General features: G+C 58.8%; 51 protein-coding genes and 6 pseudogenes (1 of these 57 cut by a window edge). 19 read left to right on the top strand and 38 right to left on the bottom strand.

Annotated features, from left to right (window positions below):
- The 6 genes from apnL to HWY30_RS30875 all read right to left on the bottom strand — a co-directional run.
- A protein-coding gene (gene apnL / locus HWY30_RS30900) for a D-apionate lactonase (RefSeq protein ID WP_090811997.1) crosses the window boundary here: on the bottom strand, positions 1–1656 show its 5' portion. 306 nt of this gene lie to the left of the window's left edge; the window shows 1656 of its 1962 coding nt (coding positions 1–1656); it begins with the start codon at positions 1654–1656; its stop codon lies beyond the left edge, outside the window.
- Positions 1653–2762, bottom strand: coding sequence for a Gfo/Idh/MocA family protein (locus tag HWY30_RS30895; protein WP_208524337.1), 1110 nt, complete (start codon positions 2760–2762; stop codon positions 1653–1655). Before HWY30_RS30895 ends, apnL begins: the two co-directional genes overlap by 4 nt.
- The gene (locus HWY30_RS30890) at positions 2763–3830 is read right to left on the bottom strand and encodes an ABC transporter permease (RefSeq protein ID WP_090811999.1); all 1068 of its coding nucleotides are present in this window, start codon (positions 3828–3830) and stop codon (positions 2763–2765) included.
- Between the two features lie 76 nt (positions 3831–3906).
- The gene (locus HWY30_RS30885) at positions 3907–5469 is read right to left on the bottom strand and encodes a sugar ABC transporter ATP-binding protein (RefSeq protein ID WP_090812000.1); all 1563 of its coding nucleotides are present in this window, start codon (positions 5467–5469) and stop codon (positions 3907–3909) included.
- Positions 5469–6122, bottom strand: coding sequence for a DUF2291 family protein (locus tag HWY30_RS30880; RefSeq protein ID WP_090812002.1), 654 nt, complete (start codon positions 6120–6122; stop codon positions 5469–5471). The genes HWY30_RS30885 and HWY30_RS30880 overlap by 1 nt, the downstream gene beginning before the upstream one ends.
- A 61-nt stretch (positions 6123–6183) precedes the next feature.
- Positions 6184–7122, bottom strand: a complete 939-nt coding sequence (locus HWY30_RS30875; protein ID WP_090812004.1) for a D-ribose ABC transporter substrate-binding protein — start codon at positions 7120–7122, stop codon at positions 6184–6186.
- Positions 7123–7631: 509 nt separating this feature from the next.
- Here HWY30_RS30875 and HWY30_RS30870 point away from each other — a divergent pair.
- Complete coding sequence (locus tag HWY30_RS30870) at positions 7632–8180, top strand: hypothetical protein (RefSeq protein WP_167368815.1); 549 nt, start codon at positions 7632–7634, stop codon at positions 8178–8180.
- 28 nt (positions 8181–8208) lie between these two features.
- On the opposite strand, the pseudogene HWY30_RS30865 reads toward HWY30_RS30870, so the two are convergent.
- The 6 genes and pseudogenes from HWY30_RS30865 to HWY30_RS30840 form a co-directional block, all read right to left on the bottom strand.
- Positions 8209–8520, bottom strand: a pseudogene (locus HWY30_RS30865) (transposase); the annotation flags it as partial.
- Positions 8521–8745: 225 nt separating this feature from the next.
- On the bottom strand, positions 8746–10374 hold the full coding sequence (locus HWY30_RS30860) for a tannase/feruloyl esterase family alpha/beta hydrolase (RefSeq protein WP_090812008.1): 1629 nt from the start codon (positions 10372–10374) through the stop codon (positions 8746–8748).
- A gap of 119 nt (positions 10375–10493) precedes the next feature.
- Positions 10494–10799: a DUF4148 domain-containing protein gene (locus tag HWY30_RS30855; RefSeq protein ID WP_090812010.1), complete on the bottom strand. Its 306-nt coding sequence runs from the start codon at positions 10797–10799 to the stop codon at positions 10494–10496.
- Complete coding sequence (locus HWY30_RS30850; protein WP_090812012.1) at positions 10796–12160, bottom strand: LysR family transcriptional regulator; 1365 nt, start codon at positions 12158–12160, stop codon at positions 10796–10798. The genes HWY30_RS30855 and HWY30_RS30850 overlap by 4 nt, the downstream gene beginning before the upstream one ends.
- Positions 12161–12231: 71 nt before the next feature.
- The gene (locus HWY30_RS30845) at positions 12232–13644 is read right to left on the bottom strand and encodes an MFS transporter (RefSeq protein ID WP_090812013.1); all 1413 of its coding nucleotides are present in this window, start codon (positions 13642–13644) and stop codon (positions 12232–12234) included.
- 28 nt (positions 13645–13672) lie between these two features.
- Positions 13673–14767, bottom strand: a complete 1095-nt coding sequence (locus tag HWY30_RS30840; RefSeq protein ID WP_090812015.1) for a porin — start codon at positions 14765–14767, stop codon at positions 13673–13675.
- A gap of 287 nt (positions 14768–15054) precedes the next feature.
- Here HWY30_RS30840 and HWY30_RS30835 point away from each other — a divergent pair, with 287 nt between their 5' ends.
- From HWY30_RS30835 to HWY30_RS30825, 3 genes are all read left to right on the top strand, one after another.
- Positions 15055–15810 carry a GntR family transcriptional regulator gene (locus HWY30_RS30835; RefSeq protein WP_090812017.1) on the top strand — a complete coding sequence of 252 codons (756 nt, stop codon included), beginning with the start codon at positions 15055–15057 and terminating at the stop codon, positions 15808–15810.
- Between the two features lie 23 nt (positions 15811–15833).
- Complete coding sequence (locus HWY30_RS30830) at positions 15834–16772, top strand: LysR family transcriptional regulator (protein WP_090812019.1); 939 nt, start codon at positions 15834–15836, stop codon at positions 16770–16772.
- A gap of 152 nt (positions 16773–16924) precedes the next feature.
- A complete protein-coding gene (locus HWY30_RS30825) occupies positions 16925–17203 on the top strand; it encodes a DUF4148 domain-containing protein (RefSeq protein WP_167368819.1) in 279 nt (92 codons plus the stop codon).
- Positions 17204–17297: 94 nt separating this feature from the next.
- Here the strand turns inward: HWY30_RS30825 and fdhA are convergent, their stop codons facing one another.
- The 7 genes from fdhA to HWY30_RS30790 form a co-directional block, all read right to left on the bottom strand.
- On the bottom strand, positions 17298–18500 hold the full coding sequence (fdhA, locus tag HWY30_RS30820; protein ID WP_090812023.1) for a formaldehyde dehydrogenase, glutathione-independent: 1203 nt from the start codon (positions 18498–18500) through the stop codon (positions 17298–17300).
- An 84-nt stretch (positions 18501–18584) separates the two neighbouring features.
- The gene (locus HWY30_RS30815; RefSeq protein ID WP_090812025.1) at positions 18585–19607 is read right to left on the bottom strand and encodes a PDR/VanB family oxidoreductase; all 1023 of its coding nucleotides are present in this window, start codon (positions 19605–19607) and stop codon (positions 18585–18587) included.
- Positions 19604–20686: an aromatic ring-hydroxylating dioxygenase subunit alpha gene (locus HWY30_RS30810; RefSeq protein WP_090812027.1), complete on the bottom strand. Its 1083-nt coding sequence runs from the start codon at positions 20684–20686 to the stop codon at positions 19604–19606. Before HWY30_RS30810 ends, HWY30_RS30815 begins: the two co-directional genes overlap by 4 nt.
- Before the next feature lie 20 nt (positions 20687–20706).
- The gene (locus HWY30_RS30805) at positions 20707–21066 is read right to left on the bottom strand and encodes a protocatechuate 3,4-dioxygenase (RefSeq protein ID WP_090812029.1); all 360 of its coding nucleotides are present in this window, start codon (positions 21064–21066) and stop codon (positions 20707–20709) included.
- A gap of 10 nt (positions 21067–21076) precedes the next feature.
- Entirely contained in the window at positions 21077–21964 is an 888-nt protein-coding gene (locus tag HWY30_RS30800; RefSeq protein ID WP_090812031.1) for a gallate dioxygenase, read from the bottom strand.
- 2 nt (positions 21965–21966) lie between these two features.
- A complete protein-coding gene (locus HWY30_RS30795) occupies positions 21967–23073 on the bottom strand; it encodes an aromatic ring-hydroxylating oxygenase subunit alpha (RefSeq protein ID WP_176078973.1) in 1107 nt (368 codons plus the stop codon).
- A 20-nt stretch (positions 23074–23093) separates the two neighbouring features.
- Positions 23094–24077 (bottom strand): PDR/VanB family oxidoreductase, encoded by a 984-nt coding sequence (locus tag HWY30_RS30790; RefSeq protein WP_244145074.1) that lies wholly within the window; start codon positions 24075–24077, stop codon positions 23094–23096.
- 182 nt (positions 24078–24259) lie between these two features.
- Here HWY30_RS30790 and HWY30_RS30785 point away from each other — a divergent pair, with 182 nt between their 5' ends.
- The gene (locus HWY30_RS30785; protein WP_090812035.1) at positions 24260–24958 is read left to right on the top strand and encodes a GntR family transcriptional regulator; all 699 of its coding nucleotides are present in this window, start codon (positions 24260–24262) and stop codon (positions 24956–24958) included.
- Positions 24959–24982: 24 nt separating this feature from the next.
- Here the strand turns inward: HWY30_RS30785 and HWY30_RS30780 are convergent, their stop codons facing one another.
- Together HWY30_RS30780 and HWY30_RS30775 are read right to left on the bottom strand one after the other, a co-directional pair.
- Entirely contained in the window at positions 24983–25435 is a 453-nt protein-coding gene (locus HWY30_RS30780) for a nuclear transport factor 2 family protein (protein WP_090812037.1), read from the bottom strand.
- A 3-nt stretch (positions 25436–25438) separates the two neighbouring features.
- Positions 25439–26164: an alpha/beta fold hydrolase gene (locus HWY30_RS30775; protein WP_090812038.1), complete on the bottom strand. Its 726-nt coding sequence runs from the start codon at positions 26162–26164 to the stop codon at positions 25439–25441.
- Positions 26165–26424: 260 nt separating this feature from the next.
- On the opposite strand from HWY30_RS30775, the gene HWY30_RS30770 reads away from it, so the two are divergent.
- From HWY30_RS30770 to HWY30_RS30755, 4 genes are all read left to right on the top strand, one after another.
- The gene (locus HWY30_RS30770; protein WP_090812040.1) at positions 26425–27450 is read left to right on the top strand and encodes an amidohydrolase family protein; all 1026 of its coding nucleotides are present in this window, start codon (positions 26425–26427) and stop codon (positions 27448–27450) included.
- Between the two features lies 1 nt (position 27451).
- Positions 27452–28135 (top strand): 4-carboxy-4-hydroxy-2-oxoadipate aldolase/oxaloacetate decarboxylase, encoded by a 684-nt coding sequence (gene ligK, locus HWY30_RS30765; protein WP_090812042.1) that lies wholly within the window; start codon positions 27452–27454, stop codon positions 28133–28135.
- Positions 28136–28151: 16 nt separating this feature from the next.
- Positions 28152–28859 (top strand): substrate-binding domain-containing protein, encoded by a 708-nt coding sequence (locus HWY30_RS30760; protein WP_090812044.1) that lies wholly within the window; start codon positions 28152–28154, stop codon positions 28857–28859.
- 230 nt (positions 28860–29089) lie between these two features.
- On the top strand, positions 29090–29656 hold the full coding sequence (locus tag HWY30_RS30755) for a hypothetical protein (protein ID WP_143037315.1): 567 nt from the start codon (positions 29090–29092) through the stop codon (positions 29654–29656).
- 434 nt (positions 29657–30090) lie between these two features.
- On the opposite strand, the gene HWY30_RS30750 is transcribed toward HWY30_RS30755, so the two are convergent.
- Positions 30091–30420 (bottom strand): type II toxin-antitoxin system RelE/ParE family toxin, encoded by a 330-nt coding sequence (locus HWY30_RS30750; protein ID WP_090812046.1) that lies wholly within the window; start codon positions 30418–30420, stop codon positions 30091–30093.
- On the bottom strand, positions 30417–30707 hold the full coding sequence (locus HWY30_RS30745; RefSeq protein ID WP_090812048.1) for a type II toxin-antitoxin system ParD family antitoxin: 291 nt from the start codon (positions 30705–30707) through the stop codon (positions 30417–30419). The genes HWY30_RS30750 and HWY30_RS30745 overlap by 4 nt, the downstream gene beginning before the upstream one ends.
- 1165 nt (positions 30708–31872) lie before the next feature.
- Here HWY30_RS30745 and HWY30_RS30740 point away from each other — a divergent pair.
- Positions 31873–32328 (top strand): hypothetical protein, encoded by a 456-nt coding sequence (locus tag HWY30_RS30740; protein WP_090812049.1) that lies wholly within the window; start codon positions 31873–31875, stop codon positions 32326–32328.
- A complete protein-coding gene (locus tag HWY30_RS30735; protein ID WP_143037317.1) occupies positions 32325–32663 on the top strand; it encodes a hypothetical protein in 339 nt (112 codons plus the stop codon). The genes HWY30_RS30740 and HWY30_RS30735 overlap by 4 nt, the downstream gene beginning before the upstream one ends.
- 78 nt (positions 32664–32741) lie before the next feature.
- Here the strand turns inward: HWY30_RS30735 and HWY30_RS30730 are convergent.
- Positions 32742–33045, bottom strand: a pseudogene (locus HWY30_RS30730) (neutral zinc metallopeptidase); the annotation flags it as partial.
- 11 nt (positions 33046–33056) lie between these two features.
- On the opposite strand from HWY30_RS30730, the gene HWY30_RS30725 reads away from it, so the two are divergent.
- The gene (locus HWY30_RS30725) at positions 33057–33434 is read left to right on the top strand and encodes a hypothetical protein (protein WP_143037318.1); all 378 of its coding nucleotides are present in this window, start codon (positions 33057–33059) and stop codon (positions 33432–33434) included.
- Between the two features lie 396 nt (positions 33435–33830).
- Here HWY30_RS30725 and HWY30_RS30720 read toward each other — a convergent pair whose 3' ends face one another.
- From HWY30_RS30720 to HWY30_RS30695, 6 genes and pseudogenes are all read right to left on the bottom strand, one after another.
- Positions 33831–34031: a YggN family protein gene (locus HWY30_RS30720; RefSeq protein WP_090812578.1), complete on the bottom strand. Its 201-nt coding sequence runs from the start codon at positions 34029–34031 to the stop codon at positions 33831–33833.
- A 297-nt stretch (positions 34032–34328) separates the two neighbouring features.
- Complete coding sequence (locus HWY30_RS30715; protein WP_244145073.1) at positions 34329–35696, bottom strand: coiled-coil domain-containing protein; 1368 nt, start codon at positions 35694–35696, stop codon at positions 34329–34331.
- Between the two features lie 21 nt (positions 35697–35717).
- Positions 35718–35984, bottom strand: coding sequence for a YlcI/YnfO family protein (locus HWY30_RS30710; protein ID WP_090812055.1), 267 nt, complete (start codon positions 35982–35984; stop codon positions 35718–35720).
- Positions 35985–36693: 709 nt separating this feature from the next.
- Positions 36694–36780 (bottom strand): annotated as a pseudogene (locus tag HWY30_RS43125) (zinc ribbon domain-containing protein); the annotation flags it as partial.
- A gap of 1562 nt (positions 36781–38342) precedes the next feature.
- Positions 38343–39323 carry a ParB/RepB/Spo0J family partition protein gene (locus HWY30_RS30700; RefSeq protein ID WP_090812059.1) on the bottom strand — a complete coding sequence of 327 codons (981 nt, stop codon included), beginning with the start codon at positions 39321–39323 and terminating at the stop codon, positions 38343–38345.
- Complete coding sequence (locus tag HWY30_RS30695; RefSeq protein WP_090812060.1) at positions 39320–40531, bottom strand: ParA family protein; 1212 nt, start codon at positions 40529–40531, stop codon at positions 39320–39322. The genes HWY30_RS30700 and HWY30_RS30695 overlap by 4 nt, the downstream gene beginning before the upstream one ends.
- A gap of 664 nt (positions 40532–41195) precedes the next feature.
- On the opposite strand from HWY30_RS30695, the gene HWY30_RS30690 reads away from it, so the two are divergent.
- From HWY30_RS30690 to HWY30_RS30680, 3 genes are all read left to right on the top strand, one after another.
- Positions 41196–42614 (top strand): replication initiation protein, encoded by a 1419-nt coding sequence (locus HWY30_RS30690; RefSeq protein ID WP_090812579.1) that lies wholly within the window; start codon positions 41196–41198, stop codon positions 42612–42614.
- Between the two features lie 325 nt (positions 42615–42939).
- Positions 42940–43206 (top strand): YlcI/YnfO family protein, encoded by a 267-nt coding sequence (locus HWY30_RS30685; RefSeq protein ID WP_090812055.1) that lies wholly within the window; start codon positions 42940–42942, stop codon positions 43204–43206.
- Complete coding sequence (locus HWY30_RS30680; protein ID WP_090812062.1) at positions 43203–43541, top strand: type II toxin-antitoxin system RelE/ParE family toxin; 339 nt, start codon at positions 43203–43205, stop codon at positions 43539–43541. Before HWY30_RS30685 ends, HWY30_RS30680 begins: the two co-directional genes overlap by 4 nt.
- Before the next feature lie 1058 nt (positions 43542–44599).
- Here the strand turns inward: HWY30_RS30680 and HWY30_RS30675 are convergent.
- Positions 44600–44890, bottom strand: a pseudogene (locus HWY30_RS30675) (transposase); the annotation flags it as partial.
- Between the two features lie 36 nt (positions 44891–44926).
- Between HWY30_RS30675 and HWY30_RS30670 the strand changes: the two are divergent.
- A protein-coding gene (locus HWY30_RS30670) for an IS3 family transposase (RefSeq protein ID WP_090812064.1) occupies positions 44927–46137 on the top strand; the annotation gives its coding sequence in 2 pieces (ribosomal slippage) (positions 44927–45233 and positions 45233–46137; 1212 coding nt in all).
- 54 nt (positions 46138–46191) lie between these two features.
- Here HWY30_RS30670 and HWY30_RS30665 read toward each other — a convergent pair.
- Positions 46192–48276: an AAA family ATPase gene (locus HWY30_RS30665; RefSeq protein WP_090812066.1), complete on the bottom strand. Its 2085-nt coding sequence runs from the start codon at positions 48274–48276 to the stop codon at positions 46192–46194.
- A 457-nt stretch (positions 48277–48733) separates the two neighbouring features.
- On the opposite strand from HWY30_RS30665, the gene HWY30_RS42540 reads away from it, so the two are divergent.
- Entirely contained in the window at positions 48734–48862 is a 129-nt protein-coding gene (locus HWY30_RS42540; protein ID WP_279613313.1) for a hypothetical protein, read from the top strand.
- 877 nt (positions 48863–49739) lie between these two features.
- Here the strand turns inward: HWY30_RS42540 and HWY30_RS30660 are convergent.
- The 6 genes and pseudogenes from HWY30_RS30660 to HWY30_RS30635 form a co-directional block, all read right to left on the bottom strand.
- Entirely contained in the window at positions 49740–49997 is a 258-nt protein-coding gene (locus HWY30_RS30660) for a hypothetical protein (RefSeq protein ID WP_090812068.1), read from the bottom strand.
- Positions 49998–50629: 632 nt separating this feature from the next.
- A pseudogene (locus HWY30_RS30655) lies at positions 50630–50947 on the bottom strand (sigma factor-like helix-turn-helix DNA-binding protein); the annotation flags it as partial.
- Between the two features lie 518 nt (positions 50948–51465).
- On the bottom strand, positions 51466–52110 hold the full coding sequence (locus HWY30_RS30650) for a hypothetical protein (protein ID WP_090812072.1): 645 nt from the start codon (positions 52108–52110) through the stop codon (positions 51466–51468).
- On the bottom strand, positions 52107–52910 hold the full coding sequence (locus HWY30_RS30645) for a hypothetical protein (protein ID WP_090812074.1): 804 nt from the start codon (positions 52908–52910) through the stop codon (positions 52107–52109). The genes HWY30_RS30650 and HWY30_RS30645 overlap by 4 nt, the downstream gene beginning before the upstream one ends.
- A 22-nt stretch (positions 52911–52932) precedes the next feature.
- On the bottom strand, positions 52933–53577 hold the full coding sequence (locus HWY30_RS30640) for a hypothetical protein (protein ID WP_090812076.1): 645 nt from the start codon (positions 53575–53577) through the stop codon (positions 52933–52935).
- A gap of 1445 nt (positions 53578–55022) precedes the next feature.
- On the bottom strand, positions 55023–55289 hold the full coding sequence (locus HWY30_RS30635) for a hypothetical protein (RefSeq protein WP_090812077.1): 267 nt from the start codon (positions 55287–55289) through the stop codon (positions 55023–55025).
- Between HWY30_RS30635 and istA the strand changes: the two genes are divergently transcribed.
- Together istA and HWY30_RS30625 are read left to right on the top strand one after the other, a co-directional pair.
- The gene (gene istA, locus HWY30_RS30630; protein ID WP_090812079.1) at positions 55280–56254 is read left to right on the top strand and encodes an IS21 family transposase; all 975 of its coding nucleotides are present in this window, start codon (positions 55280–55282) and stop codon (positions 56252–56254) included. The two genes, HWY30_RS30635 and istA, sit on opposite strands and share 10 nt — an antisense overlap.
- Positions 56251–56760: pseudogene (locus HWY30_RS30625) on the top strand (ATP-binding protein); the annotation flags it as partial. The gene istA and the pseudogene HWY30_RS30625, both read left to right, overlap by 4 nt.
- Positions 56761–57385 lie beyond the last annotated feature (625 nt).

The raw sequence follows: 57385 nt of genomic DNA, 5'->3' as shown, positions 1-57385 counted from the left end.
TCCCGCCATCCGCGCCAACGCGGCCGCGATAAGAAAGGCCGGATAGCGCGCAGGCCCGTTCGAAGAAGAATCGATCAGGCCGCGCGGACCCACGAACGCGCCCAAGGTCAGGCGTTCAAGCGCCACGCCGCCGAGCGCGGCCGCATAACCGGCCAACCACGCGGCGCCGAACAGGCCGCGCTGACGAGGGTCGTCGGCGGCCATTGCGATCCGTTCGCCGCGCGGATTGGGCATCACGCGCGAGCCATACGGGTTCTGTCGCATGCCGATCGATACCGGGCCAATCGCATAAGGCCGCGTGCCGATCAGCGCGCGGCACGAGCGTGTGATGTGAGGAAGGGTCTCCAGTGTTTCCATCACGCTGACGTCGTCGGCGGCGTGAACGATCGGACACGTGGCATGCGTCACCCAGTCCACCAGATCGAGAGGCGGACGCTTGCGGTTGAGTTCGGTGAAGTAGCTCAGCATGCCGCCGCCGAGCCGCACGCCGGGAAACACCCCACGCGCCTCGCGATACACCTCGTCGAGCGGCGGACAAAAAGGACTGACGCTGCCCGGCGGATTCGACTGCCGGTGCACTGATGGACTCACCATGACACCCGCGAGCACGAGCCGCGCTTCGTCGATCTGCGCCGCGACGGCCCGCAGTTCGAGACGAGGCGCATCGACACCCGGCAGCGCGCATTCGAGCACGACCGGGATGCCGCTGTCCCGTTGAAGTTGCGCGAAGCGAGCCAGATCAGCCACGCTGTGTCCCGCCGACGGATCGAAATGCAGCGTGAGTTGTTGCGGTGCGAGTTCAGCCAATAGGGGCAACGCTGACAGCACGGCGTCGGCTTCGTCGGGCGCGACCGCGACACCGAGCGCGAACATCGGCTCGCCGTTGCCTGCGCCGTTAACGTCGATATCGATTGTCGCGTTGTCGTTGCCGCGCGTTGCTAAACGCGGCGGTGCACCGTCGACGCTCAGACTGACCGATTGCTCCGTCGTCGTCCCCGCTTCGAGCAGGTATGGCCACGGCAATTCGAGCGGCCGTGAATAGGTTTTAAACGACGCGTCAGACCAGTTGCGCTGGTCTTCCATCTCGAACACATCGCCTTTGAGCGCGCAGCGGACCTTGAGTCCCGAAGCGAGCGTGTGCTCGATCGACCGGATGTCCTTGAACGGTTGCCACGGATCGATCAGCACCGGAAACGCTGAGTCTTCGATCGTGCCGTCTCCACGCTCGATGCGCGCCGGTGCGCCCGCCACGCCGTCGACTGGATGCAGCACGCAGAACCCGCAACGCGCGGTCAGAAATGCAGTCTGTGCGCTCGCGCGTGAGCGGAATGTGAGTCCATCGTTACTCGTCGCTTCGATTTCGACTGAGTAAGTCAGGCGATGCCCATCCGGATTCGCGATTTCAGCGGCGTACGCAAGGCGAAACCCGTCGGCGTGTTCGTCGATTTCAATACTGGACATCGCGGGACGACACGTGCCCCAGTCGCGATCACGCACCACGTAGGCAATCGCCCGGATCACTTCGACGCCCTCAAAGCGCACATCGCGCAATGCGCCATCGATCAGCACGGCCGACCACGCGCCCGCGCTCAGCGTTCGCCCGCGCGATTCTTCCTGACGTGTGCCGTAGTAGATCTGCGCGAGGTCGGCGTTCATTCGTTCACCGCATCCGCAGTGCTCATTGCTTGCGCCGAAGTCCGCCCGGCTAGCGCGTCGATATCGAGCGCCACCGTGCGCTTCTCAAGCGCGGACAGATAGGTCGCTTCGACCAGCGCAAGCGTGTGCAGGTTGTCGCGTCCGCTCGTCGCCGGTTCAATGCCGTCACGCAGACGCGCGATCCAATGCCGCTGGATGTTCAGCACGCTGCCTTGTATCGCTTCCCATGGCGCAGACGCCCACTTTAACGACTCCGGCGCCACAGTTTCGTTAAGCGTGCCGTCGCGCGTATGAATGGTCAGCCGGTAGTCTGCGCCGAGACGCAACGTGCCGTTCGCGCCGTCTACTTCGATCAACGTCTGCGGAAACAGCTCGTTTGGAAGTCGCGACGCGTAGCTGCAATCCACCACGCTCGTCGCGCCCGATTCATGGCCCAGCAGGATGGTCGCGACATCCTCTCCGGCAATCGACGGATTCACGCGCGAAATCGTTGCGCTCAAATGGGCCACATTGCCGAACAGAAACCGCGCGATGTCGAGAATATGAATGCCCAGGTCTTCGACGATAAACCGCTCGCCATGCGCGAGATACGGTTGGCCGCTGAACACGTCGAAAGCCGAGCGAAACGACACGCGCCCCCAGAACGGCGTGCCGATCGCACCCTCTCGCAATGCACGACCAACGGCCTGGATCGCCGTCTGCCAGCGAAAATTCTCATGCACCATCAGCAGCACGCCAGCGTCGCGGCACGCGGCGACCATCGCTTGAGCGTCTGCCAGCGTCGGTGCGAAAGGCTTCTGGCAGATGACCGCGACGCCCGCGCCCGCAGCCAGTTCGACCAGAGGACGATGGCTCGCCACCGTGGTCGCGATATCGACGAAATCCAGTTGTTCGTCGCGCAGCATCGCGGCGGCATCGGTGTACAGGAGGTCGATGCCGAACTCGCGCCCGGTCGCGTCGAGCCGCTCGCGGTTCGCATCGCACAGCGCGACGATCTGAACGCCGTCGATCTCGTGCCACGCATGCAGATGATTGCGCGAGAAAAACCCGCAGCCGATCAGACCGCCTCTAAAGACCTTTTCCTGAGCGATAGATGTCGTCATCATTCACGCTCCCGTGGCCGCTTGCTTCTGCAATGCAAAGCGCTGCTGAACGCGGCGTTGGATCTGGTCGACCACCACCGCCGCGACGATCACGACGCCTTTGATCACCGTCTGCCAGAACGAACTGACACCCATCATCACGAGTCCGTCCGACAGAATGCCGATCACGAATGCACCGATGATCGTGCCACCGATCTTGCCGCGGCCGCCCGACATCGATGTTCCGCCCAACACCGCCGCAGCGATCGCGTTGAGTTCGAAGGTCTCGCCGCTCAACGGGTGCGACGCAACTAGTTCCGATGAAATAATCAGCCCGACGATCGCCGCGCAGAAACCCGAAAACATGTAGACGAACATCTTCACGCGATTGACTCGCACGCCGGACAGTTGCGCCGCGCGCTCGTTGCTGCCGATCGCATAAATTTGCCGGCCGAGTGGCGTGCGCGCGGCGATATAGGCGGCCACCACGCCGACGAGGGCAAGCAGCCACACCGTCAGCGGAATACCGAGAATCGATGCGCTGCCGAGGATCGGAAAGCCTGTCGTGCCGAAATCCGGATTGCCGGTGAGGTTCGGGAAGGTCTCGCCGCCCGACGACAACAACGCGGCACCGCGTGCGATATACAGCGTGCCGAGCGTCGCGATGAACGGCGCGACGTTCAGGCGCGTAATCAGCAGGCCGTTCAACGCGCCGACCGCCACGCCCGACAATAGCGCCACGCCGATCACTTCGGGCACGCTCAGATAAAGCGTGTAGTTGCTGCCGACCGGGATGCCGTTCAGGATCAGCCCGCCGGCGACCATGCCCGACAGCCCGACAATCGACCCCACCGACAGATCGATCCCGCCCGCCACGATCACGAAGGTCATGCCGATCGCGAGAAACGCATTGAGCGCAACGTGCCGCGACATGATGAGCATGTTCTCGATGCTGAGAAAGTTGTGCGCGGCAAACGAGAAAAAGATCACGACGGCAAAGAGCGCGATAAACGTCCGCAGTTTCAGCAACAACAAAAGCGGCGCCTCGCTGAAGCTCGCGCCGGGAGCAGCGCGATTGATTGCTGTGGTCATCGGAAAGTCTCCAGTAGTCGTGTGACGGCCGCGTCTGAACGTTGCATGAACGGTCGCAGCCGCTGCAAGTGAAATGTCAGGCGGCAGCGCGTTCGTCGGTTGGCGAGTGCTCGACCCGATGCCCGATCGCCGACGCCGCCACGAGCGCGTCCTGCGTCGCATCCGCCGCGTCGAACTCAGCCGTGACGCGGCCATTCGACATCACCAGAATGCGGTCTGACAGCGCCATCACCTCTTCGAGATCGGACGTGACGAACAGAATGCCGAGTCCTTTAACCGCCAGATCGCGCATCACCTTGAAAATGTCCGCTTTCGCGCCGACGTCGATGCCTCGGCTCGGTTCGTCCATCAGCAGCACTTTTGGCGCGGTCATCACCGCGCGCGCGATGATCACCTTTTGCTGGTTGCCGCCCGATAGCGAACTGACTGGCAGACGCCAGTCAGCGACCTTGATTGCGAGATCGCGGATATAGCTCGTGATCGAGCCTTGCTCGCGTTGCGTCTGAATGTGAAAGCCGCGCGCGAAGTCGGCGAGGCTTGACAGCGTCATGTTGCTGCCGATCGACAGGATCGGCAGCAATGCATCGGCCTTGCGGTCTTCCGGAATGAGCGCTAAGCCAGCGGCGACGCGCTTCGCAATCGGCTTGTCGTTCAGCGATTTGCCGTCGAGCATGATGTCGCCCGTCGCGTGAGGATGGCAGCCCAGAATGCACTCGAACAGTTCCGAACGCCCCGCTCCCATCAAACCGTATATGCCGACGATCTCGCCCGCATGCAGCGACAGCGACACGTGATCGACCAGCAGACCCGCACCCTTGTGCGGCAGCGATACGTCACGCACCGTCAGCACTTCGCCGCCGCGTTCGTGGCCGACCGGACGCGAGAAATCCTTGGTGTCACGGCCCACCATCTGACGCACGATCCACGGCACGTCCACCTGCGCCATCGGCTGATGCCCGGTGATGCGGCCGTCACGCAACACGGTAATGTAGTCGCCGATGCGGATCAGTTCTTCGAGCCGGTGCGAGATATAGACAATCGCCACGCCTTGCGACTTCAGATCGGCGATCACCTGAAACAGCACGTCGACTTCCGCCGCGCTGAGCGCCGAAGTCGGCTCGTCGAGAATCAGGATGCGCGCGTCGTGCGCCAGCGCCTTGGCGATTTCCACCAGTTGCTGCTGGCCGATCCGCAAGTCTTCGACGAGCGTGTCGGGACTCACGTCGAGTTCGAGCCGCTTGAGCAGTTCGCACACCTTGCGGCACTGCGCATCCGCGTCGATATCGATACCGCCACGTGTGATTTCATGCGCGATGAACACGTTCTCCGCGATCGTCAGATTCGGAAACAGGTTCAGTTCCTGAAACACGATGCCGATGCCATGCCGTAGCGCCTGCGCGCTGCTGGCCAGTTCGATCGGCGTGCCGTCGAGTATCAGGCGCCCCGTGCTTGGCTGTTCGGCCCCCGCAATGATCTTCATCAGCGTGGACTTGCCCGCGCCGTTTTCGCCGACCAGCACGTTGACCGCGCCGCGTCGCACACCGAAGTTGACTTCCTTCAACGCGACAGTGCCGGGGTAAACCTTGGTGACTGCTTCGACGTGGAGAATCACGTCGTCATCAAGCGACGGTGCATTCATCACTTCGCTCCGAGGGCAGCGGCGAGCGGCACCACTTCCGGCTGCTCGCTCGAACTGTCGTATGAGAACGCGCCCGTCACGCTCACCATTTGACCTTTCAGGTCTTTGCGCGGCAACGGCTTCATCACATGGGTGGCCGCGTAGGCGTTGAGGGCTGTGCCGAAGCGGGCGTATTCGATCTGATTGCGAAAATCCGCGAATGAGATGAAATCCAGCGAGTCGCGCAAGGTCGTGCCGAGCACGGTGGGTCCGATATCGACGATCACGTCAGCGATGCCGTCGCCCTTCGTATCGATGCCGATCGTGCCCTGGCTCGATTCGGTATCGACCGAGACTATCTTGCCGTGCAGCCGGGTCGGGAAAATCCACGGCGCACTTTCGTCCTTGCCGCGATAGCCGTATTTCTTGCCTGCTGCGTCGGGATCGGCCTTGATCGCGTCGAGCAGCACGCCGATGTCGGTTGCACGCTTTTCGACGTCGGGCACGACCTTGCTGCTCCACATCGACGCGACCATCGCGTTCGGGTCATAGTTCGTCGACGAATACGCATCGCGCGAGCCTTTCGACGCTTGCGCGTCGTTCTTGACGAGTTTGCAGCCGGCCAGCGCGACACTCGCGACCAGCACCACGGCCGCATAAACCATAGCTCTCATGTATTACCTCCATCAACAGCGGATGAGGAACCGGGGACCGCGCGTCCCCGGGCACACAGCTTTAGCGCAGCGCGAACATGTCGAGCTTGCCGGCGTTCGCCTTCGTGATCAGCGAGCAGTTGATCAGCTGCTTTTCGGGCTTGCCGGTCGAACCGGTCTTCAGATACTTGTCGGCCTGTTCGACGGCTTGCGTCGCCGCAAGCGCAGCGGGTTGCAGCACTGTCGCGCGGATGTCGTTACGCACAATCGCATCGCGCACGTCGTTGCTGCCGTCAAAACCCACCACGATGACATCGCTGCGTTTGGCGGCCTTCAACGCGGCCGATGCACCCATCGCCATGGTGTCGTTGCCGGCAATCACGCCTTTGATATCGGGGTGGCTCTGCAGGATCGTCTCCGTTACCCGATACGCCTCTGTCTGACTCCAGTTGGCCGATTGCCGCTCGACCATCTTCATGCCCGGAAACTGGTCGATCACGTCGTGATAGCCCTTCGACCGGATGCCCGCGTTGATATCGGCTTCACGTCCCACCAGTTCGACGTAGTTGCCCTTTTCACCGAGCGCCTTGACGAACGCGCGGCCGCCAAGCTGTGCGCCCTGATAGTTATTGGAAACGATCTGCGACACGGCGATACCCGTCGCGTTGATTTCGCGGTCGATCAGGAACGACGGAATGCCGGCGTCCTTCGCCTTGCGTACGGCGGCGATCGATGCCTCGGAGCCGGCGTTGTCGAGAATGATTGCCTTCGCGCCGCGTGCGATGGCGGTGTCGACGAGATTTGATTGCTTGCTCGCATCGTCGTCGTGAACCAGAACGATGGTGTCATAGCCAAGCGACTTCGCCCGCGCATTGGCGGTGTCGGCTTCTGCCTTGAAGAAGGGATTGTCATGCGAAGGGGTGATGATGGCGATCAGGTTGGCCGCCTGGGCGGCGCCTGCTACAGCGAACAAGCTCAGCGTGGCCGCGGCAATCGCGACCCAGCGTTTCGAACGGTTCATCTTTGTCTCCTGGTTGGACGTCTGGGCGAAGCAAACAAACCAGCGGACGGCGGTTTTAAAGGTGATCACTTATGCCGTGATGATGTCATCATACCAACGCGACGGCCGTTGAAAACGGGTATTTCGCCAGGGTTTTCGATAACACGCGGAACTAGAGCCGCGCCCGGGATAGCCGAAGGCGCGGGACCGGGCATGCAAGTTTCCACGCGCGTGGCTCACGGCTTTCTAGGTCCGCCGATATGCCCGGCGCCCCGCCCACATGTGGAAGTAAGAGAAAACTTCGAGCAATCGACGAGTGGTGATCAAACATCCCAAACGCGGCGCCGGAATGTTGGTCCGGAGATATAAGACGCATTGGTGGGTCCACTTGGGCCCGCCAACTCAACACGACCGCGCGCCATTGCGTTCTGGGGTAATCGTCCTTTTCGTGCAAAATCTGGCGCTCGTCTCCCGGAGAGCCGTGACCAGTAAGGCTTTCCGTTTCCGCGTTCGTTACGCCAAACTCGATCTTGCAAGCCATTGAAAAGTCATGGCATTTCAAAACAAAGCGCCAGATTTTGCACGAAAAGGACGATTACCCCGTGCCGGGCGTTGGCGAGTTCATGGTGAAAGGCCTCCAACTCTTCACCCGGCTTTTCTTCTTCAAAGTCGGCGTCGTTCATCGCGAGCGACTGACGCCGGCCGTGCGCCGGGCTTACCTCGCTCCGCACCCGACCTGGGAGAGCCGAACCGGTGTTCTCGTTTTTCCGCGCCAGATACCTACAGGACCTGACGGCCCGGTGGCTGACATGATGGGTCGAATCGAGCACGGGCTCGAGCGCCACTTCCGCGGCCGCCCGGTGCGGATCATGTGGGCGATGCGCGACCTTGCGTTCTCGCCCGAGACGCTCGAGGGCATGTGGCTGCAGACCTTTCCGGACGCTGAAGTGACTCGCATCGAGGACGCAGGCCATTTTCTTCAAGAGGATGCGCACGAAGCGATCGTGCCCGAGCTGCTTCGGTTCCTGGCGGCGTTGCCCGACCGCCTGGCGGCGAAGACCTCGGTACGAACCGGGTGAGCCGAGATTCTCCCGAAACGGGGACCTCTATCCGTACATTCTTTGCCGCGAGCGCTACGGCAGCGATGTTTTTGTGTCGGCGTCGACACAGTTTCATCAGCCAGGAATCAGCCATCTCGGGTTTGGTCGCTGCCATGCGGATAACGGCGCGGGCGCCGTGAATCAGAAGTGTTCGTAATGCCGCATCGCCGCGCTTGCTGATGCCCAGCAGGCGCGGCGTGCCTCCGGAGGAATGCTGGCGCGGGACCAGGCCCAGCCACGCAGCGAGTTCCCGGCCGCTGCAAAAGGCTCGCGCGCTTCCAATCGAGGCTGCCAGGGCCGATGCGGTGGACGGCGACAATCAGCAAGTCCGGCCGCTCCTTTGCCGCGGACGTCACGACTTCTCCACTTTGGCATAAATCTCTCGCCGCTTAGCGGGAGTCGTCCATCACATCAGAGCCTGGGCGGGCAGGATCCCTGACCGGGGAGGCGCCGGTCCGGGACGCCTGGCAGTTTTCGATATGCGACACCTCCAGCAGTACCCGCTCACGATCATAGGAAAGTGAAGCAGGCACGCCCGATCGACTTAAATGGTCGAACAGGTGAAACTTGATGCAGACGATGGATCGCCGGAACCGCTATAGCGCGGGTAAGCCGGATAACGGCACAGCGGCCATGTTTCAGTCGTGGTCCCTGCGCTGCCAGACGAATTGACCAAGTCACCCGGCGCCGCGCCGTTGTCTTCCCAGGTTTCGAAGGCCGACATCAGATCCGCTCCACGCGGTGTCCCGTTCGCTGTCACTCCGCCGTGAGTTACTCCAGGGAAAACATAGAAGCGCACGAACTTATCAACCGTAGCCTGCCCCATCTTGGCAACGAGACGTTGATAATATGCAGCCGTCTCGGCTGGCGCGACCTCCGAGGCTCCGCCAGCATAGATGATGAGCTTCCCGCCGCGCTGCATGAACGCTGAGAGATCGCTCTTGGTCGAATCAAACACTGATGAGACATATTGCAGTCGCGCAGCATTGGAAGTGTCGTTCCAGTCCCAGACGCGAGGATCAGCTTGAGCATTCTGAACGAACATATACCGAACGGCTTCGTTGGCCAGGTAGTACAAAAGCGCATCGGTTTTCAGGTTCGGTTCAGGTGCCGACGGGACGGGCGCGGTTCCAAGGTATGTCGACCTGAAATAACCGCCAGAACTGAAAAGCTCGTTACCCCAAGGCTTCCCGGCGATCGTCGTGATGCCATTTGCAAGCGCATAAGGCAGCGTCAGGTTAGCACGTGCATTGTTCACCGCTGTGATCTGAGCGTCTGACAGGCAGGTGTCTCCGGCATCGACTCCGTTAGGGCAGCGCAGCGGCGCAATGTCGGGCTTACAGGCAAACCCGTTCGCGATCAACCCGTCCTTCAAGCCGTCTAGTTCATCGCAAGCGTTCAGCACATACTGTCCAAGGACATTTTGCTTGTTCGCATCGAGCCAACCAGCGCCGTTGTTAGCAAAAAATCCTTTCGTCACGCTGAGGTGAGATATGAACTGCAATGTCAGGTTTTGGACCGGATCTCCGACGATGATGCCGTCGTAATCGTTTGGATAAGTCTGAGCGACTTCGAGCCCTTCTCTTCCTCCTTCCGAAAATCCAATGAAGTAAGTCTTGGAAGGTGCTTTCGCATACCGATCGGTGATGATCTGCGTCGCGACGTCTTTGACCTTTTTCAACGCCGCAGATCCGTAATCGAGGAACGCTTCGTTGTTCAATGCAAACGACGCATCGGAGCCACCTGAGTGACCCGAATCGCTTGAGTACGTCGCATAGCCTTTTTGCGGGAATGCAGCGGCCGCAGTTGGAGTTGCCCAATTCGGGCCCGTCACTGGACTGATCACCCCATCGAAGCCACCTCCCCCGCCTTGGATTGCCTTTCCGTTCCAAGTGGTGGGAAGGGTCAGGGCGAAGTTGATGCTATAGCCGCCTTGGCTTGGCGCGATCGCGCCGCTAACCGTGCAGTTCTCAGGGTTCGTCGATGTCGCAGCGACCGTCTTGGCGTTCAGCGTCACACCGTTGATTTTCAGTGCACCGACCTGATCACAGGACAGCGGTGCGGCAGCGGTCGTGAGGGGAGGGTTGGAGTTGTCATCGTGTCCACCGCATGCGCCTAGCACGAAAGCTAAACCCAAAAACATAACCCGAGAGGGAATGTGAGAGCATTTCATCAATCATCTCCGCATTTTAATTAGGTCTGCATATCAGAATACTGACGATCTGGTTATGGTCGTTTCGCTCCTTTTCCAGCTATGTCTTGTTCAATGTAAGAAGGGCAGACGTTCGTCCGCTATTTAGCGGGAGCACTGGCGGCGCCTGCTCCAGATGCCTGGGATCGGCGTTCGGCGCGCTGAATGTTTTGCGGATAGCCGGCCTCGCCGTCTGCCGGATCGAAACCATTCTTCTGCAGCTGCTTGATCTCCGCTTTATTCTTGGCCCGCGCTTGCTTTCGCGCCTGCTTTTGCGCCTGCTTTTGGGCTTGTTTTGTGGAAGCAGGAGAGCTCGCGCTGATTGCGTCTTGTGCTGAAGCGCCCGAACTAGTCAGACAGACGACCGTACCGATCATGATGGCGGTGAAGATGGCCCTGATTCTCATGTGCTTTGCTCCATACGTAGACGTTTGTTGAGTGCCTGTTTTGCGGCGATTGCTGACTCGTCCAAGCGTGAGATTCGCTTAATCTCTTCCATAAGTGCGCGAGCTGCGGGGGACGGATTTGAGCTTTTGCGCCGCAAGAGTCCGATCCACCGTTCAGTCTCGGCTAGCCCGATATGCAGCTTGACGACATCGCCCTGTGTTATTTCGTGGTCCAACTGCCGGTCGGACACCGCTGCAATCGCGTCACTTCCCAACAGCAGCCCTCGGATGATCGCCAGATCGGCGGTTTCGACCGTAGGAGACGGTGCAACCAGGTTTCGCTGATGGAACGCCGCGTCGACCAATTTCCTCGCTGGCGAGTCGCCTCGTGGAAGGATCCACCGAAACCGGAACAGATCTGACAGGTCGAGCGCGTCATGACACGCCAGTGGATGATCGCTTCGCACCATTAGCGACATTCTTTCCTTAAACAGACCCTCCGCGTGCATATCCTCATCAGGCACGTCCCGCAGCGCGCCGAGAATGAAGTCGACGTCTCCCATCCGGAGCGACGTCGCAAGGCTTCTGTAGCAACTCTCGTCAGTCGTTACGCGGATGCCTGGGTGCTTCTCGAGCAAAGCCGCAATCGCACCGGGCAGGATGCTGGAACGTCCTAACGGTAAGGCGCCGACTACGACGTGACCACGCAGCGCTCCTCTATACGCGGAAATATCGTCGCGAATCTTCTTGAGTTCGTTCAGCGCTTGCGCGCAATGATGTGTGAGAGCCCGCCCCTCCCTTGTAGGAGAAAGTCCGTGGGCGCTTCGCTCAAAAAGCTTGTACCCGGTCCCAGCTTGCAATACGGCCATCGCCGCGCTTACTGCCGGTTGTGTGATGCCGAGCGCCCGCGCGGCAGTGGGCATGTGACGCGTCTTTTCAAGCAGCACCAGCGCCTCAAGACGACGAGCGTTGAGCAGACATGCGGGTACAAGTGCGCGTTCACCAGACGTCGTCTTTTTCGACTTTTGACCCGCGCACTCGGAGATCGCATTTTCGAGGTGGCGTATCACCCTTTCCGCGCGAGCGAGTACGCACTTTCCTATGGCGGTTAGTCGCATCCCAGTCGACGATCGCTCAAATAGCTCCCCATTCAGTTGCTGCTCCAGACCTTTGATGGATCGTGTCATAGCCGACTGCGCCCGAAACATCATTCGCGATGCTTGAGAAACGCCCCCGGTTGCAGAGACCGAGACAAATACCTGCAGATATCTGAGATTGACGTCCAACGCGTCAGCATCGTTCGACGTGCCCAGAAACGCCTCCGGGGGAGGCCCGGACACGTGCGGCGAGGGAAAAAGGCAGTCAGGGAAGGCGGCGGCCATCGCGATCTCGTAGAGGATTCACAGGTAGGCCTGCAAGCAGGCCCACGAAAGAACGGGCGGGTCGATCTCAGCTAGTTAAGAACCTGAGGTGTGAGTGGGTCGCTCCGTTGACGCGATCTTTGGTATCGACCTACGGTTCCCTTGAGGAACAGGAATGCAACGACCGCGATGAAGCATGGAAGAGAGACGAGCTGCAGGAGGGCTGACAACGAAACGCCCGATGCCAGGAGAATCCCGCCACACATCGCGCCCACGATTGAACCGACTCGGGCAAAGCCATTCGTCCAGCCGATGCCAGTCGCCCGAATCTGACCGGGATAGATGAAACTTGCGAGGATACTCGTACCGGTCACGCAGGCGCCGCAGCTGGCACCGAGGAAGAAGATCGTCACGCCGGCGAATGCGACTTCCTCAGTCACCCGGCCAATGATGATGAAGCATATCGCTGCGATGAAAGCAGTCACGGCCATGCAAAGGTAGCGATTGATCCTGTCCATCAGATATCCGATGCTAAGGCTACCGACCGGTGATCCGACCAAGAACAGGCCGAGCAGGATCGATGTCTCGCTCATTGTGTAGTGCGTGGTACGGAACAAGACGGGAAGCCAGTTCGTGAGGAAGTACACGACCAGCAGCATGCAAAAGGCGGCGATCCAGAGCAGTACCGTAGAGACGCCCAGACCGTTGCCCACCAGGTCGCGCAGCGTGCCTGAGTTCTCAGAGGTCCGACCGACCGAGAGTTGCAGATTCGATTGGCTGAAGTCCGGAGCAATCCGGGCCAAGATCCGGCGCGCTCTGGCATCGTTTCCAGGCCTCACCAGCAAAAAGCGGATCGATTCCGGAACCCAGACTGCAACAACGATGGCCACCAGAAGCGGTAATGCTCCCCCAACGACGAACATCGACGTCCATCCGAACGCTGGAATGAGCTTCGCCGCCGCAAATCCAGCGACCGCCCCCCCGACGGGGATGCCACATCCGAGCCAAGCGATTTGCGACGCACGGAGACGGGTCGGCGAAAGTTCCGCCACGAGCGCCATCGCGCTCGGTCCGGCTCCGCCGAGCCCGACGCCGGCCGCGAAGCGCAGCACGATAAGCCAGGTCAACGTGTTTGCTGCCGCCGTCGCGAGAGTGAATCCGCCGAAAATCAATATCGAGGCGACAAGCACAGGCTTACGACCGAACTTATCGGCGAGCGGACCGCACAGAAACGCACCAACGGTCAGACCTGCGAGGCCCGCCGAGAATAGCGGCCCTAGCTGTCCCGGAGTGATGCCCAGAACCTTGATAAGCACTGGAGCGACGTAGGCGATCATCACAGCATCAAATCCGTCGAGCAGCAACACGATGACGCAACAAGCGACCACGGAAATCTGATAGAACGACAGCTCGTGCGAGTCGATGATGTCTTGCACATTACGCGAGCTTGCGGTGCTCGTACCCGGATTACCTGGGCCAAGCGGGTTCTCGACAGCTTTGATCATTTGCCTCTCCAGTAGCCTAGTGCTTCATTTAGAACAGGTGCTGTATGCCCGCTTCTACGCTCCGAATGTTTTGCCCTTTGGCTGGCAATCCTTTCGCGTTGTAGATCGTCTCGCTGGGCCAAAGGCCATAGGCTGTCTGGCTGCCGTTATGCATCTGTGCGAACGACGTGAACAGCGTGGTCCGTTTAGAAATCGGGTAGAAGTAGCCGACGGCGAAGACACCTGCCTTGGTGCCATCCGCATTTACCGTGTGAGTCGAGGAATACGACGTGACGAACTTCGAGGTACCCACGGGCACCGTCGCACCGACCATGTACCCCTTGAGCGTGTTGAAGCCTTGCAGCTGGTTCTGAAGCAAATAACCACTCAGCTTGAACCAGGGAAAGGTGTATGCCGCACCCAGTGTGATCGTCGTGTTAGACCGAGCAGTAGCATCTGTGCCAAGCGAAGACGTATTGACCCAGCTCCGTTCAAAGCTGGCCCCGACGTACAAGGGCTTCTTGTTGTATTCGATGGACCCGGAGTACATCTGACCGATCTGGCTTTGCGGTCCCGTGTTCTCGCTGGGTGCGAACATCGCCCTGGCGGTGATCGCGTCAAGGAACGTCGGAGAAATGTATGCGATCGCGTTGTTCTGGGTCGAAATGAAGCCGCGATAGCTATTGCGCGGCGGGACCTGTTGGAGGAGGTTGTAGATAGCACCATTATTGGCGCGCAGGTAGGGGTCGACCGCGTAGGAGATCCACAACGCGGGGGTGTAGATACTGCCGAGTTCCAACGTACCCAGGGTACTGCTTGACAGGCCCACGTATGCTTCACGCGGGAAGAGCGTGCCGGGCACCGTCAGCGCGCCGTTCGCAAGGCTGAACCAACTTTCGAGTTTGAAAATCGCCTTTGCTCCGCCACCCAGGTCTTCCGATCCGGTGAAGCCGAAGAAAGACGTTTCGTTGGTCATGTAGGTGGCTGATTGAGCGGGGCTGGTCGCCGTTGAAGAGAAGTGCGTGAAGTCGACGGCGCCTCGTACCAGGCCGTAAAGCGTTACGCTACTTTGTGCCTGAACCTGCCCCGCCATTCCCATGCTCAAGACAGCCGACACCGCCAGTACTGCCCGACGCTTCTTCATTTAGATCTCCTCCATAACCTTTTCATTAGAGTTCGTTCCGCAGTTCGATCCCTGAACACAGCCGGTTCAAGTCGCTGGACGCATCCATCCGTGAGGCGGCGCCCCTTTAAATGTGTGCAAGCAAAGCGTCGCTCCGAACGTATGCATACATTACCACCAGTTTTAACTGGTTATTACGCTGGTTTGTACCTATAAATCGCGCTATATGCACACATTCCCAAGGCGCGTCCGCCCTCAATCGGCAGGTATAATGAAATGACGCATACATTTGACCGAGTCCCGACCCCATGAGCCAGGAAGCAAAAGTGATCGTTCAGCTCCGCGAGATGATTCTCGGCGGGGAGCTATCAGGCGGCGAGCGAATCCTTGAAGCAACGATCGCAGAGAAGCTGGGCGTGTCTCGTACACCTATCCGCTACGCCCTGAGCGTTCTCGCGGCTGAGGGGCTGATCGTAGGGGGTGGTAAGCGGGGATTTACAGTCAGATCGCTCACCATGCAGGACATCGCCGTCGCGATCGACGTCCGAGGGGTCCTTGAAGGGTTGGCGGCTCGAATGGCGGCGGAAAAGGGCCTCAGCCAACCGCACCTCACGGCATTCAAACGCTGCCTGGCGGACGGAGACGACCTACTTTCGCGCGGAAGCGTTGCGAAGGGCGACGATGAAACGTATGAACGGATAAATCGCGAATTTCATCGTCTGCTGCTGGAGGCGGCGGGAAGCGACCATCTAAGCAATGCACTGGCCATGAACGATCGCCTGCCGTTTGCGGCCGCCGGAGCGGTGGCCCTTGAGACTGAAGCGCCGACCTTGCTCAGAACGCAATACAGCCTCCTCTTTACTGCCCATGCACAACACCATGCAATCGTAGAAGCGCTGGAGAACCGGGAAAGCTGGCGGCTTCAATCTCTCATGCAGGAGCATGCGCTCGTCGCGAAGCGAAACATCACTATGATGGCTTCACGCCACGCTGGCAAACTCGACCCGGACGCACCGGTCAATGGCAAATTGATTCAGGAGCTGCGCTTTAGCGCTATCGTTTAACACCCCAGCGAAGCGCTAATCAAATGGACACCGTCCAGACACTCAGAATTTTCGTGCGCGTCGCGCGACTCGAAAGCTTCACCACTGCAGCCGACCAGTTGGGTTTGACGAAAGCATACGTTTCGCGATCAATTGCTCAACTTGAGAGCATGCTTCGCGTGCGTTTGCTGCATCGGACGTCGCGGCGTGTCGTTCTCTCCGCGGCCGGAGAGCGTTACCGCGATCGCTGTGAGCGAATTCTCACAATGTTGGAAGAAGCGAACGCAGAAGCTTCGCAAGCTGCTATCGAGGCGTCAGGCCAACTTCGGGTACACGCCATGAGCGGCATCGGGAAGTACTACGTGGTCGATGCCATCGCAGAGTACCGCCGAAAGCATCCGAAGGTCACATTCGATTTGTCCTTTGCCAATCGAGTCCCGGATCTTCTTGATGAGCAACTCGACTCGTCGCTGATCGTCGCATCGCAGTTGCCGGACTCTAACTTGATTGTGCACGACTTTGGGCGTGTATTTAGCGTAGCCTGTGCGGCTCCGGCTTATGTCGCGCAATTCGGAGCCCCTTCCACGCCCGACGACCTGCAACATCACCAGTGTATTGAATGGCCACCGGTCGTCGGTCTTTCGCGGACCTGGCTGGCACACACCGGCTCGAAGTCAGTCGAAGTTCCATGCGGTAGCGCAGCACTAAGAGTCAGCTCCTCGGACGCACTTAGCGCCGCAGTGCGTGCCGGGATGGGTATCGGTCTGCTGCCAATGTATGTGGCACTAAGTGGTCTGCAGACCGGCGAGCTGGTGCGCATCCTGCCGACCTTCACATTCCACGAAGCGAGAGTGCTGTCCTTGCATATCTCGCGTCAGTATCTTGATGCGCGCATTCGGACCTGGACTGACCACCTCAAATACTACATAACCGAAAGACTGCAGAGCGATGTGGAGCGTATTGGGTCCGAGTCGCGGGACTAACGCGGGATTACGAGCATTGACCGAGGTAATCGTCTCGTTCTGGTAAACGATGGGTTGTGGAGTCACCGCTCGATCGCCGTTTTTCGAAACGGTATCCTTGACACATGTTGAAAGGTTAGCCAATGGGGCTCGCCAGTCGAGGAGAGATCGAAATGAGGAAGATTGCAATTTTTGGCGTAGCGCTTGCGACCAGCATGATCCTGTCACCAGCATTTGCGCAGTCGAGCAGCGCGAGCGGCACCGTTAGCCGAGCCCAGGTAAAGCAGGAACTCCGTACGCTGCAGAAGGCGGGCTTTGATCCGACAGACACGTATGGCTATCCTGCGAACCTGGCATCCGCGGAACGCAAGGTGTCAGCGCAGCCGGTCGTGGACCGAAGTGAAGGCGCACAACCGGCCCATCTTACTTTGACGCAGTCGAACGCCAAATGACGCTTCATCTGCGGAAAAGGGAACTCTCCCTTTTCCGCAGATGAAACGAAACGGCCGCCTCTTTCAAAGGCGGCCGCTCTGCTATTGAGGCCGTTTACGCCGCTTTTGCGAGCTGTCCGTGCGGGTCGATAACAAACTTCTTCGGTACGCCAGAATCGAACTCGGAGTAACCTTGCGGGGCTTGGTCCAAGCTGATCACCTGAACGTTCACGACCTCGGCGATGTTGATGCGATTCCACAGGATCGCTTGCATCAAGGCCCTGTTGTATTTCATCACAGGCGTCTGACCGGTAAAGAAGCTGTGTGACTTCGCCCAGCCGAGGCCGAACCGAACACTCAGCGAGCCAAGTTGCGCTTGCTGGTCGGTAGCGCCGGGATCTTCCGTCACGTACAGACCGGGAATACCGATCTTGCCCGCGGCTCGTGTGATGTCCATCAATGAGTTCAAGACGGTTGCCGGCGCTTCCGATCGCGCGCCATCATGCCCGTGTCCACGCGCTTCGAATCCAACTGCGTCGATTGCGCAGTCGACTTCCGGAGTGCCAAGGATCGAGGCAATTTGTTCGCCCAGTGAAGCGTCAAGCGACACGTCAACAGTTTCGAAGCCGACACTTTTTGCATGAGCCAATCGAGCAGGATTCAGGTCGCCGACGATGACGGCCGCCGCCCCAAGCAGGCGAGCCGAAGCAGCAGCAGCAAGACCGACCGGGCCGGCACCTGCAATGTACACCGTACTGCCTGGACCTACCCCAGCAGTGACCGCGCCGTGATAACCCGTTGGCAAGATGTCCGACAAGCAAGTCAAATCGCGGATCTTCTCCTTCGCTTGTTCACGATCTGGGAATTTCAGAAGATTGAAATCCGCATACGGAACCATGACGTATTCAGCTTGACCACCAATCCATCCGCCCATGTCGACATAGCCGTAAGCGCCTCCGGCACGCGAAGGATTGACGCTCAAACAGACGCCAGTGTGCTGTTCCTTGCACGTTTGACAACGGCCGCACGCGACATTGAAAGGGACCGAGACCAGGTCGCCGAGTTGAAGCGTTTCAACGTCCTTACCGACTTCGATGACCTCGCCGGTGATCTCATGTCCCAGCACCAGACCAGCCTGAGCTGTCGTTCGACCACGCACCATGTGCTGATCAGATCCGCAGATGTTGGTAGACAGGATTTTCAGGATCACTCCGTGCACGGCTGTACGGCCCGCCGGCGTCACTAACTCCGGAAACGCAATGCTTTGAACTTCGACCTTGCCCGGTCCGGTATAAACCACACCTCTGTTGGAAGCCATACGAGTCTCCTTGAAACTTTGCAAAAATAGCGGTGAATGGACAATCACTGCTGCGCGGACCAACGATTCCAGGTCCTATAAGCGCTAGTGGGACGCGGCGTATTCGGATTTCTGCAGCACTTCTGGAACGCTCAAATCCGGATCCCCTCTCCATGCCGTTTCGATAGTGACGGTGCCGCCAGCCACGCGGGAGACGCATGAACACATCCGCTTGTTCTCCGCGTGCTGGTGTCCACTGAAAAAAACATCACGATGATCCACCGGGCCATCGACGCTCACGATGGAAACGGCACATAAGCCGCACTCTCCGCGACGGCATTCGAACAATGTCTCAGCACCTGCCTCATTTAGAACATCAAGCATGGAGCGTTCGGCCGGTACGTCCAATTCCAAGCTCAGACGCGGGACGCGAACTTTGAACGCTTGGGCTGCGAAGTGACCGCTCGATCCAAATGTCTCGTATCTGAGCAAGGTGCGCGGCCTACCACTGCTTTGCCAACACTCGCGCACTGCATCCATCAGTCCGATGGGGCCACAAAGGTAGACCTGGCCATCAGCCTGAAGCTGATTGATCTCTGACGTGATATCGAGGAACTGGCCTTCATCCGCAGCGTGAACCGAGACGGCGTCACCCATCATGACCTGAAGCTCGGTCAGGTACGCAGCTTCCGACCGACTTCTTACGCAATAGGCAACGCGGACCTTCTCTCCTTCGGCGGTAAGCGCGCGGCAGATATTGACGATCGGTGTAACCCCGATGCCACCCGCAATGAGGAGGTATTCGCTTCCGTTGAACGTTGGCTGGAAATCCGACACTGGAAACGTCGCGCGCAGGTTCGCCCCTTCGCGCAACGACCACATGTAGCGCGATCCGCCTCTGCTGTTATCCAGCAGCTTGACCGCAATGGTCACTACGTTATCGTGCACTGACACCACCGAATACGACCTCGTATCGGGTTGCCCCCCAACAAGCACCTGTACCTTGATGTGTGCGCCGGGAAGAGCCGCGACATGCGTCGAGAACTCGATCTCGAATTCCCGGACTGTCGGGGTAAGGTCGTGTATGCCCTTTACGACAGCGTCAGTCCAGCGATGGCGGTCACTCATGCTTGTACCCCCGCAAGCTTGATCGGGATCGATCGCGCGACTTGCTTGCCGTCCAACTCCTCGTGGACCATCTGATCAATCAAACGACGGGCCCAAAGGGAACCTGCATCGATATTGAGGTTATAGAACTCACGGTTCGGATTAGCGTCAAGCGCGCGCTGCTGCGCCTCAATGACGGTTTCATCCTCGACCAGGATGCCGCCTCCGGCGTCAAGAATCTGCCTTGTGATCCGTTGTTCATGGATACGGTAATTTCTGAGATGGCACCAGAAGTACAGACAGGTCTTCTCGGTTGAGGGCGTAGGGATATGAACGACCCACATGCCCACTCCCTGGCTACGATCGCCCTCAGGCGCACCGCTGCCTGCCGGGGCAACGCCGACGTCCAGAACGATCGTCGACGGGGCCTTGAAATGAATGATCTGCCACCGATCGACTTTCCCCGGCTTGCCAAGCTGTGCGCCCCAGAACGGCGGCGGATCTTCGTCGAGGACCCACCGTCGCACCGTCGCCGTGGTTTCGCCGTGCACGGCATCGAATGGGGCCTCCGCCAGCGCCTCATTGCCAATGCTCGATCCATGCACATACGTTTCATGCGTAAGGTCCATCAAATTGTCGAGCACCAGCCGATAGTCTGCTTTCACCTCGACCATTCGTCCGTCACCCGCCCAGGCTGGATCGTCCATCCATTCGAGATCGGGCACCTTCGTCGGATCAGCCAGCGAAGGATCGCCGGGCCATACCCAGACGAAACGATGTCGCTCCACGATCGGGTAGGAGCGCACACACGCCGATGGATTGATCGTTTCCTGACTGGGCATGTGGGTACACCGGCCATTGCCATCGAATCGCAAGCCGTGATAGCCGCAGCGCACTTCGTCGCCAACGAGCGTGCCGATCGAAAGTGGCACGAGTCGATGCCAGCAGGCATCAGCCAGAGCAACAGCGGAGCCATCCGTCTTGCGATATAGAACCATCTGCTGACCGCAAATCGTTCGCGCGAGAAGACTTCGTCCGACTTCAGCATCCCACGCGGCGACATACCAGGCATTCAGAGGAAATGTGGGGCGACTACTCATGTGACATCTCCGTATTTGATTTACCGACAGTCGGGGACGCGCCGAGTTTTCATGAACTCGTCAAACGTCTCACCCCGCATCATTGCGTAGACCTGCAGGTTAGTTTTCTTTACAACCCGAGCAAACTTTTCGACAACAAAAAAATTGGCACCATGTCGGACAAGCCCGATCCAGTTCTCGTTGCGAACCAGATCTTTTTCGGAGTCAGTAAGGCCAGCCTCTTCCATTACGCCCTCGGGATCATCGCGGTAACGATCGCGATAGTCCGCGCGGATCATTTGCCAGAAGAACCGATTCAACTTCAAAACTCGGTTACTGGTCTGCACGTCGAATAGGTAGGTTCCCTCAAGCTCCGAGAGACCAACTGTTTGCGGATTCATTCTGTTGACCTCACATCACTGCGGCTTGGTTTGCGTTGGGAACATGTCGAGGCTCGGTTTCCTCGCCCTCTTCGTAGACCACCACGGTCATAGCAGTCGTGGTGGCCAGGTAGTAATTCAAGTGGACCTTCTTGAGGCTGTTAGCCATTGCGCCGCGCATCGCGAGCCACATGATCTGCTCGACGCTCTCCGCGCCTCCAAGGCGCACATAGTCGGCGTGCGTCAGGTGAAGTAGTTTCTCGGGCTCGTGCTGTAACAGGTCGAGGAATTCATGATCCCAGTCAGTGTTGTTGAAACCAGCGCGCTCGCCGTGAATCTGGTGCGATAGTCCACCGGTTCCGACCACGACCACGTTGAGATCTTCAGGATAGGACTCGATCGCGCGGCGCAGCGCTTGCCCAAGTCGATAGCACCGACGCGGCGTGGGCAGCGGATACTGCAGCACATTCACGGAGATCGGGACGACTGTGCCAGGCCAGTCGGGCTTATGCGGCCAGAGCAGCGGAAGCGGCGACGCGCAACCGTGGTCAATGGGCTTTTCCTGAAAGACGGTCAGGTCGAATTCGTCGTTTACCAGTGAGTCAACAATGTGACATTGAAGCTTCACGTCGCCCTTGATGTGAGGCAGATCGCGCAGACCCGCGCCTTCATCCGCAATCGGGAATTGTTCGCCTACGCCAAGCGCGAATGTCGGATACATGTCGAAGAAAAACGTCGTGCAGTGATCGTTGTAGATGAACACGAGCACGTCTGCCTTTTTTTCCTCAAGCCACTTCGCCACGGGCTTGTAGCCGTCAAACAGTGGTGCCCAACTCGGGTCTGTTTGTTTGCCCTTGTCATAAGCCACGCCGATTGTCGGCACATGCGATGTACCAATACAGCCAATGATCTTTGCCACAGTTACACCCCTCGATGTTTGAAATCAACGCCGGCCTCAGATGCCGCGAGTTCGTACAAGGCGCGCCGCATCATGAGTCCCGGCTTGTCCGGCGCGAAATTGAGGTCAAACTGTGGCTCTGTGTCTTTTTCTACCACTTGCAGGATCCATTCAAGCGCGTCGACGTCTTCCGTGTATGCCTGGTTGGATGCTTTGACCATGAACGCATCGACTTCTAGATCGCCAAGCTTGCTGTCTCTCGAGTTGAACCACCAGTAATGGATACGGCCGTTGGTCTCCGGAGTAATCAGATGGGTAATGTTGAACCGATAAGTCGACGGCTTGCCCTGCTCCGGCTCGTGGTCGACGATCTTCGCGAATGCGACGTGCATGCCTGGCGAAACAAAGCGCGCTTCCGAAAGACGGTCCACCGGCTTGCCCATCAGCCCGGTGGGTACGCCGTAAATACCCGGGGGCGGCGAATTCTTCAAGATCCGGTCAATGATGATCACGTCGCCTTCCTGACGGACATCGAGCTTCGACCGCGCGTACTCGGGCGTTCCGACGGTGCCCGGGTGCAAAAACGGAAAGTGCGTCTGGTCCAGCAGATTTTCATGCATCGAGACGTAGTCGGAATTCAGCTGAAACGTGCCGCCAACGCTCTTGAACTCGCTTGAGTTCAACCACGGAGTAGCAGGGATGAGCGTTTCATCAGCCTGGTCGGGATCGCCCATCCAGATCCATACCAGCGGGCTGCGCTCGGCGATAGGGAACGATCTCACGTTTGCGTTGGTTGGCACGATTGGCATGGATGGCATCTTCGCGCAGCGGCCCGAAGGGTCGAACTGCATGCCGTGATACCCGCACACCAGGATGTCACCATCCAGTCGTCCTTTGGCTAGGGGAAACGACCGATGGGGACAGCGGTTTCTAACCGCTGCGGGTCGGCCGTCCAGCGTCCGGTACAGCGCGACGTCGACGCCGAGAAAGCGGCGGCTAATAATGTCTCGGGAGATTTCCGAGCTTGTACCTGCGACATACCAGCAATTCTTCACCAGTGGCGTGGAGTGATCCGCGTACCCACCGATCTCAAAATTGAAGGGTCTTTCCAGAGTGACGACTGTAGCCATGATGAACTCCTCAATCTTTTTTATGCGTCCAGTACCAATCGAGACCCGGTTGTCCTCGATACACAGATGCAGATTTCTTTTCCGACTTCCTTCTGCTCGGCGTCCAGATATCGGTCGCGATGCTGAACCTCGCCGTCAGATTCGAGGACCTTCAGCGGACAGAGCCCACACTCTCCGCGACGGCAGTCCGAAAGAACGGGTATGTTCGCTGCCGTAATGGCATCAAGGATGGTCGTGTCACGACCAACGTGGATTGTGCGGCCCGTTCTGCGCAGCTCGACATCAAAAGGCTTATCAAGCGCCGAGGGCGCAGAAGAAAACAGCTCTGAACGGACTCGGCTCTGGTCCCAGCCAACCTCTTTGGCAGCACGGTAGACCGCCTCAATCATCGCTGACGGCCCGCAGGCGTATGCGTTCGTCCCATCCGGTTGGCTCGACAGAATCGCTTTGAAATCAAGGTGGCTATTTCCCTCATCACCGCTGAGGTGAACGAGAACGCGGTCCTTGCCAAGTTTCTTCGCCTCATTCAGGTATGCCATCGATTCGGGGGAACGCCCCGAGTAGATGAGATCGAACGGTTTAGCGCGTCGTACGACGCTGCGTAACATCGCGTATATCGGTGTGATACCGATGCCACCCGCTATGAGGAGCGTTTTGGCTTCGCGTCGGTCGAGCGGGAAATTGTTTTTAGGCCAAGATACTTCGAGACGCGTCCCTACTTCGAAGGTGTCGTGGATGTGAGCGGATCCCCGTCGCCGGTCTTCCCTCTGTACCGCGATGCGATATGTGTCCGCGTGATCCACCTCAAGTTCGACGCCACCGATCAACGAATAATGCCGGATGATTGGCCCACTTTCGGTCGATACGGTGTGGACTTCGATGTGCGCGCCCGGTTCGTATCGCGGCAACGGCGTGCCGTCTTCAGTGCGAAGTTCATACTCGCGGATCCGAGGCGTCAGTTGCCGGATGCCGGCAACAACGACCTCAATATTTCGATTAGCCACCGCTGCTCCTGGGATTCGACGATCAGGATTGGTCTGAGAATGTATGCATTCTAGTTTTGGGATCCAAACTAGGCCAGTAGGGTTAACGCGCGCGGGCATTTTCCCGCAATTTGGATCCATTACGGGATCCAAACTGCGCTATGATCAGATGCGGCTCATTCCAGATTTGATCCTAGGCTTATATGAAACAGCAACAGAACCCGGTATCCGTTCGTCTTCGCGAGATGATTTTGCGAGGAGAACTCGCTCCAGGGGAGCGGGTTCGTGAGGAAGAAATTGCATCTTCTCTCGGAACTTCGAGAATGCCTGTGCGACAAGCGTTGCCCGCATTAGCTGAAGAGGGGCTGTTAGTTCCTGCCGGCAAACGAGGGTATTCGGTGCGTGCCTTCACTCTTGAGAGCACCCTTGAAGCCTTACGTCTTCGAGCCGTCCTCGAAGGATTCGCGGCGCGAGTCGTAGCCGAACGGGGTGCACCCGCGGAGCTCTTGACTGCGCTCCGCGGGTGCCTGGATGACGGGGATGAGTTACTTGAGACGACGGCTTTGAAAGAAGAGCATGAGCTCGCGTACGCGGACATCAACGCGAGATTTCATACTCTGATCGTGGGCGCTACAGGAATGCCCTTGCTAGAAACGCTCACCAACCGTTGCAATTTGGTTCCGTTTGCGGCCCCAAGTAGTGTGGCATTCTCAAACAGCCGGAAACGGTCCATGCATGATCTGCTCTTTTACGCTCATTGTCAGCATCACAGCATCGTGCGCGCAATCGAGGCAAGGCAGCCTGACCGCGCCGAATTTTTGTTCCGCGAGCACGCGCTTTCGCAAGAGGAAAGCCAGATGTTGAACCCGGCTAGCAACGCGCTCACCGTGCCCTTCATCTAAGAATGTGTGCATTCGCAGTCTTTTTCAGTTGTCGGTTTCGCGAAACATCACAAATTCAGCGCGGCGAGTTTCGATCTGCCAGTCCTCGCCGACGCGGATAAAGGTGTCAACGAAATGCCCGACAACTTCCTTGCCGCGCGCGGGCCGTCCGAACGGCCCCGCAGCGTCGGTCTTAATGGCGTTCCAGACGAGTGCCTGACTTTTTGCAGAGATCCGATCGTCGAGCGAATCGGTGACTAACGTATTGAGGATCAGATGGCACGTGACTCGGTCCGCGGCTCGTTTGGCGTAAGAGTCTACGATCGCCTGTCTTCCCTTCAGTACATCTCCGTTGGGTCGATGCAGAGACGCCTCGGGAGCGAATAGCTCGGCGAGCTTTGCGAATTCGCCGTTATCAGTGAGGGCAGCCGCGAGCAGCACCAACCGGCTGCAAGCAGCTTGCGCGACCAGCAGGTCAAGATTTTTCGGATGGGACATGCGTCATGCTCCTTCGACAGTCCAATCGAGCCATTCGCCGAGCGCAGCCGATACCGCTACAGGCTGTTCCATCGTCGTCATATGGCCGCTGTCCTCAATGACTCTAAGGCATGCACCTGGGATTGCCTCGGACATCACTTCGTGCCGCGCGAGTGGACTCCACGCGTCCTGACGGCCGCAGATGACCATCGTCGGGACGTTGATTTGACGAAGCTGAGTACTTGCATCGGGCCTATTCAGAAGCGCACTGATTTGCGCCTCAAACCTTTCGGGCGAACTGCGCTCAATCATCGACAGAATCTCGGCGAATACACGTGAATCGACCGCCTCTGGATGAACCATGCCAGGAGCCCAACTCTCTCCCATCGCCCACATGCCTTTTTCTTGCGCCACGCGCAGGAGGTTTCCCCGTTCCTCACGCTCCTTCTGACCGGCTTCGCCTTCGGCGATGCTCTGATAGCCTGTGTCAAGCAGCGCCAGCCGCTCCACGCGCTCAGGCGCGATGCGAATGACTTCCAACGCAACTCGCCCGCCCATTGAATGACCGGCGAGCGAGAATCGGACGTCGGGTACTACCGCGAGCACCTGTTCCGCCATCGATGTGATCGAGCTGCGCAAATCATAGTCGGGTACAACGCAGGGCCGCTCCTTGCCGAACACACGGCGTTGTTCGATCCAAACAGCGTTGTCGCAAAGCAGGCCAGGAAGAAGCACTAATGGGTTCGTCACGCTGACATCCTTACAAGTTCTCAGTGGGCAATGCGAAAGGCATTGCCTTTAGCAGGCTCCAATGTATTGTCGTCGACCGCAAGCGCGTTGACCATGCGACCTGCAAGAACGGGCCATGCGAAGTGCTTATTACGCTCGCTAAGGTAGCGGCATTAGCGCAAGATCCACATGCAAGCTGACATGCCGAGGTCCTGTGGTAACTCACGTGCCTGACGCGTCCATGAATGCTTCTTACTATTCCGTAATCGTTAGAGCGACAGATGATCATCGACATCCACGGCCATTACACCACCGCGCCGAAAGCGCTCGAGGCGTGGCGCAACCGGCAGATTGCCGGCATCAAGAATCCATCGGAGATGCCGGCGGTATCGGAACTGAAAATCAGCGACGATGAACTGCGCGAGTCCATCGAGACGAATCAACTTCGTCTGATGCGCGAACGCGGCCTCGATCTCACGGTCTTCAGCCCACGCGCGAGCTTCATGGCGCATCACATCGGCAACTTCCAGGTGTCGAGCACGTGGGCCGCTATCTGCAACGAGCTGTGCTTTCGCGTGAGCCAGTTGTTTCCCGACAGTTTCATTCCGGCGGCAATGCTGCCGCAAAGTCCGGGCGTCGATGTATCGAGCTGCATTCCCGAGCTCGTGAAGTGCGTAGAGCAATACGGCAATGTCGCGATCAACCTGAACCCGGATCCATCGGGCGGGCACTGGACAAGCCCGCCGCTCTCGGACCGCTCCTGGTATCCGATCTACGAGAAGATGGTCGAGTACGACATCCCTGCGATGATCCACGTGAGCACGAGCTGCAACGCGTGTTTCCATACGACGGGCGCGCACTATCTGAACGCCGACACGACCGCGTTCATGCAGTGCCTCACATCCGACCTGTTCCGCGATTTCCCGACGCTCAAGTTCGTGATTCCCCACGGCGGCGGCGCCGTGCCGTATCACTGGGGACGTTTCCGCGGTCTCGCACAGGAGCTGAAAAAGCCCTTGCTGAAGGATCATTTGCTCAACAACGTGGTCTTCGATACGTGCGTGTATCACCAGCCGGGTATTGATTTGCTAACGCGAGTAATTCCCGTCGACAACATCCTCTTCGCGAGCGAGATGATCGGCGCGGTGCGCGGCATCGATCCCGAAACGGGCCACTATTTCGACGATACGAAGCGCTATGTCGAGGCCGCGAGCATCGAGCCCGAAGCGCGCTACAAGATTTACGAAGGCAACGCGCGGCGCGTGTATCCGCGCCTCGATGCCACACTCAAGGCGAAGGGACTTTGACATGTATGAACTCGGAGTGGTGTATCGCAACATCAATCGCGCCGATGGAGAAGCAGCGACGAAGCTCGGCGCGCTCGGCTCGGCGACGGTGCATGAGGCAATGGGCCGCGTCGGCCTGATGAAAACCTACATGCGACCGATCTATACGGGCGCGCAGGCGAGCGGCACGGCCGTCACGGTGCTTCTGCAGCCGGGTGACAACTGGATGATGCACGTCGCGGCCGAGCAGATTCGGCCCGGCGATATCGTCGTGGCCGCATGCACGACCGACAACACCGATGGCTTCTTTGGGGACCTCCTCGCGACAAGCTTCAAGGCGCGCGGCGCGCGCGCGCTCATCATCGACGGCGGCGTGCGCGACGTGCGCGTGCTAACGGAGATGAATTTCCCGGTGTGGAGCCGTGCGATCTCGTCGAAGGGCACCGTCAAGGCGACGCTCGGCTCGGTGAACATTCCGATCGTGTGCGCGGGTATGTCGGTGACGCCGGGCGATGTGATCGTCGCGGACGATGACGGAGTCGTGATCGTGCCGGCAGCGCTTGCGCAGAAGGTGCTGGAGAAGGCCACGGCGCGCGAGGCGCTCGAAGCCGAAAAGCGCGACAAACTCGCAAGTGGCGTGCTTGGCCTCGACATGTACAAGATGCGCGAACCGCTCGAAAAAGCCGGCCTTCGTTACATCGACTGATACAGAGGCGACAAATATGAGCGGCGAACCGTTATCCATCACCGGCATATCGTCGATGGCAACGCGCCAGGTCCTCGCCGAGCTTGCCGATGCATACGCAGTGCGTTCGGGCCTGCGAGTTTCAATTGAATCGATCGGAGGCGTCGCGGCGGTCAAGCGTATCCAAGAGGGTGAGGCGTTCGATATTGTCGTGCTGGCATCGAACGCGATCGACCAACTCATGTCCGAGAACCGTGTCGATGACTCAAGCCGCGTGAATATCGCTCGATCGGGCGTCGCGGTAGCCGTTGCAACCGGTGCACAGCGACCTTCGATCGAAACTGAAGCCGACGTGCGCGAGGCCGTGTTGAGCGCACGCAGCATTGGTTATTCAACAGGACCAAGCGGTGCGTACCTGATGGATCTTTTTCAGCGTTGGGGCATCGCAGAGGCGATCGCCGCGCGGATCATTCAGGCGCCGCCCGGTGTTGCCGTCGGTTCGCTCATCGCGCGAGGTGAAGTGGCGCTGGGGTTCCAACAGATGAGTGAGTTCCTCGAGGTCGACGGCATTGACATCCTGGGGCCACTTCCCCCTTCCATTCAGACAATGACCGTTTTTCAGGGTGCAGTGTGCTCCAACGCGCGTATGCCACAAGATGCGCGCGCGTTGCTCGCTTTTATGACTTCGGCCGATGTCGATGAAGTGAAACGTAAAAACGGCATGCAGCCGCCTGATGGTCCTTGACTCTTCGATATGCGTTGGACGGCACCGCGCGCTCGGACGGCTTCAGAAACGTCGTGAGCGCGGTAAGAAGCGCGGCCAGCATCTTCATGGCGCCGGCGATCTCGCCCTAACTCTTGAGGAAGGCGGCTCCTGCCGCGGCGCTCAATAAAGCCGATGGCAGACTTACCCAAAGGTGGTAAAGACCCCATCGTTCAGCGCATGACAAGCATGATGGCAAAGACGAAGACGCCATGCAAGACATCCGCGACGTCAAATTTTACAGACTGGTCAACGGAATCGCGCGCCAGCAAAACCCTCCGGAAGGCAGCAAACAGTCCGCGCGTGAGCAAGCGCGTCATGACGCGATGTGGGCGGCCAGTAGTGGCGCGTGCCTGACCCGGTCGGACGCTGACAGTTGGCACGTGATCGATGCAATCGCTCCCGCCGAGCTTGATGTTCGCCACCGTCGATTGCTGGGCTGGAAAAACGGGCGCCCATGGTGCTGGCTCTACCGATCGGCCGGTAGGCACTTCGTTGCCAGACGGGATCACGCACCACTGCAGGCGCTCGGCGCCACGCCCCGCGAGGCAATTGCGACGCTGCGGCGCTGCGCGATCGATTATCAGCGCCTCTGTCACATTACCTTGCCAATTGCTCCCCAAGCGCTGAGCATCACGCCCGAGCCGATAGCGACGCGATCAAGGACACACTACCGCTTTTCTGTGGGCGCTGCGCGGCGTACCGAAAGCTTTTGGTCGCACACCCGAATCCTTGCTGAAGCGGCCGGCAAATTCCATCGCGAAAGAGGAGCGTGGTAACCCAACGAAAGGGAGCAAAATGGCGGATAAAGAAAATCAGCACCGTCGAGCAAAGTCGCGTGACGATTGCTGCGAACCATTGAATTAACAGTTCCGACCGTCTGAGCGCAAGTAGAACCAACTTTAGTTGTGTGAGCGAAGATACGTACGCGAAAAACGCATCGCCAAATCAGGCTATCAAGATAAGTTTGCTTCCATTAATAGCGAGGTTGACATAGATAAAATCGCCAACGTCTTGTATGCAGTATTCCGAACGAATCCTATCGAGGTGAGACAAATACCCTGGGGCTGCGTTGCGACTCAACATTGCAGGCGAGAGTCACGACCTATCTGAATAGTTTTCTTAAGATTTTTGAAATCACGCAGTATGGTTTGCCGACAAGCGATTTGCATCATGCGTGACTATTCAATCCGTCCGCGAATGTGGAGTACTCCTAGTGGTTCGAACTCCGATCGCTGAATGCCGACTGCCAATCCTGGCCACCGTAAAAGACGCCAAGAAACCACACCGCTTCTGCATCTTCCTCAACGACAAAAGCGAGAATCGTATCCCCCTTGTAGTGAGTAGTCTTGAGACCCGGCATCACATCGTCCTGGGGAGTTCCACGATTCGGGTAAGTCGCGAATGCTTCGCACGCGTCGTACACCTCCGTGATATATCGTGCAATTGAAGCCTCGGAGCGCCCGTGGAACTCCATGTAGTCCGCGATGATTTCCAGCCGTTCGTCGAACTCTTCCGCATAATTTACAACGTACTGAATCACGCGGCAGGTTCCTTTCTCTTTGCCCTGCGTTGGCTGCGCCGTTCGGCTAGCCTGGCTTCGGATTGCTCACGGGTTAGAGCGTTTCCGGGATTGGCTTTCAGTTTCTCGTATGCCGGCACAACCTGTTCTTTCAGCCAGTGCTTGACGAGCTGATCGCGCTCCTTAAGCAGCCTGAGACCGTCCCTGACTACCTCACTGTCGCTGTTGTAGTCGCCGCCTGCGCTTCGGGAGCGCACGAACTCGTACAGCTCGGGTGTCAGAGTAATCGTTAGCGGTTTGCTTGCCATGATCTAGCCCCTGTTTTCATGAACATATGAGAGTATCATACACCTGATTAACGGCTCCGCCGGTAGCCGGACGCGGCGCGACAGGTGCCGTCAGCTTTATCAACGCTCACGCAAGAAAGTGCATTTTCCACGACCTTGGTCCTGCGCAAATGACGTTGATCAGCGCCCCAATGGACATCCGCCATCGGGAAAGTTAGCGGCACGTCTGCGCATCGGGTGTCCACAGGTGGCACCGACCTATTGCGAGCTGGCGGACGCACCGGAGCGACGGGGTGAGCCGAGCCGGGGGCTGAGGATGGCAAGTGTTCATAGCGTTTGCGAAAAGGCCCGTATGGACATGCAGCGCGGGGAAGCCGCTGAGCTGCAACCGGACACTGCCCTCACACAGTGGGAGTTAGATGGAACATGAAAACACGCGGCCCATGCGACCCTGCCAGACGGGATCGTGGCGAAGCCAGGCAGGCGACGGCGGATGCGTGACCGTTAGTTGCGTAACAGCGCTTGGCTCTTTGAATAGCTTGGCTCTTCGAATACTTTCGACCGCGGCGCTATGCCTGGCGTCTCGGGGGAACGAAAAAGACCGTCGGACGTTACAATCAAAACATGCGACTGCAACGCATCACTGCGCGCCTCTCATCGGCGCACTCTTTGCGCTACAGCCCATTACTCCAGGCGAGCGGCTCATCGAGTACAAAGGTAAGTGACGAGTTGGCGGCGTGCCTTTGCCCGTCACCGGTCCGACGTCGGGCATACTTTCGGGTTCGGTATCTCCGCCTGGTCCTGGCTACGGCCGGCGGAAACGATGAAGGACGAGACGCTCGGATCGTGCGTGCGACCTACGTTGCGTGCAGCGGGGACAGTGGCCGCCGAGGAAAAGCCCCCAGGTCACTGCGCAACACCTACGGCCGAAGGCACTTCGCCCGCGAAAAAATCCACGAACAGGGAGCAGCCCGCTGGGTCTTGGCAGCCACAGAACCGTTACGCGGTGGTGGGACACGATTCAGAATGCCGGTCAACCGGACGACGTCCAGGAACTGGAAGCGCGGACGTAGGCGCGCCGCATCAGATGCCTACGGGTTCGTCAGCGTTCCTTGACTTCCGTTATTCACGCGTAACCTGGTGTGTGCGCCGAACATAGGGTACGGCAACACACTGAGGCTGAGCTATGGTCTACAAAAGTCGTTTCAAAAACATCGTCTATCCGGCATGGCGGCACGCGCCGCGCGTCGCGCGCTACCGGATCGTGCTAGCGAAAAATCGGAAGCTCGTTTGGACGGTCGTGTATCCCCTTGGTGGCGAGCCATCGCAACCGCACCATGCTGACCTTGCCCTTGCGCTGGCCGTCGTACTGAACAGGGTCATCGACGGCGAGTTGACTGGTGTGTGCCACGTGTGCATGCGGCCCGTGGTGCAGACGGGTGTGCGGCTGACCGACTATCCAGTCCGGGTCAACGCTTCTAAAGCGTGGTACCACGGGCGTGCTGCTAACCGGTCAGTTGGCAATACCGCTCAGCCGCTTCACATCCACTCTCTCGATGTCGTCGGTGGCGCCGTCGCCTTCCATGTCGGCCACGACAAAGACAAGCCGGCAAGCGCCTGCGTTGCGAGGCTGCTTCCATGAACCCAGCACCACATCGTTATGCCGTCGGGCGCTGGGAATCCTTGTGGGCGAGTGAGCCATATATGTTGCACCGGTTCGTAATCGATCTGCCGACCCGCAAAGTGATCGCAGGCCAGGACCGCATTCGAAAGCAGTGGCATCCCATGAGCATTCGACACGTCGACTACATGCAGCAAATATTGGAAGAGACGTTTTCCGACATCTTCGAAGATCCGCATGAGTACGGATTCGAGACAGTTGATGATCCGCCGTCCTGGGCAGTGCAAGCGTGGCCGTGGCCGCGTATCAACGAAGACGACGCGAATAATGGAGCGGGCGAGGAAAGCACACTGTGAGCGCGAGTCGCGCTGTGGATGGCGGACACGACGCGGACGCCCCGGATTTCTTGACGTCCGGTCTGCGAAACACCTGGCTTACAAGGACTGCGCCGGGATCGTATCGCATTGGCGGATATCGCCCGTCGCCATGCCGCGCCGCAGCCACCGCCACCGCTGCCGCTGCTCACTCGTGCCGTGCGTGAATGCTTCGGGCACGACGCGTCCCTGCGATTGCCGCTGCAACCGGTCGTCGCTGATCGCGCCTGCTGCGTTCAGGCCCTGCTCGAAGTTGCCCGGCTCCATCAGCTTCGCGTCCAACTGCTGCGCGACCGCCGCTCACACGCTCCGCCTGCAATTCGAGGCGCATGAACAACGCATTGCCCCGCGCCTGCGACATGCGCAAATACGCGCATGCGCGGTTTCGGCAAGGAGGCTGATTCACCACCCGGGAAAAAACGGACGACGACATGGTCATGGCTGGAGATTGTCTTTCTCGAGGGCGAGGCAAATCCTGATCCTTGTTCTTCGATGGTTGCCGAGTGCGGAAGTGGCGTTGTATGGGTCAACGAGCGCCGCCAGCTTGGGGTTTGCGGTACAAACACCAAAAGCAGGACAACGCGCTTCCTGACGACCGACGAACTGCTTGGCGATGCCCTCGGCAACTCCGAGCTACACGAACTTGGCCACATGATCGCTGACTTTCCCGACAACCGAAATGCGGGGAACAAGCCTGCGCCCAACCCTGTTTCTCGCCCGTCGCGTACGCGGAAAGCCAGCTCGGCTCGGTGAGCGCGGTACTCATCGCGCAGACTCCCGGTCACGGGTCGGTCTGCCACCGATGATCAGAAACTCACGTTCGCCGGCCGTCCGGTTGACCTTGCGAACCCACGGTCGCACCTCATTCGGACACGTCAGCTGCCCATCGATGGACTTCATCGCGTCGGCTCCGGTGTAGAATCGCTCCGGGTAAAATCCAGGAATTGCAGCTTCAAACATAGATACTCCACAGGTAAATGCGGAGCAGCCCCAGACGGGCTGCGTGCCCGCCCAGGGTGTTGAAAAAAAGTCGCCGACCGGTGAGGTCGGGCTTGCCAGCCAGTACGCCAGCAGGCACCGCTTAAACGGGAAAGCCCCAGCTTCCATAAGAGAAAGCCGGGGCATTTCAACGCATGAACACTCAGCGAATCACGAACACGACTTCGGTTGACTGATCGGATAGACAAGCACCCGACCGTCCGGGCAGATCGTGAAATCGCCCCGTTCACCTCTCGGGTTCTGGACAACAATCACCGGCCGCGGATTGGCCACATGCGCCTGTGGTTGGGCCGTACATGCGGATAGCGACGAACTACCTGCCGCGAGCAGCAGCATCAGAAGGTTTTGCATCGTGAGTTCCAAAAGAAAGGGAGGTGGCACCGCCTAAGCGGCGCGTGAATCGACAGGCTCGCTCGTGTGAACAGTCACCCACTTGCCGTCTACCAGAACGTCACGCATGAGCGTGCCGTTCAGGACATAGGTGTGAGTGGTGCCAGAGCGCGGCGAACAGGGACGAACCGATAGCGTTACCGCTTCGGCGCGTCGTTGAAGACTTCGAACAATTGACATGGCGTTCCTCGTTTGAAATAGAGCGAGAAAGCGCGCCTTGTGGGGAGCGTTTCCCCACAGGGTTGAAAAAATGACTGGTCACGCGGCGAGCGACTGAACGTCAATCACAGCATCGGCGTCGCTCACCAGGTCGGGTGTTTGCGAGATAAAAAACTCCCGCTCATACCCGCCCTGCTTCAGCACTTCCCGCTTCATCCGCATAAACTGCAGCTTGCGCTGCGGATCGAGCGGACCATCGGACTCGTCGCTAAAGAGCGTCTGATACGGCTGCCCGGCGTTCTGGGCCTGGTACAGCGCAATACCTCGTGTGAGGCATTCGTTGATCCAGACCTTCTGACCACCGGACATCACCGACACGGACTTCGTACTGTCGGCCTCGGCGTCGTGCACAAGGATCTCGAAACCTTCGCGCAGTTCGCCATTTGCAAGCGCGCGCTGTGTGCGGATTTCGACCGTGAAGCGCGTGCCGTAACAGGCAAGCAGCAGCCTGTTGACGGTGTCGGCCAGTGCGGGACCCGCGTCGTCGATCGTCAATGCAATAACGCCGTCGTTGCCGAGTCCTTTCGCGAGCAGCTTCCACTGCGCAATTTCATCGGAGAGCCGGTCGGCGCGCCGTTCCGTAGCAGAAAACCCGTTCAGGTCCGCCGCCAGTCCGTTGGCTTCGGCCTGCAGCACTGTCTGGGCGCGGATCGCACCTTCGATACTGCCCTCGAGCGCTGCAACTGCTTCACGATTCGCGGCCAGCTTCCGGTCGGTCTCTGCAATCGCGGCCGTCACGTCGACGGCTGCAAGCTGCTTCGATTCCTGCTGGATTCTGTTCATCTCCGCCGTCATACGCGCCTTCTCGGACTCGTGTCGGGCAGACCGCGCAGCAGCTTCGGTCGCAACGTCTCCCAATTCCGCGTTAGCGGTCTCAAGACCCGTTGCGGCAGCGTCGAGTAGTGGCTTGCTGGCAGCAAGTTCAGTCGCCGCCTGCAGATCACGCCTGGCGTCAGTTAGGGTACGGGCGACCGTATTAACCTCACTGCGCTTTGCAGCAAGCTCTGCGACCACCGGTGCAAGAAGATCGGCCTGTGCTTTCTTTTCGCGATACTGCGCACGAAGTTCGGCCACCGACACACGTTGCTCTTCTGCCTGCGATTTCGCCTGAAGCGCCTGACTGAGCAGCGGACACGTGGCATGCATGGCATGCCCCACGCACGGCACCTGATCGACGACTGCAGCCTGCTTCGTCAACGTCTCGAAGTGGGCGGCTTTCGTCTGACCCTGCGTCATGAGGCCCGAAATTGCAGTCTGAAGCGTCGCATGACTCACCTGCTTCCCTTCAAGATCCGCAATCACGCGCTGCAGAGGCTCCAGCTTTGCCTCTTCGCGACCGATCAGCAGTTGCGCTTCATCGCGCTTCGCCGCCGCTCCCAGTATCGCTTCCTTGCGGGCAAGCGTCACGCGTGTATCGGACCCGAAAATTCACTGTGCCTTCCTCTTGGCCTTCAACATAAGCGCAAGCTCGGCATGTACGTGGTCAGCGTCGTAGTACTCGTTATCGCGTCGCGCCTGCTCGCGCGAGGCAAGGCCACGCGCTACGAACTCCCGCTGCAGTCGTCGACGTGCCACGCCTTCGCGCAACGCTGCTTCCATGAATGCAGAAAGCGATTCGTTTTCGTGAAGAACATCTTCGGCGGCCTGACGCAGTTCGGGATCAACGCGCAGCGGCGGGATGGTGGCGGTTTTCATTTGCCTCTCCGGTATCGCAATTGCGATACATCATAGCACTTTGTCATCGGCGCCGGCCAATCCGTCAGATCGGCGGCCGAGGTGACTCTAGCCTAGACGGACCGTCAGCGGACCTCGTCCGTCCGACGACAATGTTCACGCGGCGACAAAGGGTACGTCTCGAGCCTCCCCAGATTTTGCACGCTGTCCCAATAGATGTTACAAATTACGTAATGATCACTACGATCGGAGAGGACCATACCGAAGTCGACCATGCGACGAGCAGATGTTCATCTTTTTGTCGTCCTTCGTTCGGATGTGCCGTGAAACAAATGCTGGGAACTGCAAGAAAGTGCCGAAGGACGGGGCTTTCGAGCAGACGCAAATTATTCAGTGATGTTTCACGGAGATTCGGCGCCATGTGGCCGTGAAGGCTCCGAACGCCTAGTCATAACCTGAGACGGGCGGACGGCGATACCTTAGGTGTGCGAAATTACTTGTCTTGCCGGGCTCCGTGCCAGCTATGTACTAAGCACGACCCAGGTCCCGCCGCGTTCGCAATTTCACAGCTCGAACGGGAACGGAGGTCCTGCGAGCGCTTCTCCACAGCTGCAACGCGGTGTTCCCGGACCGGAATGCTGATCGCGCCGACGACGTCGGCATGATGCACGCATATGCGCTCGTACAAAAGGCACTTCGCCAGCAGTATGCGATCATCGGTCGAGACATGCTAGCTGCGCGGGCAAGTCTGGCTCGTGTGATGCGCCGGCACGGCGATCAGCCAGCCACCGCTCCAGTCCAGCTTATATTCGAGTTGGCGTCGAAACTCGGCTCACCGTTGATCAGGGAATGAAAGTATTGAGGTCGGTCGTGGGCCCGAACATTCCTGCCCGGTTTCCCAACGCTACGGCAGCCGACTTCGACATCCTGCGCACATTCAACTGTTCGATAGACACGAGCGCGTGGTTCTTACTGACCGTGGCCGAAGCCTTGTGAAGGTAGTCGGGACGCGCATCGGCGATGCGGCCTGGACGCGCTGGATGAGCGCCTTCTGCTTCTTCCAGTTGCTACCGAACCTGACCTTACTGCTCAAACAAGGCTGAGCGAGTGCAAGGCGTTCTCGTGTCGCCGGAAACTGTTGAGCGCTGCAAGGTGCGAGCCGTCTGAGAGCGTGGCCTCCCACGTCGATGTCGATGGCCGACTTCGTCCGCTGAATAGGCTTCTTAACCTCGCACAGTGTCTGGATGGAGATCAACAATCCGCCGGCCGAGTGGCTGACCGTGGCGTTGCGTAGTTCGCCCGGCACGACGCGGCTCTTGCGGTCTGATCGAGCCTGATCCGCTGTGGATCAGGGCAGCGAAACTCGTCGTGCTGCCGCGCTTCATGGACTGCAGCAAGGCCCGCGTCTGTCGGAGAAGCTGCCCTAGAGCACGATGGAGATCGTTCAACGCCTCCTGCAATGGTGCTCCAGCGCATCCTTGAGGGCGAGGTACGCCCATTACCAGGACCCGGTTCGACTACACAGCGGTGGCGCTCGGTAGACTGGCGCTGACGGTGCTCATCGCAATGTTTGCGAATGTAGCCTGCCGTGGCTTCCTGAGAGGACTCGCACGCCGAGATTGACGCTGGAGGCCAGCGTGGGGCGCTCACCCTACTCCACGGCATCGAAGATCTGCCGTACGTCCGCGATTGCATCTTGTTCGCGGGCGGCGTCTCCCAACTCCCCAAGGCCACCATTGGAATTCCGCTGTTCACGATCCGCCCTAAACTTGGCCGGGGCTAACCGCAGCGCGCACTATCCAGACAAACGAGGTTTTGCTCTGCTGTTCTCGGCCCGCGTCACCACGGTCTACCTATCGCGGCCGCAGGGTGTCCAGATGTGGACACTTTTTGCGTGATTTAGTCTTGGGGACGACAAGACAGGCCTGCGTGCTCAAGCAAGCCGGTCTACATGATCGCGGTCCGACCGACCGGTAAATCCGTGACGATACATGTTCCTCGCGTCCGCTCTGCCAGGGAGGCGCCGCGCGTCACGTCTTAAGGCCACGCGTCATTTCCGCTTGGGCTTCCCGTTTGACGGTGTCCACATCTGGACAGCCACAAGACGGTTGTTCTGGCGTCGACGAAATCCTCTCTGGAAAGTTACGAGCGGTCACCAAAAGCCTCGGAGTAGTCGCACATCCGAGAGAGTGGCCTCCGGAGGGGCTTCGAAACCTATTTGTCGGCGCATACCTCCAGGAGGCGTGCAGGGACGTTCAAGCTATTCAGTGAATCGTCGCGGTCAGAAGTTGTCCAGATCTGGACACTCTTAACGGGGCACTCCCGGCACGCACCGGCCGCGAACAAAAAACCCGCTGGGAAGGCGGGTCCGATGGTCATTCACTCGGGGCGTATCGAGAACATCTTTCCGATGTACTCCCTGAGTTCGTGCTCCTGCTCTTCGGTCACGACGCCTGCTTTGAATTTGAACGTCAGACCTTTGACATCTTTGGTGATGCTACCGGCTTGAACCTTCCCCGCGAAGATTTTCAGGATACTCCGATCTCCGGCATCCGCTGTGGGGGCGCCCCGGATGACCGCCGCGCTTATTGCCGCGGCGACTTTGGTCTGAACCAGCTCACCGGAGACCACTCCAGGCCAGAGCTCCTCCAATGCCTTGATCGCGGCCTCACCACCTTTCTTCACCGCGAGAGCAATCTCGTGGGCAGTGGCGGCACTCAGGACCGAAGGCTTCAGATCAAGGTCTTTCTTTACGAAGTCGGGCAGGTCGTCGAACGACAGGAACCGATACAGGTCACTGCGCGATATCCCTATCACCTTGGCTAGCCGAGTCCGATTCGGAAACTCCGATTCGGCACGACGAACGGCGATCGCAATTTCGTAGTCTGACAGATCGTCGCGCGTGACGTTTTCCATCAGCGCCAGCGCGGCCATGTCCTCGTCCGTGCACTCGATGACCACCGCGCGAATGGCTTCCTTGTTGATCAGCTTGTGCGCACGCCAGCGGCGCTCGCCAGCCACCAGCTCAAACGTATCGCCGGCCCTGCGGACGACCACCGCCTGCAGCAGACCCGCCTCGGCAATTGAGCGCGCCAGTTCTGCTAGCTTGTCCTCATTGAACTGCCGCCGAGGCTGCCACGGATTTGGAACAATGGCGCCAAGCGCGATCTCCGACTCGACGCCCTGTCTCTCGAGCTCCTGAACCCGCAGTTGGGCGGCCGCCAAGGACGCAGTAATACCCGGCATCGTTTGGGAGACACGCGCGCTCCGGTCCTTTTCCTTCTTCTCGCCCTTGAAGTCCCCCGGTGTGGGCAGGTTGGCCGTCTTGGCCATCAACTGCTCGCGAATGTTGCCGCTCATGCTGCCTCCTTCCAGGTCTTGACGAACATGTCGTCGAGCCATTTCGCGTATTGCACCATCGGCTGCTTGACGCGCTGAAGTGACTTCGCGGTCGAATGCGAGCTGACGACATCGAGCGCGGTCGAGAACGACAGGGCGCCGCCGCTCATCACCGAGCTGGCCGGAATTTCAAACGGGTCAAGCCAGCGACCGTAGGCTGTCTGCGCCCATTGCCGCACCACCGGCGCCGACGATGTTTTCCCGTAGTCCACCTTTGACAACAGTATGGAGATGAACTCGTAGACCTTGTCCTCTTCATAGGGCAGGAAGTCTTCAGCCACGTCCGAAAACAGACGCCAGAATGCCAAGGAGCTGATGAAGTCCAGGTTCTCGGGAATCATGGGCATCACCAGCGCGTCGGCAGCGAGCAGCGCATTCAGATTCATGTAGGACAACGATGGCGACGTGTCAATCAAGACGTAGTCATACTGCGACCGCAGCGGTTCAAGCCCTTGGCGCAATACCGACCAGAACCGATAACCCTGAATCGTCTTCTGGCGCGCCGGAAGAAGGAATTCCGCGCCATATAGAAACGTGTGCCCCGGAATGATGTCGAGTCCATCCCAGTACGTCGACTGGACTTTGGCACCAAGGCCACCCTCCACTTTTTGGTCGTAGATGTACGGCAGGACCGTGTCGTCGCCGGTGATTTCCTTTTCAGCATAGAGACCGCACAGCTCAGACGCAGACGCCTGCGGGTCAAGGTCAATCAGCAGGACCTTTCGACCTAGCAGCGTCAAGGCTTGGGCTAGACACACGGTGGTGGTCGTCTTTGCAGATCCCCCCTTAAGCTGCGCCGTCGTAAGCACTTTTCCACGGAAGGTTCCATCTGCCTCCCCCACAGCCGTCTGGTAAATATCCGACGCCATCCTGACCCAGGTGCGCACTTCAGCCAAGGTGAAGGTCCGACTGCGGCCGGTTCCATTGAGGGTTCCCGCGGGAAGCCCTGAATCGTCCTTCGTTACCAGATACTGAATCTGCTGCCGGGACAAACTGCACATCTCGGCCAGCTCACTAATCGTATAAATAGGCGCGACCTTGCGCGGCCGCGGCGCTAGGATCTGTTCCCGAAGATTGTCCGTGAAGGGCTCGAGGTTATTAGCGAAATCTGCTACTTCACGAAGCGTTACTTTCCTGCTTTCCAACGGTAGGGTGGCTACGGCATCCATTCTGCGCTTCTCCTTGGTTTTGACCACGAAGCGCAGAATACACGATTCCGCGTAAACAAGGATGTGTTAATCGCAAATTCTAGCTTTCAAGTCAGAAAACCCTCTAAGTATTTGATTTCTGTTGTTTTACTCGCAGCGCTGGCGATCGATGATTTGAGCGACGAACGAGTGGGAATGGATCCCTCAAATGTAAAGGCAGCGGATTGCGCACAAAAACCGCCCCAAGGACTGTTTTTGTGCGCAATCCGCATGGCCCTAAAAACTCCATCCTTTCAATAAGTTAAACGGTGTGGCGACGGAAGGAAGCGCCGCTTTTCCTGATTTCTGCGCTCTGTTTGTCTGGTTTTTGTAAACATAAACTCACAAACTCACATACAGTGATCAAAAAATCCTTTTATTTCAACAAAATTCCGTGTGGTCAGGGACGGTTATTGGGCGCCCGGGGACGGTTTTTGTGCGCGAGTGGACGGAAATTGGGACGCATCAGCTGCTAGTTGGGGCCCCCGGGGTGGAAATTGGGCGACTGGGTTGGTTATTGTGCTGGGTCGGCTGCGGTTAGGTGGGCGTTTTTATGGTGGATTGCCTTTGCAGACAGGGGGCGGTTTTTGTGTTGACAGGCGTCAACCGGCTGATACAGTGCCGGGAGTCTTGGTCGGTCCAACGAATGGAAAATCAGATCCTTCCTGCTACCCCGTATCAGCTTGCCTTGGACATCTACGACGACATGTCCGGCAAAGACACGCCGATACATCGCGCAGACCAGGACATTGGTTTTCTGCGCAACAACATCTTCACACGCGTACGAGGCCTTGGCATCGCTGCTCGGCGCGTGCTCGATGCCGCGTACTACATCGTGGCCAGCAAAGCGCCCGAGGACCTGGTCGACGATAAGGTCTACACCTTCTCCGCGGACATCAACTTCTTCAAATTCCTGATGAAGTATGACAGCCGCAATCACAGTCATCTCGTCGCGCAGATGCGGGCGGCGGCCCAAGCCCGCATGGAAATTATGACGGCGCCGTCCATCGAGGAACTGACGGAAAAAGATTCTTGGGGGACCATTGGCCTGCTGGGTGACTGCTATATCGAACGCAACGTTGTTTGCATCCTGCTATCAGGACGTGTGATCCGGTATCTCATCAGCCCGTATAAAGCACACTGGTTAAGCCTCCGCGCCGCGGCCAAGCTCACGCTTTCCCTTGCGCGCGCGATCTACGACCGGCTTATCCCGTGCGAAGGTAACGGGGTAACAGAGTGGTTCGCCTACGAAGACGTACTGGAGTGGCCCGGGAAAGTGGGGGAGTCGCGCAAGGATCTGAAAGAGTTCAAGAAACACTTCTTGGCGCCCGCCATCGAACAGCTGAACACCGAATCCGATTTTGACGTTAGCTGGGAGCCAAACGCCGAACGCGTTTCGGCCGACAAGCTGCGGATTCGGTTCCGCTTTCGCAAGAAGCAGGGCGCTGACGCCGCGCGCGCTGGTATCTCGGACGACACATACCTCCTGCTTCTCAACGACTTTGCATTCGACCCGCCGGATTTTGAACGGCTGGCAGCCAACCGGCATACATGGACGAACGAGCGCCTCGAGCAGGCACTCGAGTACACCCGGCACCAGCTCATCCGGGGCAAGATCACGAGCAGCCCGAAGGGGTACTTGTTTAAGGCACTCCAAGGCAATTACCGGATCGGCGAAGCGGACCGGCAAATGATCGCGATCCAGACCAGGCAGCGAGAGGCAGATCGCGCCGAAGCTCGCACCCGGGACGCGACGGAAGCGACGCTGAAGGCCACGCTCCAAGCTCAGGCTGACCAAGCCACCGCAAAGCGAAATGAAGAAATTCTGGCTGGCCGCGAATTCTTCGAAGCTGCCGAGGGCCCAGTGCGCAAGGAGCTGTTCCAGTCTTTCATTAGCCAACTGCTTCAGCAGCGGCTCATGACCCGCGTGGGAGTCGCTCGCGAAACCCTCACTCCCGATAACATTCTGACGGTGAATCGAGTGGTCGCCGACGCTTTTGGTTCCCATGTCTTCGTTAAGATGAGGAAAGCCATGGCAGCGAGCCGGCTGGCATCCGCCCGATAGCCACGCTCTTCCTCCATCAGGTAGCAGCTTCGGAGTTTCGCCCCGTCGAGCCGCCGGCAACCCGGCTACCAGAATTTGTGCCTCGCTACCATGTTGCGCTTCATCCGAGCGTTCGGCAGTAATTCGGCACTAGGCCTGAGAGCGTGCAAAATCTGGGGAGGCTCGAGACGTACCCTTTGTCGCCGCGTGAACATTGTCGTCGGACGGACGAGGTCCGCTGACGGTCCGTCTAGGCTAGAGTCACCTCGGCCGCCGATCTGACGGATTGGCCGGCGCCGATGACAAAGTGCTATGATGTATCGCAATTGCGATACCGGAGAGGCAAATGAAAACCGCCACCATCCCGCCGCTGCGCGTTGATCCCGAACTGCGTCAGGCCGCCGAAGATGTTCTTCACGAAAACGAATCGCTTTCTGCATTCATGGAAGCAGCGTTGCGCGAAGGCGTGGCACGTCGACGACTGCAGCGGGAGTTCGTAGCGCGTGGCCTTGCCTCGCGCGAGCAGGCGCGACGCGATAACGAGTACTACGACGCTGACCACGTACATGCCGAGCTTGCGCTTATGTTGAAGGCCAAGAGGAAGGCACAGTGAATTTTCGGGTCCGATACACGCGTGACGCTCGAGACGACCTTAAGAGACTTTATGCGTTTTTGTTGGAACGTGACGAGAATGCCGCGGTACGCGCGCTGGAGGCGATCGACAAGGCTGCCGAACTGCTTCGTGATTTCCCGTTCACATGCCGCAAGGTCGACGAGGCCAATCCGTTTTTGCGTGAGCTCGTCATATCGTTTGGCGGCTCCGGCTATGTTGCGTTGTTCGAGATCGAAGGGACGGCAGATGCCGGCGTCGGCGAGGACCAGGCCGAAGCGAGCCGGTACGTTACGATCCTCGCCGTTCGCCACCAGCGCGAAGACGACTACCACTAGGCGAAAGGGTCCAAAATGACAGCGGAGCTATGACTTCGCTGGACGGATACGCGGGAACCCTGCCATCTGGCGATTCGCCTGACGGGAATCGGCCTCCCCAGATTTTGCACGCTCTCCTAGGCCCAGCAAGCTAGGCATTTGGGCCGTTGCGCGTTTTCAACCTACTATGTAGAGCGTCAACTGTTAAGTCCAGCGTGACGAAATAATTGTCGCCGCCCACTACTATGGTAGCTCGCAGCAGCCGTTCACTCGGCATGCACCTTAGGCCCACACACCCCATCTCCGCGAGTCAATCTTCGCTCGTGGTGGATTTCGGATCGTATAGGGCACGTGTCAAAATGCTCAATCATGAAAGTTGGGCATCTTAGTTTCCGCAACAGGTAGGTCGATGTTCGCGAGACGGCCGCGGGATTATTATCGTGCGATGTACTGCGTTCCGCATCGAGCTTGGAGCATCCAAGGCTCCGTGTACACGAACCCTTAGGCTCAAACGTGCTTTACTCAAACCTCGTGCTTGAACTGCGCGGTCGGTGTGGTGTATTGCAATTTTGCGAATAGAGTCTGTCCGTTCAGCGTATCGGCGCCCCTTTAGAAATCAAATAAGCCCTCCGCTCACCTGCGAGTGGAGCTAATCGGCCGCGCCCGACGAATCACTGCAAGTACTCGCCGCCTCGTGGCGGGCATCTAGGTGAAGTACTTCGCTACCCGAACAATCCGCCATTTTTGACATCGTCCGATTGCGCAACCAGGTAGCGCTCAATGATCGTGGCATTTCGGGTAGCGCCTAGCCCGCAGAGCCGAGATGGGGCGCGAATGAACTACGGAAAATAAGACACATAGATTCTCTGTCGATTGCTGCAGTTACGGCTGCGCGAACCAACGAAGACCTGAGGGAAACGGCGAACGGTGATTGATCGCTTGCCTTTTCCCGCGTGTGTTCGCTGGAAAGCACGCCTCAGCGTGTCGCATCCGACACGGGCCGTCCAGCTTCGAAAAGGAGACCCTAATGCGTCTACGCCCCTCGACGTGTGCTGTGTTGTGCACGAGCGCGCCGGACAGATAGCCTCGAAACAGCCGGCCTGAATCCAGCGTTGCGTCTGCTGGTAGACCAGTTTCCAGGGCGGAAAGTCATTTGGCAACAAACGCCATGGTGCACCCGCGCGTACGATCCAGCGCAGCGCGTTGAACATCTCGCGCAGTTCGTAACGGCGTTGCGGTGCGTCCTTGTTCATCAAGGTCAGGTACGGAGCGGCGAAGTACCATTCTTCGTCCGACACATCCGTTGGGTATGTGGAGCGGCCCCCTGAATCGCCGGACACAGTTTCCCACTTAAAATAGCGGGTAGGCATACGACTGTGTTTTTGACTAACAACAAACAAGAAGTGATGGAAGTGTTGACGGGACCGGAACGCCGGCGGCGGTGGTCAGCGGAAGAGAAGCTGGCGATGGTGAGAGAGAGTTTCGAGCCGGGCAAGTCGGTCTCGATGGTTGCACGCCAGCACGGCGTGAATCCGAAACAGCTGTTTCACTGGCGCAAGCTGTATCAGGATGGCAGCCTGTCGGCTGTCAGTGCCGGCGAGGAAGTCGTACCAGCGTCGGAGCTGAGCGATGCGCTGAAGCAAATCAGGGAACTCCAGCGACTGCTCGGCAAAAAGACAATGGAGAACGAGATTCTCCGTGATGCGGTGGAGGTGGCGCAGTCGCGAAAATGGATTGCGCGCTCACCCTCATTGCCGGGGGACGAGCAGTGAAGCAGGTCTGCGACGTTCTCAGTGTAGCGCGCTCAAACGTGGCGGCAAGGCTTGCACGTCCAGCCGACTGGCAGGATGGACGCAGCGCCAGGAAGATGGACGATGCCGGGCTGCTCGAAGAAATACGGCTGACCATCACTGACCTGCCGAGCTATGGTTATCGCCGGGTCTGGGGTATGTTGCGTCGGCAGCGGGAGAACCAGAGCGCGGCCCCCGTCAATGCCAAACGGGTGTACCGGGTAATGCGCGTTCACGGCCTCCTGCTACAGCGCAAAGCGCTCCCTCCACGACCGCAGCGCCGGCATGATGGCAAGGTCGCGGTGGCGAAAAGCAACCAGCGCTGGTGCTCGGACGGCTTTGAGTTTCGTTGCGACAATGGTGAGCCGCTGCGTGTCACGTTCGCTCTGGATTGCTGTGACCGTGAAGCGATGAGCTGGGTGGCGACAACTGGTGGCCACAGTGGCGACGTGGTGCGTGACGTCATGCTAGCAGCCGTCGAGAAGCGCTTTGGCAACGTCCCGAAGGCACCGGCTGAAATTGAATGGCTGACGGACAACGGCTCAGGCTACACGGCGGAGAAAACCAGGACCTTTGCGTCTGACATTGGTTTGAAACCGTTGACCACACCGGTGTGCAGCCCGCAAAGTAACGGCATGGCAGAAAGCTTCGTGAAAACGATGAAGCGTGACTATGTCGCCTTCATGCCGAAGCCAGATGCCGCAACCGCAGCGCGCAATCTCGCCGTCGCGTTCGAGCATTACAACGAGCAGCACCCTCATAGCGCGCTGAAGTACCGCTCGCCACGCGAGTTCAGGCGCAGGACCGATTCATCAACTCAAGTGTGAGGCGGTGTCTGGAGGTACAGGGGCAAATCCACTTCCGCAGCCCCTCCATAGTATCTATGCGAATATTGCTTGCGCACCCTGTACCACGTCTGCGACGCGAAAATCCGCGGTACGCTCGCGCATGCGCCGAAGCGCTGCGAGTGTGATTGCCTTGCGTACGAGCGCGTCGGCGTCGGCGATAGTCCGGCCAGCCAGCAGCCTGATCATCTGTACAACGGCTCCGGGCTCCACTTTCCACGCACCATTCAGTTTGCCGGCGAGAATCGCTCGTACGTAAGCAGCCATCGCCTCGTTTGTTGGAACATCGAACAGGATCTTTTCCTCGAAGCGGCCGCTACGCAACGCGGCCGGGTCAATTCGCTCTCCATAGTTTGTTGCACCGATGAAAATCACATCGGGCATACCGCTGGCAGCGCCATCGAGCGTGACGAGGATTTTTTCGGTCAACATTCCATGACTGGTATATCGACGATCCTGCAGGATTCCATCCACCTCATCGATAAAGATCACACATGGACGGATATCGCACGCTTCGCGATACAACCTGTCCCATGACCTTGGGTCCGAAATGATGTCTGCACCAGTTATATTAAGGAATGCGAAGTTACTAGATTTGGCTAAGGCCATTGCGGCGTGTGATTTACCGGTGCCGGGACGACCAACAAACAGGACGCCGCGCGGAAGTGTCGAGCCGAGCTTCTCAAGATTTTCAGTTTCCCTCATGCGGTAAGCCAGATTGCGTAGCGCACCGCAGGATGTATCGGGCATGATGATTTCGCAAATATCTTTGACTCCCTCTGGCAGATGCCCCTTGCGCCCCTGGAGCAGACGCATCGCTTTCATGCCGATCTCGAACGTCACCGGCCCCGTGAATTTCGCGTCGCGATGCATCTCGCGCAATTGACCTCCCAGTGCGGTGAGCCTAGCGGCACTGAATCCTTCCCACCGCCGGGCGAGCGCGGACACCGGCTCGCGCTGTGCAAATCCGTCACCCAGTTCCTCAGTGATTGAGCGCCAGAGAAGCGAAATGCGGGCGGCGAGGTCCGGCGCCGGAATCTCGATCTTATAGTCGAACCTCCCCTCGCGTGTGCCTGATCCGTCCAAATGATCGAGGAAGTTTGTTGCTGCGACGAGGATCACCTTCGAGCCGCGCAATCCGACGATCTCGGTGAGCATCACATTGGTCAGATCGCGGTCCATGCTATGCACGTTGCCATCGCGCGGCTTGATGAAGGAGTCGATCTCGTCGATGAAGAGTAGACAACTCCCGATCCGGCGTGCCTCAATGAAAACTGCCTTGACCTTTGCAGGCGTTTCGTTGACCCATTTCGACGCGGTATCGCCATAGCTGATGGAAAGAAAGGGAACGTTGAGCTGGCCCGCCAATCCTTCTGCCAGCAGCGTCTTGCCGTTGCCCGCTTCGCCGTATAGCAGGATGCCGTTCTTGCGTTTTTTTGAAGTGCCTTCAAGGATTTCTTGAGCCGTACGGAACAGGCGCGATTTCGTATCCTGCATGCCAACGAGAGCGGAGAAGTTGTGCCGCGGTTTGCGCACGTTCTCACTGAAATCCCAGGTGGGCGTAGTCACCTGCTGAGCCGGCTCCGCACGAGGCTTCTGCATGGGCGCCGGCTGTGGCGCAGGAGCAGGCATAACCGGTAACTCTCGCGCTGGAGGTACTTCTTTTGCAGGAGCCGCCTGCGTGGAGCGTGCCTCTGATGCCCGCTTTTCGTGTGCTACCACCGGCACGCACTGTGGGGTGATTTTCATCTCCAGCGGGATGATGACGCGCGTGCCGTCGACAATCATCCTGGCAGGAGTCCGACGCTGATGCAGGCGCCAGAGCTTGAAGGATGCCGCAGCAATGGCTGCAATGGCAGCAATACTCCAGGCCGTGAATGTAAGGGCCACGAGCATCATGCCGTTCGCAAGTACGATGAACGCGATCCAGGTCCAGCCGCGCACGTTCTGGTTCGGAAGCCAGACCAGCGATGCCGCAACCAGCGTTGCAACCGCAGCGGCAGGGATGTGGACGGAACCATGCTGAAACAGTGTGCGCCATTCGTGACTCAGGAAAGCGAAACACAGGAAAACAATTGTGGCACGGCCAACGATCGGTAATACTAAATATAAGTTTTTCATGACAAATTCCAGGAGAAGAGTTCCGGGCGACACGAAGTTTGCCGTCCGGGGTCATTCCATTGCAGTGTGTGCCCCGTCTCTCGCGATGCAAGTCGACTGCGAGCAGCGGAAACGCCACGGGTCACGTTTAACGGGCGGCCTCGTGTCGCCAGAAGCGTACCCGCACGTGGACGCGCCTGCGCCGGATGCGGCGCCGTTTCAATCGGCAAACCGGAGCGCGCTTTCTTCGGGTTTCACGCCTGTGCACGTGGCGCAGCGTTGACAGCCGCCCTTTCAGGGGAACCGTCAGGCGGGCGAGCCAAAGCTGGATAACTTCGATGGGGACCTCGTCGGGTATGTAGATCGTCATCCGTCGGCTCGAGATGCGAGTCACGGAGCTCCCATTTGGTTTGAAAGTAAACCGGCGAATTTTCATTAATGGACTCAGGAAGGCGTTATCTATCGATTCGGAGTTGCGGTGCGCTTACTTCCTGTCGCGACGGCGTATCCACTTGGCGAGCCTGATGAGGGGATCAAGGACGTCGAAAAAAAAGCCACGCGCCTCATCGACAGCGATTTTCCAGAGCCTGCTTTTTTTGTTCATTGATGTGCACTCCAAATTTAAATGTTAACGCAGCGTTCGCCCACTTCGGGCCGCCTGCACTGTCCAGCGAGAGCGAAACCGTACCCGCTGACTGCGGCGGTTGGCCCGTCACACAATTCCACGATTGGCGTTGGTGACTGATTCAGCTTCTCACGGGATTCTCGGAGCGCAAGTCGCACCGGGCGAACGACCCGGGATACAGCAGTGCGTAAAAGGAAGAGGGGGCTGGTTCCGTAACACGCCATCAGTGAGGAGCAACCGAATTCTTCATGCATTGCCTCCGGGAAGCCGATCGGTTGCACGAATGGTCACGCCGGAACGTCAGCGACAGCGCCGGCCAGACGTGATAGCGGGACAGGCTGAATACACAAGTGAGTTCGCCACGGGCAACCGCATGAAGCGTGCTCATCCGTTTGGTCGATGTTCAAACCGCGGGTCGCGATGGTGACGTCACGCGATGGGGGCGCTCAAGCTCGTGTCACAAAGGCCGTGAGGTTCCGTCCCGGGAGACGAAAATGGAAACGGTGCGACGGCAAGGTTGCCGTCCATGGGATGTGGTTACCTTCAGGAGAAAGCGCACACGTTGCATGTGCGCTGGTCAGTACGTAACGTGCCCCTTCCGTCCTAGTTTATCGGGGCGAAATGCGCCACAACCCCCGGGCTCGCACGTGAGCGACCACGGCTCGCTTATGGAAGTTAGAGCCCCCGCATTGGGCCCGGGGGGGATTAACGCGATCGAGCGACACTCGGGTGATTGGTTTTCGACTCGGCGATCGATCATCGCCGGGTGGAAAAGAAGGCCTCATGCTCGACGTCGTTTGTCCCATCGCGACCTCTGCGCGTGCAGTTCAGGTCTTGCCTGCACTGGAAGGGGCGTCTTTCACTTCCGCTGTTCCTGATCGTCCATTCCCGGGTCGCTACTGCCGTCGCGCCCGGAGTGACTAGGTGCGTCAGTCGTTTTCTTGCGGACCTTGCGAAGCGGTCCGGCGAGTACGGTCACGTGTTCGGGGAACGGGACGGTTGCAGGCTGCATGGCCTGTTCACGTGTGGCGTCGGCGATCCGTCGCAGGCGTGCGCGAAGCTCTTCCGATGTCTCGTCGGGGTGCGGGGTGGGATGCTTTTGTTTTCGTCTTTTCATTGCAGGCTCCTGTAAAGGAATGTCGCCCGGAACTCGATTCGCACGTCTTACCTGAGATACAGACCTGCTTGCGGCGTGGTGCCGGCCGGTTGACTCCCCATATTAGCTGCGGCCAGTTCAAGGGCAAGGTGTATGCAAACTTCACACACCAACATCGGTGAGCGGCGAGTGCGGCGCGTCCGCCAGCACCGCCTGTGTGCTGAACTTGCAGTCGTGAGGCAGGCGGCACGTCTGCCCCAACAAGTCGCGAGTTCCAGGGAGCATCGGTCCCAGGGGCGCGATTGGGTGACGAGATCGATATGTTCAGCGGTCTTGCCTTTGCTGTCGCCTGGAAGCTCGCTAGATGAACAGACGTCGCTGCTCAACAGCAAGGATTGAGACGCAAGACCTGTTCTGTCTTGCCGAGTCATTCACATCGATATGCCGCCGACCTTTTTGATTCGAATCCGCATGGGTATCGAATCAACGGCCATTGAACATGTGCCGCATTGTCCGGATCCCGGACCCGGACCATGACGGAGATCGGATCAAAATTCGGCGCTGACAAGAAATGCCGTCCGCAGGTCCCGCAGCCTTCCCCAGAAATGACGTGACGAAGTAGGGCGGCACGGAACTCCAGGATGAAGCGGTTATTCCTGCCACAGCAGATCAAGCGTGACGCCTTTCCTGCCGATCTCGCGATGCACCGTCGGCCAGTCCGGCATGCCGCGCGTTGGCTCGCGCCGCGCCGGCGGCGGATACAGCCTCGCCTCGAGCGACGCGTCGTCCGTCAGCAGTTCCGCTGGCAGCGGCCAGCCCAGCCCTGCCAGCCGCGTGCGGCGCAGGTAATGCCACACCGTTGTTTTCGAGGCGCCGACCGCGTCGGCGATCTCCCTCTGGTTGCGGTCGCACTCGAAATGCAGCCGCAGCACTTCCCTGATTTTGCGCATGGTCAACCTGACATTTGCCATTCGGCACTCCCGACAAAACCGTCGATCGTTCCACCGTTGACCCGCGTCGCCGCCACCCCGAATTCCTGTTCGCGATGGCGTGGAAACCCTGTTCTTTTTGCCGGGGAATCGGCATTAACTTTGCCGTGGAATTCGTGTTCTTTTTGCCGTCGAATTCCTGTTCACTTTGGCGTGGAATATTCAACGGGGCCCAAATCGCGCTGCTCAAGGTCGGTTATCGTGCAAATGGGCGTTAATTTAAGAGCGTTTTCCCAAAAAAAATTTCGGACTGCTGTCGGCGAGTGAACCAGAAAATACCGTTAGCCACGTCGTTCCCGCTCCGAATTCCCGTTTTCGCCGCAAAACCGCGCCGTAAGTCATTGAATTTTCAATGGGTGGCTGTCTCAGTCTGAGACTGGGAGTCCGCTGAATTGCGCGCACGTTTCCAGCTTGTCGAGGAGAAGAGCAGGCCGGCTACAGGGGGAAAACGAGGGGGTGCGAAAAACGGTGAGGGTGCGTAGTCGGGCCCGGTTCCGCACTCAGAGAGGGCGATGCGTGATGAAGACGAACTGGCAAAACGCGATAACGGTGAGAGCGGCAACACCAACTAACTGCGTCACCGCGAGCCAGTCCGCCGCGAAGTTCTTAAGCCGGTACGCGATCCGCTCCTTGCGATAGCGTAGCCGATCCCATAGCGGCGAGCCTTCCTCCGGCTGCGCTGGCGCCATATAGCCCCTCTGAGATGCCTCCGCCAATCTGGCGCCAGCCTCACGCGCCTGCGCACCGAGCGCAACCCCGAGGTCCGCAACGAGTTGGACAACCTGCGGTTCCATCACTTGCCAAAGGTCGCCCTGGATCTCATGGCGTACCCTCTTCGGATCGGGCAAGCGTGCCTCAAGGGCCTTCACGGTCTCGATCAGGGCCTCTTGCCGTGCACGTTGTTCCGCAAGTTCCGTGGTGTTCTTTTCGAGCGCCTCGTAGGTTTCGGCGAGTTTCGCGGTGACCGGCACCAGCAGGCCGGTCGCCACGCCAATTTTTTCACCCAAGGAGCCATCTAGTTCCCGCAGGCCAATCACGACCCGATTGACACGCCTTAACTGGTACACGTAGCGCATCGATTCGGCCGTTACGGGCGCCAGGTCATCGTCGGGGAATAATTCCACTGGGGGAAATTTATGGATCATCGTTTGGGCTGGATATCGAGTTCCTTGTAGGCGTGCTCGAAGTACTCCTCCATGCTTGCTGCCAGCGCCTGGGCGAGGGCCTTACGGCTCAGCGTAATCGCAGTAGCATCGTCGCCCTCAAGGTCGGCCGTGGTAATCAACGGGTCGTAACCAGTCCTGTCGTTGAGGGCCTCCTTAAAGGTCTGGCCACTCTCATGAAGAGCGCGAAACAGGCCGTGATCCGGCAAGTAGCAATTTTCGTTGAGCGGGAAATTGGGATTCGCCCGCTTGTATGCGAAAAGGACAGGGAACTGCTGATGAATCGCACGATCACGGGCGCCGATGGTCGCCTTGTTGAGTACGAAGCGGAACCTGTCCGTGGGCATACCGAGTCTGCAAAGGGTCTCGTACGTGCCGATGGCTTCCTCCTGACCACGGCGACTTGTGTCCGTAACGATAACAACATAGTTGAACGGCCGCGCCATATTCGCGGCGGCCATCTGCTGCACAAACGTGGTGAAGTCAGAGGCGCCGAGGTCCACGACGATCGGCTCACTCGTCCGCAACATCTCGACCCGCATCTCATGGAGATCGGCGGCAAATATGGCCTCGACCTCGGCCCCATATTGCTTCGCATCCTGGTTTACTGAGTCAACCGAGAAAAGCCGTCCGCCGAGGCGAGGGTGCAACACGTTCGCCGAGACGGTACTTTTTCCGGTCATTCCGACCTGACCTGTAACAAGGATCGCGATCTTGCCCGCTAACGTCTTTGCTACGGCTTGAGCCGTCACCTCATTGGGTCGCTGCTGGACTTCACTCATCTTTCTTTCCCTTTTCGTTGAATTACTGCGTGTCTGGCTTTGTGCGTGGCCGCCGGCCCCACCTGAGGGCATACTCTTCCTCGATAAATCTACGGTCGTTAGGGTCGAACTTCTTTATAACGTCTGGCCCAGGTGCAATCGCACTGGACTCGGGTGTGCTTATTTTCGAACCCCACGTTTCGTCTTTGCTGGGAAATGTTGAGGTAACAGGGGCGTCATTCGCTGCGGCCGCCGGACTCGGGTCCTGTTCAAAGGATCTCGATAGCAAGTCTTGTGTCGCGCTATCGATTGTTGGATCGGTTGCGAGGAAGGCTGCGTCCTTTAGCTGGGCCCTCACCATTGGACGGGTTGCAACCTCCTGACCGCCCGCGTCGGTCTGGAACGTCGAATTTTCGGTGTCCTTGCTTGTAGCCTGCTGCTGCCGTGCTCCGCTCGCCCGTTCCACTCGGAGCTTTTTCGTGAACGTACGGACAGTATTTTCACAGACCTTGAGATTGCGCACCTCCACGAGGTAGCGCCAGACCATGTACGCGCTGAACCCCTTCGCTATCAAGTCGCGGATGAGGTCCTCGTGGACCTGCAGCTTTGATCTGGGAGCCTTCTTCCGCAAGAACACTTCAGGATCGAGCGCAGCACTTTCAGACATAACTGTGATCTCAAATTTCATTTAAGTGGCCGCGAGCGATACCAGCGGCGACACGACGAGCTGACACATCCAATCGCCTCTCTGCGGCTTCGGCGCGCTTCCGTTCGCATCGCCTTTGGGGACCGGATCGCTCCCCGGGATCGCGCCTTGTCTGCGCCCATCTACGCCATGGGCTACTGGCACACGCCAGTTCCTCGTGCACGCTCAACCCCCACACGCTGGCTCGACCAGTGCCTCAATCGGTACCGCAATGGGTACCTCAATCACTACCTCAACCGTTACCTGAGTATGCCGCTAAATACAGCAACCCCTACCTCAACCTACGTCAACGTACCTCAATGAGTGCAGCAAACGTCCGCAAACTACCTCAACATACCCCTACGAGTACCTCAAGCTACCTAAAACTAGGGCAGACTACCTAAGGGACTACCGCAAAATGCCTCAGTAGCGAACAACGAGTAGTTTCTGCGGTCCGCGGGACTGCAAACCCGTGAGAGTCATATCTTTTCACGCACCATTCGACTGAGTGGAGACAGCAATAAGGCCGGTTCCGGTGGCTAGTGTCGGTTCTCTCACGGCTTCTGCGATCGATTGGATTCGTTGAAACGTCCCCGATCCTGCAGATCGAAGGGTCTCCGAGGACTACCAACCACTTGCGCACATTCATGCGATGTGCTTAACTTCTGCCCAGCGAGTCGATTGGACACCTCCACCGGCCGCACGGAACAGCCAAGCCGCCACTGCGGCAGCCCGAACTCTCGCGAGAGGGCACCCCAAGAGATCGTTGAAATGTCACGGTCTCAATGAAAACAGAAGTGCCAAACGCCTCACGGCGTTTTTTTAAAAACTCAGTCGGATCCGAGATCTATCCGAGACTGAGGTAAGGCGGAATCCTTACCGGATGCGGCTTCCGGAGCGGTACCCGAAACTTACCGAAGACTTTTGGAAAATCGGATTCGCACATCAAATCCCCGCACCAAGAAGCCTTTGCCGTCCACACGACGGGCCGCTGACTCATCGCTAAGCGACAGACAGGCGGAGGGCTACCCCTACCCGGCACACGGGCAGGGCACATGAACCCAGGTACGCGCGCTACCTTCACCCAGGCCATCACGGCAATGGGATGCGCGTCGGTTCGTCTCCACCGCTACAAAAGGAGTCCACGCCGAGCTTAGGCTCGGTAACCCGGCACCCGTAAGGACCGGGCGGATTGGCTGAAACTGGACTAAGAGCAGGCCCTCCGAAACGCATCTTCTAAAGACCCACCGAACTCACGGTCTAAGTCCACAACCGTTGTACGGGCAAGCTGGAGCCCGCGCCAATCTCTCCGGAGGCGGCGAAAGCTGAACCTGATGCGAGACAGGGACAGAGGCAGCGAGGAGGTAGAAGCGTGTCGTTGCCTCGGCAACGGCGAGTAGCTATCTCGCTTTAACTGTTGCCGTGACACCTACGAGAGAGTGCCCGGCTCACCAAAAACAGAGGTCAGCATGTCCAAGTTTGGAAAATTCTCGCCCGCTGCGCCAAAGAACGCGCGCCGCGGCCCGAATCACCTTGAAGGGCGGAAACGGGAGTTGCAGGATCTGATACCAGCCATCGCACGGGACGGGATTGCCGGCGTACGGCATGGTCTGAAATTGACCGTCGGCAAACTTGCGGAATTCAACGATCATGAGCCCGGTCATCGAGTTGAGCAGGGGCGCGTATTCTTTCTTCGGCGCACCGTATTGCTTCAAGGCGCAGTACTTGTCGTAATTCGCGGCGGAAAACAGGTTTATCGCGCAACACCGTGCGACGCTATCTGAGGAACGAGCAGGCAAGCCGTTATAGCCAGCGTGAGCCGCGAGCAACGAAGCTCGACCCGTTCAAGGACTATCTGCTGGAGCGCGTCGCCGCCGCGCGGCCGCACTGGATTCCGGCAACGGTTCTGCTACGCGAATTGCAGGAGGCGGGATACGAAGGTGGCATCAGTCAGCTCAAGGCGTTTCTGGTGCCCCACAAGCGTTCTGAAGCCGAGCCAGTGGTGCGCTTCGAGACCGCGCCCGGCAAGCAGATGCAAGCCGATTTCACGGTTATCCGGCGAGGACGCGAGCCATTGCTCGCGCTGGTCGCGACGATGGGTTACAGCCGCGCGAGCTTCGTTCGGTTCACCGCGCGTGAGGATGCCGCGACACTGTGCGAATGCCTACGTGAGGCGCTCGTCTACTTCGGCGGCACGCCGGAGCATGTGCTGTTCGACAACGCGAAGTCGGTGGTCATCGAGCGCGATGCATTCGGCGAAGGCGAGCATCGCTGGAACCCACAGCTGCTTGCGCTGGCTGAGACTTACGGCTTCACGCCGAAGGTGTGTCGCCCGTATCGCGCCAAGACCAAGGGCAAGGTCGAACGGTTCAACCGCTATCTGAAGGAGAGCTTCGTTGTGCCGCTTGCCGCGACGCTCAGGTCATCGGGCTTGAGGCTGGATGTAGAGGCCGCCAACGCGCATATCGGTCGATGGCTGGCGGAGGTTGCCAACACGCGCCGTCATGCGACGACGGGCGAGCGGCCGGCAGTGAGGCTTGCTGCCGAGCAGGCGGCGCTTCTGCCGTTGCCGGCGCAAGCACCTGCGCTTGCTGTGCCGGACAACCGTCGCGTGCTGCCGCGTGAGAGCCTGCAGCATCCGCTGGCGGTATACGACGCGTTGCTGGAGGTCGCAGCATGAATCTGCAACATGAACGGATTGCCGGACTGTGTGCACAGCTGAAGCTGGACTGCATCGCCACCGACTGGGCGCCGCTCGCACAACGCACTGCGACGACCGATTCGAGTATGGCCGATTTCCTTGAACAGCTTCTGCAAGCGGAGCTCGATGCGCGCGAGCAGCGCAAGCGTCAGGTGCTAACGAAGCTGGCGGCGCTGCCCGGCATCAAGACGCTGGAGCAATACGACTTCAGCTTCGCCAGCGGCGCACCGCGTGCTCAGATTCAGGAGCTGGCGAGTCTGGCGTTCATTGAGCGGGCCGAGAATGTCGTGCTGCTCGGGCCATCCGGGGTCGGCAAGACACACATTGCGACCTCGCTTGCGTACCGCGCGGCGCAGGCGGGCATCAAGACGCGGTTCATCACCGCCGCCGACCTGATGATGCAACTGGCCGCCGCCCGGCAGCAGAACCGCTTGCGGGAATTCTTCAATCGCGCGGTGATAGGACCGAGGCTGCTCGTCATCGATCCATGTGCAGCACGTCGTTATGTGCAGTCGGCCGCCTCGGCCACGGTGCACTCGGGCTTTGAGGCCGCAGTACTACACATAACTGGAACGAGCTACTGTGATTCTTCCGTTCACTTGAATGGGAGATTCACATGCTGGAATTTCTCTTTCCCCGCGATTGGCGGCGCTATGCTGCCGGCCCGCAAGGACCGCTAGTCCGCAATTTTTCGGCGTGGGTCGTCGAGCGTGGCTACACGCGCACTTGTGCGAAGCGTCACGTCCACCGTTTCCGTGAGGTTCTTACCTATAACCATGTCGCGGCTGGCGCCAGCCTCCCGATTACCTCGACTGCGCTGTCCCGCTGGTTCGCACCCTGGTCGCATGAGACGTTGTACCGCGCCACGCAGCGAGCGGCAACACGCTTCCTAACCGATCGAGGCCTCTTCGTTCCGGTCGCAAAGCCAAGCCGATTCGACCCACTCGTTTCGCAATACCGTTCGCACCTTATTGATCTGCGTGGACTGGGCGGATTCAACCGGTCGTTGCAACACTAGATTATTGAACAGATTTTAGGTATTCGTCCAAGGCCTCCGCAGGCGTCTTCCAGCCGAGTGTTTTCCGGGGCCTGGTATTCAATGTGTTAGCA

It is taken from the genome of Paraburkholderia tuberum STM678 (assembly GCF_902833905.1).
Taxonomy (GTDB): Bacteria; Pseudomonadota; Gammaproteobacteria; order Burkholderiales; family Burkholderiaceae; genus Paraburkholderia; species Paraburkholderia tuberum.
The sequence above is the reverse complement of the archived record's forward strand: the minus strand, read 5'-3'. Positions and strand labels throughout refer to the sequence as shown.

What these genes read in the sequence shown, in the direction of transcription:
- HWY30_RS30895 (WP_208524337.1), bottom strand. Translation starts at nt 2,762, where the DNA reads ATGATGACGACATCTATCGCTCAGGAAAAGGTCTTTAGAGGCGGTCTG.
- HWY30_RS30890 (WP_090811999.1), bottom strand. Translation starts at nt 3,830, where the DNA reads ATGACCACAGCAATCAATCGCGCTGCTCCCGGCGCGAGCTTCAGCGAG.
- HWY30_RS30885 (WP_090812000.1), bottom strand. Translation starts at nt 5,469, where the DNA reads ATGAATGCACCGTCGCTTGATGACGACGTGATTCTCCACGTCGAAGCA.
- HWY30_RS30880 (WP_090812002.1), bottom strand. Translation starts at nt 6,122, where the DNA reads ATGAGAGCTATGGTTTATGCGGCCGTGGTGCTGGTCGCGAGTGTCGCG.
- HWY30_RS30875 (WP_090812004.1), bottom strand. Translation starts at nt 7,122, where the DNA reads ATGAACCGTTCGAAACGCTGGGTCGCGATTGCCGCGGCCACGCTGAGC.
- HWY30_RS30860 (WP_090812008.1), bottom strand. Translation starts at nt 10,374, where the DNA reads ATGAAATGCTCTCACATTCCCTCTCGGGTTATGTTTTTGGGTTTAGCT.
- HWY30_RS30855 (WP_090812010.1), bottom strand. Translation starts at nt 10,799, where the DNA reads ATGAGAATCAGGGCCATCTTCACCGCCATCATGATCGGTACGGTCGTC.
- HWY30_RS30850 (WP_090812012.1), bottom strand. Translation starts at nt 12,160, where the DNA reads ATGGCCGCCGCCTTCCCTGACTGCCTTTTTCCCTCGCCGCACGTGTCC.
- HWY30_RS30845 (WP_090812013.1), bottom strand. Translation starts at nt 13,644, where the DNA reads ATGATCAAAGCTGTCGAGAACCCGCTTGGCCCAGGTAATCCGGGTACG.
- HWY30_RS30840 (WP_090812015.1), bottom strand. Translation starts at nt 14,767, where the DNA reads ATGAAGAAGCGTCGGGCAGTACTGGCGGTGTCGGCTGTCTTGAGCATG.
- HWY30_RS30835 (WP_090812017.1), top strand. Translation starts at nt 15,055, where the DNA reads ATGAGCCAGGAAGCAAAAGTGATCGTTCAGCTCCGCGAGATGATTCTC.
- HWY30_RS30830 (WP_090812019.1), top strand. Translation starts at nt 15,834, where the DNA reads ATGGACACCGTCCAGACACTCAGAATTTTCGTGCGCGTCGCGCGACTC.
- HWY30_RS30825 (WP_167368819.1), top strand. Translation starts at nt 16,925, where the DNA reads ATGAGGAAGATTGCAATTTTTGGCGTAGCGCTTGCGACCAGCATGATC.
- fdhA (WP_090812023.1), bottom strand. Translation starts at nt 18,500, where the DNA reads ATGGCTTCCAACAGAGGTGTGGTTTATACCGGACCGGGCAAGGTCGAA.
- HWY30_RS30815 (WP_090812025.1), bottom strand. Translation starts at nt 19,607, where the DNA reads ATGAGTGACCGCCATCGCTGGACTGACGCTGTCGTAAAGGGCATACAC.
- HWY30_RS30810 (WP_090812027.1), bottom strand. Translation starts at nt 20,686, where the DNA reads ATGAGTAGTCGCCCCACATTTCCTCTGAATGCCTGGTATGTCGCCGCG.
- HWY30_RS30805 (WP_090812029.1), bottom strand. Translation starts at nt 21,066, where the DNA reads ATGAATCCGCAAACAGTTGGTCTCTCGGAGCTTGAGGGAACCTACCTA.
- HWY30_RS30795 (WP_176078973.1), bottom strand. Translation starts at nt 23,073, where the DNA reads ATGGCTACAGTCGTCACTCTGGAAAGACCCTTCAATTTTGAGATCGGT.
- HWY30_RS30785 (WP_090812035.1), top strand. Translation starts at nt 24,260, where the DNA reads ATGAAACAGCAACAGAACCCGGTATCCGTTCGTCTTCGCGAGATGATT.
- HWY30_RS30780 (WP_090812037.1), bottom strand. Translation starts at nt 25,435, where the DNA reads ATGTCCCATCCGAAAAATCTTGACCTGCTGGTCGCGCAAGCTGCTTGC.
- HWY30_RS30770 (WP_090812040.1), top strand. Translation starts at nt 26,425, where the DNA reads ATGATCATCGACATCCACGGCCATTACACCACCGCGCCGAAAGCGCTC.
- ligK (WP_090812042.1), top strand. Translation starts at nt 27,452, where the DNA reads ATGTATGAACTCGGAGTGGTGTATCGCAACATCAATCGCGCCGATGGA.
- HWY30_RS30760 (WP_090812044.1), top strand. Translation starts at nt 28,152, where the DNA reads ATGAGCGGCGAACCGTTATCCATCACCGGCATATCGTCGATGGCAACG.
- HWY30_RS30755 (WP_143037315.1), top strand. Translation starts at nt 29,090, where the DNA reads ATGCAAGACATCCGCGACGTCAAATTTTACAGACTGGTCAACGGAATC.
- HWY30_RS30745 (WP_090812048.1), bottom strand. Translation starts at nt 30,707, where the DNA reads ATGGCAAGCAAACCGCTAACGATTACTCTGACACCCGAGCTGTACGAG.
- HWY30_RS30740 (WP_090812049.1), top strand. Translation starts at nt 31,873, where the DNA reads ATGGTCTACAAAAGTCGTTTCAAAAACATCGTCTATCCGGCATGGCGG.
- HWY30_RS30735 (WP_143037317.1), top strand. Translation starts at nt 32,325, where the DNA reads ATGAACCCAGCACCACATCGTTATGCCGTCGGGCGCTGGGAATCCTTG.
- HWY30_RS30725 (WP_143037318.1), top strand. Translation starts at nt 33,057, where the DNA reads ATGCGCGGTTTCGGCAAGGAGGCTGATTCACCACCCGGGAAAAAACGG.
- HWY30_RS30720 (WP_090812578.1), bottom strand. Translation starts at nt 34,031, where the DNA reads ATGCAAAACCTTCTGATGCTGCTGCTCGCGGCAGGTAGTTCGTCGCTA.
- HWY30_RS30710 (WP_090812055.1), bottom strand. Translation starts at nt 35,984, where the DNA reads ATGAAAACCGCCACCATCCCGCCGCTGCGCGTTGATCCCGAACTGCGT.
- HWY30_RS30700 (WP_090812059.1), bottom strand. Translation starts at nt 39,323, where the DNA reads ATGAGCGGCAACATTCGCGAGCAGTTGATGGCCAAGACGGCCAACCTG.
- HWY30_RS30695 (WP_090812060.1), bottom strand. Translation starts at nt 40,531, where the DNA reads ATGGATGCCGTAGCCACCCTACCGTTGGAAAGCAGGAAAGTAACGCTT.
- HWY30_RS30690 (WP_090812579.1), top strand. Translation starts at nt 41,196, where the DNA reads ATGGAAAATCAGATCCTTCCTGCTACCCCGTATCAGCTTGCCTTGGAC.
- HWY30_RS30685 (WP_090812055.1), top strand. Translation starts at nt 42,940, where the DNA reads ATGAAAACCGCCACCATCCCGCCGCTGCGCGTTGATCCCGAACTGCGT.
- HWY30_RS30665 (WP_090812066.1), bottom strand. Translation starts at nt 48,276, where the DNA reads ATGAAAAACTTATATTTAGTATTACCGATCGTTGGCCGTGCCACAATT.
- HWY30_RS30660 (WP_090812068.1), bottom strand. Translation starts at nt 49,997, where the DNA reads ATGAAAAGACGAAAACAAAAGCATCCCACCCCGCACCCCGACGAGACA.
- HWY30_RS30650 (WP_090812072.1), bottom strand. Translation starts at nt 52,110, where the DNA reads ATGATCCATAAATTTCCCCCAGTGGAATTATTCCCCGACGATGACCTG.
- HWY30_RS30645 (WP_090812074.1), bottom strand. Translation starts at nt 52,910, where the DNA reads ATGAGTGAAGTCCAGCAGCGACCCAATGAGGTGACGGCTCAAGCCGTA.
- HWY30_RS30640 (WP_090812076.1), bottom strand. Translation starts at nt 53,577, where the DNA reads ATGAAATTTGAGATCACAGTTATGTCTGAAAGTGCTGCGCTCGATCCT.